Origin of the sequence: Marivivens donghaensis (assembly GCF_030410045.1) — a bacterium.
Taxonomy (GTDB): domain Bacteria; phylum Pseudomonadota; class Alphaproteobacteria; order Rhodobacterales; family Rhodobacteraceae; genus Marivivens; species Marivivens donghaensis.
In genome coordinates this window covers 113097-170767 of record NZ_JAUFRA010000004.1, presented here as the reverse complement: position 1 = coordinate 170767, position 57671 = coordinate 113097, and the positions used below count along the sequence as shown (strand labels likewise).

50 protein-coding genes (2 of these 50 cut by a window edge) are annotated in these 57671 nt (G+C 58.3%); 18 read left to right on the top strand and 32 right to left on the bottom strand.

Annotated features, from left to right (window positions below):
* Positions 1-2826, top strand: the 3' portion of a protein-coding gene (locus QWY83_RS04295; RefSeq protein WP_249946437.1) for a Hint domain-containing protein. The gene continues 1815 nt to the left of window position 1, outside the view; only the last 2826 of its 4641 coding nucleotides appear in the window; the start codon falls outside the window, past its left edge; it ends in the stop codon at positions 2824-2826.
* Here QWY83_RS04295 and QWY83_RS04290 read toward each other — a convergent pair whose 3' ends face one another.
* Entirely contained in the window at positions 2827-3603 is a 777-nt protein-coding gene (locus QWY83_RS04290) for a gamma-glutamyl-gamma-aminobutyrate hydrolase family protein (RefSeq protein WP_249946438.1), read from the bottom strand.
* A gap of 190 nt (positions 3604-3793) precedes the next feature.
* Between QWY83_RS04290 and QWY83_RS04285 the strand changes: the two genes are divergently transcribed.
* Entirely contained in the window at positions 3794-4264 is a 471-nt protein-coding gene (locus QWY83_RS04285; protein ID WP_249946439.1) for an SRPBCC family protein, read from the top strand.
* Here the strand turns inward: QWY83_RS04285 and QWY83_RS04280 are convergent.
* Entirely contained in the window at positions 4261-4419 is a 159-nt protein-coding gene (locus tag QWY83_RS04280; protein WP_082959408.1) for a DUF2256 domain-containing protein, read from the bottom strand. The genes QWY83_RS04285 and QWY83_RS04280 overlap by 4 nt on opposite strands.
* A gap of 133 nt (positions 4420-4552) precedes the next feature.
* Here QWY83_RS04280 and pepN point away from each other — a divergent pair, with 133 nt between their 5' ends.
* On the top strand, positions 4553-7105 hold the full coding sequence (pepN, locus tag QWY83_RS04275; RefSeq protein WP_249946440.1) for an aminopeptidase N: 2553 nt from the start codon (positions 4553-4555) through the stop codon (positions 7103-7105).
* Here the strand turns inward: pepN and QWY83_RS04270 are convergent.
* Complete coding sequence (locus QWY83_RS04270) at positions 7102-7857, bottom strand: transglycosylase SLT domain-containing protein (RefSeq protein ID WP_249946441.1); 756 nt, start codon at positions 7855-7857, stop codon at positions 7102-7104. The genes pepN and QWY83_RS04270 overlap by 4 nt on opposite strands.
* A complete protein-coding gene (locus tag QWY83_RS04265; protein WP_249946442.1) occupies positions 7854-8444 on the bottom strand; it encodes a lytic transglycosylase domain-containing protein in 591 nt (196 codons plus the stop codon). Before QWY83_RS04265 ends, QWY83_RS04270 begins: the two co-directional genes overlap by 4 nt.
* A gap of 169 nt (positions 8445-8613) precedes the next feature.
* Between QWY83_RS04265 and gatB the strand changes: the two genes are divergently transcribed.
* On the top strand, positions 8614-10125 hold the full coding sequence (gene gatB / locus QWY83_RS04260; RefSeq protein ID WP_067549361.1) for an Asp-tRNA(Asn)/Glu-tRNA(Gln) amidotransferase subunit GatB: 1512 nt from the start codon (positions 8614-8616) through the stop codon (positions 10123-10125).
* A gap of 60 nt (positions 10126-10185) precedes the next feature.
* Positions 10186-10605, top strand: a complete 420-nt coding sequence (locus tag QWY83_RS04255; RefSeq protein WP_249946443.1) for a PACE efflux transporter — start codon at positions 10186-10188, stop codon at positions 10603-10605.
* On the opposite strand, the gene idi is transcribed toward QWY83_RS04255, so the two are convergent.
* Positions 10606-11115, bottom strand: a complete 510-nt coding sequence (gene idi, locus QWY83_RS04250; protein WP_249946444.1) for an isopentenyl-diphosphate Delta-isomerase — start codon at positions 11113-11115, stop codon at positions 10606-10608.
* A 167-nt stretch (positions 11116-11282) separates the two neighbouring features.
* Between idi and QWY83_RS04245 the strand changes: the two genes are divergently transcribed.
* Together QWY83_RS04245 and QWY83_RS04240 are read left to right on the top strand one after the other, a co-directional pair.
* The gene (locus QWY83_RS04245) at positions 11283-11705 is read left to right on the top strand and encodes a c-type cytochrome (protein WP_249946445.1); all 423 of its coding nucleotides are present in this window, start codon (positions 11283-11285) and stop codon (positions 11703-11705) included.
* Between the two features lie 132 nt (positions 11706-11837).
* Positions 11838-12179, top strand: coding sequence for a DUF4177 domain-containing protein (locus QWY83_RS04240; protein ID WP_249946446.1), 342 nt, complete (start codon positions 11838-11840; stop codon positions 12177-12179).
* Here the strand turns inward: QWY83_RS04240 and QWY83_RS04235 are convergent, their stop codons facing one another.
* Positions 12180-12434: a BolA family protein gene (locus QWY83_RS04235; protein WP_249946447.1), complete on the bottom strand. Its 255-nt coding sequence runs from the start codon at positions 12432-12434 to the stop codon at positions 12180-12182.
* 77 nt (positions 12435-12511) lie between these two features.
* Between QWY83_RS04235 and QWY83_RS04230 the strand changes: the two genes are divergently transcribed.
* Positions 12512-13144 carry a J domain-containing protein gene (locus tag QWY83_RS04230; protein ID WP_249946448.1) on the top strand — a complete coding sequence of 211 codons (633 nt, stop codon included), beginning with the start codon at positions 12512-12514 and terminating at the stop codon, positions 13142-13144.
* Here QWY83_RS04230 and QWY83_RS04225 read toward each other — a convergent pair whose 3' ends face one another.
* The gene (locus tag QWY83_RS04225; RefSeq protein ID WP_290245500.1) at positions 13145-13654 is read right to left on the bottom strand and encodes a hypothetical protein; all 510 of its coding nucleotides are present in this window, start codon (positions 13652-13654) and stop codon (positions 13145-13147) included. It abuts the gene before it with no gap.
* Between the two features lie 175 nt (positions 13655-13829).
* Between QWY83_RS04225 and cobS the strand changes: the two genes are divergently transcribed.
* The 5 genes from cobS to QWY83_RS04200 all read left to right on the top strand — a co-directional run bounded on the left by cobS (position 13830) and on the right by QWY83_RS04200 (position 19476).
* Positions 13830-14801, top strand: coding sequence for a cobaltochelatase subunit CobS (gene cobS, locus QWY83_RS04220; RefSeq protein WP_067549385.1), 972 nt, complete (start codon positions 13830-13832; stop codon positions 14799-14801).
* 140 nt (positions 14802-14941) lie between these two features.
* Positions 14942-15325 carry a hypothetical protein gene (locus QWY83_RS04215; RefSeq protein WP_249946450.1) on the top strand — a complete coding sequence of 128 codons (384 nt, stop codon included), beginning with the start codon at positions 14942-14944 and terminating at the stop codon, positions 15323-15325.
* 78 nt (positions 15326-15403) lie between these two features.
* Entirely contained in the window at positions 15404-17275 is a 1872-nt protein-coding gene (gene cobT / locus QWY83_RS04210; protein ID WP_249946451.1) for a cobaltochelatase subunit CobT, read from the top strand.
* A gap of 30 nt (positions 17276-17305) precedes the next feature.
* The gene (locus QWY83_RS04205) at positions 17306-19069 is read left to right on the top strand and encodes an aminopeptidase P family protein (protein ID WP_249946452.1); all 1764 of its coding nucleotides are present in this window, start codon (positions 17306-17308) and stop codon (positions 19067-19069) included.
* A gap of 65 nt (positions 19070-19134) precedes the next feature.
* Positions 19135-19476: a DUF427 domain-containing protein gene (locus tag QWY83_RS04200; RefSeq protein WP_249946453.1), complete on the top strand. Its 342-nt coding sequence runs from the start codon at positions 19135-19137 to the stop codon at positions 19474-19476.
* 1 nt (position 19477) lies between these two features.
* On the opposite strand, the gene QWY83_RS04195 is transcribed toward QWY83_RS04200, so the two are convergent.
* From QWY83_RS04195 to ftsW, 13 genes are all read right to left on the bottom strand, one after another.
* Positions 19478-21163, bottom strand: coding sequence for a chloride channel protein (locus QWY83_RS04195; protein ID WP_105236370.1), 1686 nt, complete (start codon positions 21161-21163; stop codon positions 19478-19480).
* A gap of 301 nt (positions 21164-21464) precedes the next feature.
* Positions 21465-23114 (bottom strand): DNA repair protein RecN, encoded by a 1650-nt coding sequence (recN, locus tag QWY83_RS04190; protein WP_249946454.1) that lies wholly within the window; start codon positions 23112-23114, stop codon positions 21465-21467.
* A gap of 36 nt (positions 23115-23150) precedes the next feature.
* A complete protein-coding gene (locus QWY83_RS04185) occupies positions 23151-24005 on the bottom strand; it encodes an outer membrane protein assembly factor BamD (protein ID WP_249946455.1) in 855 nt (284 codons plus the stop codon).
* 122 nt (positions 24006-24127) lie between these two features.
* Positions 24128-25045 carry a UDP-3-O-acyl-N-acetylglucosamine deacetylase gene (gene lpxC, locus QWY83_RS04180; protein WP_249946456.1) on the bottom strand — a complete coding sequence of 306 codons (918 nt, stop codon included), beginning with the start codon at positions 25043-25045 and terminating at the stop codon, positions 24128-24130.
* Positions 25046-25212: 167 nt separating this feature from the next.
* The gene (ftsZ, locus tag QWY83_RS04175; protein ID WP_105235451.1) at positions 25213-26766 is read right to left on the bottom strand and encodes a cell division protein FtsZ; all 1554 of its coding nucleotides are present in this window, start codon (positions 26764-26766) and stop codon (positions 25213-25215) included.
* Between the two features lie 179 nt (positions 26767-26945).
* On the bottom strand, positions 26946-28280 hold the full coding sequence (gene ftsA / locus QWY83_RS04170) for a cell division protein FtsA (RefSeq protein WP_105235452.1): 1335 nt from the start codon (positions 28278-28280) through the stop codon (positions 26946-26948).
* The gene (locus QWY83_RS04165; RefSeq protein ID WP_249946457.1) at positions 28280-29173 is read right to left on the bottom strand and encodes a cell division protein FtsQ/DivIB; all 894 of its coding nucleotides are present in this window, start codon (positions 29171-29173) and stop codon (positions 28280-28282) included. The genes ftsA and QWY83_RS04165 overlap by 1 nt, the downstream gene beginning before the upstream one ends.
* Complete coding sequence (locus QWY83_RS04160) at positions 29161-30075, bottom strand: D-alanine--D-alanine ligase (protein ID WP_211096446.1); 915 nt, start codon at positions 30073-30075, stop codon at positions 29161-29163. Before QWY83_RS04160 ends, QWY83_RS04165 begins: the two co-directional genes overlap by 13 nt.
* A gap of 84 nt (positions 30076-30159) precedes the next feature.
* Positions 30160-31104, bottom strand: a complete 945-nt coding sequence (murB, locus tag QWY83_RS04155) for a UDP-N-acetylmuramate dehydrogenase (RefSeq protein ID WP_249946458.1) — start codon at positions 31102-31104, stop codon at positions 30160-30162.
* Positions 31105-31113: 9 nt separating this feature from the next.
* Positions 31114-31380, bottom strand: a complete 267-nt coding sequence (locus QWY83_RS04150; protein WP_249946459.1) for a DUF2484 family protein — start codon at positions 31378-31380, stop codon at positions 31114-31116.
* Positions 31377-32777 carry a UDP-N-acetylmuramate--L-alanine ligase gene (gene murC / locus QWY83_RS04145; protein WP_105235456.1) on the bottom strand — a complete coding sequence of 467 codons (1401 nt, stop codon included), beginning with the start codon at positions 32775-32777 and terminating at the stop codon, positions 31377-31379. Before murC ends, QWY83_RS04150 begins: the two co-directional genes overlap by 4 nt.
* Positions 32778-32794: 17 nt before the next feature.
* Positions 32795-33883: a UDP-N-acetylglucosamine--N-acetylmuramyl-(pentapeptide) pyrophosphoryl-undecaprenol N-acetylglucosamine transferase gene (locus tag QWY83_RS04140; RefSeq protein WP_249946460.1), complete on the bottom strand. Its 1089-nt coding sequence runs from the start codon at positions 33881-33883 to the stop codon at positions 32795-32797.
* Positions 33883-35049, bottom strand: coding sequence for a putative lipid II flippase FtsW (gene ftsW / locus QWY83_RS04135; RefSeq protein ID WP_249946461.1), 1167 nt, complete (start codon positions 35047-35049; stop codon positions 33883-33885). Before ftsW ends, QWY83_RS04140 begins: the two co-directional genes overlap by 1 nt.
* Positions 35050-35204: 155 nt before the next feature.
* On the opposite strand from ftsW, the gene QWY83_RS04130 reads away from it, so the two are divergent.
* Positions 35205-36386, top strand: a complete 1182-nt coding sequence (locus tag QWY83_RS04130) for a BaiN/RdsA family NAD(P)/FAD-dependent oxidoreductase (RefSeq protein ID WP_249946462.1) — start codon at positions 35205-35207, stop codon at positions 36384-36386.
* 69 nt (positions 36387-36455) lie between these two features.
* Here the strand turns inward: QWY83_RS04130 and murD are convergent, their stop codons facing one another.
* The 9 genes from murD to QWY83_RS04085 form a co-directional block, all read right to left on the bottom strand.
* Complete coding sequence (gene murD, locus QWY83_RS04125; protein WP_249946463.1) at positions 36456-37856, bottom strand: UDP-N-acetylmuramoyl-L-alanine--D-glutamate ligase; 1401 nt, start codon at positions 37854-37856, stop codon at positions 36456-36458.
* 24 nt (positions 37857-37880) lie between these two features.
* Positions 37881-38963, bottom strand: a complete 1083-nt coding sequence (gene mraY / locus QWY83_RS04120; protein WP_105235461.1) for a phospho-N-acetylmuramoyl-pentapeptide-transferase — start codon at positions 38961-38963, stop codon at positions 37881-37883.
* A gap of 5 nt (positions 38964-38968) precedes the next feature.
* Entirely contained in the window at positions 38969-40417 is a 1449-nt protein-coding gene (locus QWY83_RS04115; RefSeq protein ID WP_249946464.1) for a UDP-N-acetylmuramoyl-tripeptide--D-alanyl-D-alanine ligase, read from the bottom strand.
* On the bottom strand, positions 40417-41922 hold the full coding sequence (locus QWY83_RS04110; RefSeq protein ID WP_249946465.1) for a UDP-N-acetylmuramoyl-L-alanyl-D-glutamate--2,6-diaminopimelate ligase: 1506 nt from the start codon (positions 41920-41922) through the stop codon (positions 40417-40419). The genes QWY83_RS04115 and QWY83_RS04110 overlap by 1 nt, the downstream gene beginning before the upstream one ends.
* 14 nt (positions 41923-41936) lie before the next feature.
* Positions 41937-43718 carry a peptidoglycan D,D-transpeptidase FtsI family protein gene (locus QWY83_RS04105; protein WP_249946466.1) on the bottom strand — a complete coding sequence of 594 codons (1782 nt, stop codon included), beginning with the start codon at positions 43716-43718 and terminating at the stop codon, positions 41937-41939.
* The gene (gene ftsL / locus QWY83_RS04100) at positions 43715-44071 is read right to left on the bottom strand and encodes a cell division protein FtsL (protein WP_249946467.1); all 357 of its coding nucleotides are present in this window, start codon (positions 44069-44071) and stop codon (positions 43715-43717) included. The genes QWY83_RS04105 and ftsL overlap by 4 nt, the downstream gene beginning before the upstream one ends.
* Positions 44071-45039: a 16S rRNA (cytosine(1402)-N(4))-methyltransferase RsmH gene (gene rsmH / locus QWY83_RS04095; protein ID WP_249946468.1), complete on the bottom strand. Its 969-nt coding sequence runs from the start codon at positions 45037-45039 to the stop codon at positions 44071-44073. Before rsmH ends, ftsL begins: the two co-directional genes overlap by 1 nt.
* Positions 45039-45539, bottom strand: a complete 501-nt coding sequence (locus QWY83_RS04090; RefSeq protein ID WP_249946469.1) for a division/cell wall cluster transcriptional repressor MraZ — start codon at positions 45537-45539, stop codon at positions 45039-45041. The genes rsmH and QWY83_RS04090 overlap by 1 nt, the downstream gene beginning before the upstream one ends.
* A 691-nt stretch (positions 45540-46230) precedes the next feature.
* Complete coding sequence (locus QWY83_RS04085) at positions 46231-47304, bottom strand: Mrp/NBP35 family ATP-binding protein (protein ID WP_249946470.1); 1074 nt, start codon at positions 47302-47304, stop codon at positions 46231-46233.
* 278 nt (positions 47305-47582) lie between these two features.
* On the opposite strand from QWY83_RS04085, the gene QWY83_RS04080 reads away from it, so the two are divergent.
* On the top strand, positions 47583-47789 hold the full coding sequence (locus tag QWY83_RS04080; protein WP_105235466.1) for a DUF1127 domain-containing protein: 207 nt from the start codon (positions 47583-47585) through the stop codon (positions 47787-47789).
* Between the two features lie 450 nt (positions 47790-48239).
* Positions 48240-48842 (top strand): LysE family translocator, encoded by a 603-nt coding sequence (locus tag QWY83_RS04075; RefSeq protein WP_249946471.1) that lies wholly within the window; start codon positions 48240-48242, stop codon positions 48840-48842.
* On the opposite strand, the gene QWY83_RS04070 is transcribed toward QWY83_RS04075, so the two are convergent.
* From QWY83_RS04070 to QWY83_RS04060, 3 genes are all read right to left on the bottom strand, one after another.
* On the bottom strand, positions 48839-49384 hold the full coding sequence (locus tag QWY83_RS04070) for a TetR/AcrR family transcriptional regulator (protein WP_249946472.1): 546 nt from the start codon (positions 49382-49384) through the stop codon (positions 48839-48841). The two genes, QWY83_RS04075 and QWY83_RS04070, sit on opposite strands and share 4 nt — an antisense overlap.
* A 65-nt stretch (positions 49385-49449) precedes the next feature.
* Positions 49450-51891: an ATP-dependent helicase gene (locus QWY83_RS04065; RefSeq protein WP_249946473.1), complete on the bottom strand. Its 2442-nt coding sequence runs from the start codon at positions 51889-51891 to the stop codon at positions 49450-49452.
* 60 nt (positions 51892-51951) lie between these two features.
* The gene (locus QWY83_RS04060) at positions 51952-52506 is read right to left on the bottom strand and encodes a MarR family winged helix-turn-helix transcriptional regulator (protein WP_249946474.1); all 555 of its coding nucleotides are present in this window, start codon (positions 52504-52506) and stop codon (positions 51952-51954) included.
* A 138-nt stretch (positions 52507-52644) separates the two neighbouring features.
* Here QWY83_RS04060 and QWY83_RS04055 point away from each other — a divergent pair, with 138 nt between their 5' ends.
* Both QWY83_RS04055 and QWY83_RS04050 read left to right on the top strand, forming a co-directional pair.
* Complete coding sequence (locus QWY83_RS04055; RefSeq protein WP_249946475.1) at positions 52645-54138, top strand: MDR family MFS transporter; 1494 nt, start codon at positions 52645-52647, stop codon at positions 54136-54138.
* 113 nt (positions 54139-54251) lie between these two features.
* Positions 54252-57671: the 5' portion of a pyruvate carboxylase gene (locus tag QWY83_RS04050; RefSeq protein WP_249946476.1), read on the top strand. 27 nt of this gene lie beyond the right edge of the window; the window shows 3420 of its 3447 coding nt (coding positions 1-3420); its start codon is at positions 54252-54254; its stop codon lies off the right edge, out of view.

The following is a 57671-nucleotide window of genomic DNA, read 5'->3' as shown; positions in this document are numbered from 1 at the left end:
ATCGAGAACTTTGTCCTGACGGGCCAAGACGACCAGTTCACCAGCGGCGAAGGTATCCTTTCGGCTGAGACAGTGGATGCAGGCGCGGGCGCGGATAGCATCTCGACTGGCGCGGGCGATGACGTTGTCTTTGCAGGGACAGGCGCGGATACCGTCGACGGCGGCACAGGCAACGACACCATTCACCTTGGTGCGGACACAGATGCTGACCTCATCATCCTCAATGATGGCGATGGGAATGACTACGTTTACGATTTCGCGCAGCCGACCCCGAATGGCGATGGCACATTCACAGGCATCGACCAACTCGACGTCAGCGGCCTCACCGATGGCCAAGGCAATCCGGTCAACGTTCATGACATCACCGTCACTAACAACGGCGGCTCTGCGCAACTGAACTTCCCTGACGGGACATCGATCACGCTAAACGGCGTTGATCCGACCGTCATGACCAATCCGCTCGCACTCGCTGCGATTGGTGTTCCGCTCTCTGACGGCACCATCTCTGGCACCGCGGGCGATGACGCTATCGACACGAACTATAGCGGCGACCCCGATGGCGACCGCGTTGACGATGCCGACAACGTTTTGGCTAACAAAGGCGCGAACGACGACATCATCGAAGCTGGCGCGGGCAATGACTCGATCCTCGCAGGTATCGGCGACGACACCATCTATGGCGAAGCTGGCCTCGACCGGATCGACGCGGGCGCAGGCAATGACGTTATCTACGGCGGCGATGCAAGCGATACACTGGTTCTGACCGACGGCTTTGGCAACGATACCTTTGACGCTGGCAGCACTGGCGAAACAGGCTATGGCGACGTTGTGGATGCAACGGCCCTCACGGGCGATGCGACCGTCAACCTATCGACCCCAGAATCTGGCACCCTGACTGACGGCACCAACACCCTATCGTTCACCGAGGTCGAAGGCCTCTCGCTGGGCCAAGGCGACGACACCGTTATCGGCTCTGCTGGCAACGATCTGTTCTCGACAGGTGCGGGCGCGGATGTGATTGATGCAGGTGCAGGTGATGACACCTACACTATTGGCCAGCCTGCCTCGACCACACCTGATGCCGAAGTTGACACGGTCATCTTCTCGGATGGCGACGGCAGCGACACGGTCTACGGTTTCCAAGGCCCGACCGACAACGGCGACGGCACCTTCTCTGGCAACGACCAGATCGACGTGTCCGACCTGCATGACGCCAATGGCGACCCTGTCAACATCTGGGACGTCGTTGTCCAAGACAACGGTGGCAGCGCGCAACTGCTGTTCCCGAACGGCGAAACCATCACGCTTTATGGTGTGTCCCCGACCCTCCTGTCGAACCCGCTCGCACTGGGTGCGATTGGTGTGCCGCTGTCTGACGGCACGGTTTCGGGCACCGCTGGCGATGACATCATTGATACCTCCTACAACGGCGATCCTGACGGTGATCACGTTGATGCGAATGACAATATCCTGCCGACCTTTTCTGGCGACGGTGACGTTATCGAAGCTGGCACAGGCAACGACACGATCTATGCTGGCGCAGGTAACGACCTAGCCTCGGGTGGTGATGGCAATGACACGCTCTATGGCGGCGCTGGCAATGACGCGCTCCGCGGTGAAGCGGGTGACGACACCTTCGTCTTTGAAGTTGGCGGCGGCTCTGACTCTGCCGTGGGTGGCGAGACGGGCGAAATCAACGGCGACGTGATCGATGCCTCTAGCCTGACCACAGACGCCACCGTTGTCTTTGACGCGGCTGAGAATGGCTCTGTCACCTCTGGCACCGATCAAATCAATTTCTTTGAGATCGAACAGGTTATCACGGGCAGCGGTAACGACACCGTCACTGGTGCGGCTGGGTCTCAGTCCGTTGATACGGGCGCAGGCGACGACACCATTTCGATGGGTGACGGCGACGATACTGTTGTGGCTGGCGAAGGTAACCACACCATTATCGGCGGCGCAGGTGCTGACGTTCTATATGGCGGCGCTGGCAACGATACGATCACCTTTGCCGAAGGCGATAACGTCTTGGGTGGTGACGGGGATGACCTCTTTATCCTCGACGACTACCTCGAAACGGGTAACGGCACGATCACCATCGACGGTGGCATCACGGGCGAAGGCGCTGGCGACACGCTGCAACTGGGCATGTTGGCCGACCGTTCGACGCTCGTCGCGACCGATGATGGCACGGGCAGCTTCTCTGGCTCGGTCACACTCGATGACGGCACGCTGCTGAACTTCACCGATATCGAGAACATCATTTGCTTCACGCCGGGCACGCGCATTGCGACCCCACGTGGTGCTCGTCCGATCGAAACCCTGCGTCCTGGTGACCTTGTCGTAACCCGCGACCACGGTCTGCAGCCGATCCGCTGGATTCAATCGCGCACGGTTCCTGCAATTGATCGCTTTGCGCCTATTCGCATTCGCCCGAACGTTCTGACGGGTCTCGAATCCGATCTGCTGGTGTCCCCACAGCACCGCATGCTGTTCCAAGGCTACAGCGCTGAATTGCTCTTTGGCGAAACCGAGGTTCTCGTATCCGCGCGTCACCTCATCGACAACAAGGCTGTCACCCGCGAAGAAGGTGGCATGGTCACCTACATCCACATGATGTTCGACCAGCACGAGATCGTCTTTGCCGAAGGTGCCGCGACCGAGAGCTTCCATCCCGGTGATGTTGGTCTATCCGCGATTAAAGACGAAGCCCGCGAAGAGCTCTTTGCGATTTTCCCTGAACTTCGTGCGATGCCAAACAGCTATGGCAATACGGCCCGCCGCTGCCTGAAAAAGCACGAGGCGCATCTCATCCGTCTGTGATTAAGCGCTAACCCGTAGGGCGGTCTGACCGCCCGCGGCCCACGCCCGCGCGGCATCGCCAAAAGCGGTGAACAAAGGGCGCGATACAGGATCATTCGCGGCATTCCATTCGGGGTGCCACTGAACGGATAAGGTAAACCCGGGCGCATCTTTGATATAGATCGCTTCGGGCGTGCCATCGGGCGCGTGACCTTCGATCACAACGCGGGCGCCCGCGTCCTTGATCCCCTGCCCGTGCAGCGTGTTCGTCATGACTTCGGTCGTGCCGAAAAGCTGATGGAACACACCGCCCTCTTTGAGCGTGACCACATGGCGCAGCGCGAATTTCTCTTCGAGCGAGCCGTCAGGTGGCATGCGGTGATTGGTGCGCCCCGGAAGATCACGGATCTCTGGATAGAGCGTGCCGCCCATCGCGACGTTCACCTCTTGGAACCCGCGACAAATCCCTAGAACAGGTTGCCCCCGTTCCACGCAAGCCCGCACCAGCGGCAAGGTGATCGCATCGCGACGGCGGTCGAAATCACCATGGGCTGCGGTTTCCTCTTCACCATATTCGCTAGGGTGCACATTGGGCCGCCCACCCGTGAGCAGGAACCCGTCACAGACCTCTAAGAGTTCATTCACGGTCACATAGTCAGGATCAGCGGGAATAATGAGGGGGATACAGCCCGCCACATTCGACACCGCACAAGAGTTCATCGTGCCACCAGCGTGCGTTGGATAGCTGTCGTTCAAAAGTGCGGAGTTGCCAATAATTCCAATGACGGGACGCGTCATGATTGCCTGCCCTTACTGCGTTGCCCGCCACGTTAGCCGCTGATGAAAGTCATGAAAAGGCTCAGCGTAGGAGACTGTTGTCTGCAAATTTGCAGGGCTGAAACAACGCGCAGTTTGCTCATTTTATAGTTGCTTGGAAATCTCGGTGGGCGGATAGTCGGCGCGACATCTCGCCAAAGGACTTTCTGACATGACCGACCTCACCGAAACTGATTTGTCCTTTAGCCGAGTTTTGCCCGCCACGCGATCAGCGGTCTGGGCTTGCTGGACGACGCCGGAACATCTGGTGCATTGGTTCGTGCCCGCGCCCCACCGTGTTGCCAAATGCGACATTGATCTACGGGTTGGCGGTCACTGCAATATGACCTTTGATGTCGAAGGCAACATGATGGACAACAACGGGGTCTATCTTGAACTTGTAGAAGGTGAAAAACTCGTCTTTACAGACACCTACACCGCAGGCTGGAAGCCAAATCCAGAGCCGTTCATGACCGCGATCATCACGTTTGAGGACACAGAGGACGGGCAGACGCTTTATACCGCGACAGCGCGCCATCGCAGTGTTGAAGCGGCCCAGCAGCACAAAGATATGGGGTTCTTTGATGGCTGGGGCATCGTCGCTGACCAGCTGGGGGCCTATGCCGCGAAACTAGCTGTTTAAGAGGCCGAGGCCTTGCGCTTGTCCGACCGGCAACGGTCGGAACAATAGCGCACCTCATCCCAAACTTTTTCCCATTTTTTCCGCCAGACAAAGGGCCGCCCACATGTGGCGCAAACCTTTGACGGGAAATCAGATTTTTTACGTATTTTTGACATTGTATCGTTTTGCTCAAGGCCTAATCTGCACCGCGAAAAGCCGACCGTTGAAGCCTCGCGGGTTCCGCAATAGGTAAGTAGAACGTTGCCCGCAAAACGCCAGTGTTTTGCAGCCCACACGCAGGAGACGCAGATGACGAACGCCGCCCCTCAGACCATTTACCTCAAGGATTACACGCCGTTCGGGTATCTGGTCGACACCGTGCATCTGACGTTTCGTCTGGCTGATACCGCAACGCGGGTTTTGTCGCGGATCGAATTTTCACCGAACCCTGATAGCCCCAATCGTCGTTTCTTCCTGCATGGCGAGAACTTGAAATTGATCTCTGCTACCATCGACGGCGCCCCTGTCGTTGTGCGCGATGTTGACGGCGGGATCGAAGTAGACGCGCCTGATGCGGCCTTTGTTTGGGAAGCTGAGGTTGAGATCAGCCCGATCACCAATACCGCTCTCGAAGGGCTCTATATGTCGAACGGCATGTATTGCACTCAATGCGAGGCCGAAGGGTTCCGCAAAATCACCTACTACCCCGACCGTCCAGACGTCATGGCCCCGTTCACCGTTCGGATCGAAAGCGATCTGCCCGTGCTGCTGTCGAACGGCAACCCTATGGGCGCGGGCGATGGATGGGCGGAATGGTCGGACCCTTGGCCAAAGCCGGCTTACCTCTTTGCCTTGGTCGCGGGCGATTTGTTAAACCACCGCGGGGATTTCACCACGAAATCAGGCCGCCATGTCGACCTGAACATCTGGGTGCGCCCCTCTGATATCGGCAAATGCGCCTTTGGCATGGGCGCGCTGCAACGGTCGATGAAATGGGACGAAGAGGTTTATGGCCGTGAATACGACCTCGACGTGTTCAACATCGTCGCCGTGGATGATTTCAACATGGGCGCGATGGAGAACAAAGGGTTGAACATCTTCAACTCGTCCTGTGTCCTCGCCTCGCCCGAGACCTCAACCGACGCGAACTTTGAACGGATTGAGGCGATCATCGCCCACGAATATTTCCACAACTGGACGGGCAACCGTATCACCTGCCGCGATTGGTTCCAGCTCTGCCTCAAGGAAGGACTGACCGTTTTCCGCGACCAGCAGTTCACGGGCGATATGCGGTCCCATGCAGTCAAACGGATCGACGATGTGATCACTCTGCGCGCCCGCCAGTTCCGCGAGGACGCAGGTCCCCTCGCCCATCCCGTCCGTCCAGAGAGCTTTGTTGAGATCAACAACTTCTACACCGTCACCGTCTATGAAAAAGGCGCCGAGGTGATCGGGATGCTGAAACGGTTGGTCGGCGATGCGGCGTATAAATCCGCGCTCGACCTCTATTTTGATCGCCACGACGGTCAGGCCGCCACGATTGAGGACTGGATTAAAGTGTTCGAGGACACGACAGGACGCGACCTGAGCCAGTTCAAACTGTGGTATTCGCAGGCAGGCACACCGCACGTCTATGTCAGCGATGATTTCACCGATGGCACCTATAGCCTTCGCCTTCGCCAAGATATCGCCGCCACCCCAGGCCAGTCGGAAAAACAGCCGATGGTTCTGCCGATCGCTGTGGGTCTCCTGAGCCAAAACGGCGATGAAATCGTCCCGACGACCGTTCTGGAAATGACCCAAAGCGAACAGGTGTTCACTTTTGAAGGGCTCGCCGCACGGCCTGTTCCGTCGATCCTGCGCGGATTCTCTGCGCCCGTTATTCTGCATCACAATCAAAGTATTGAGGACCGTCAGTTTCTCCTCACCCACGACACGGACCCGTTCAACAAATGGGAAGCCGCGCGCAGCCTTGCACGGGACCTGTTGGTCCTGATGGTGATCGAGAATGCTGAGGTAGATGGCGCATTCCTGACCGCGCTGAACGCTGCGATCTCGGATGAGGCGCTGGACCCTGCGTTCCGCGCCCTCCTCCTCGCACTGCCGAGCGTGGATGACATCGCGCAGGCGCTCTCTGCGGGGGGCTACACGCCTGATCCGTGGGAGATTTACGCCGAACGCGAACGTTTGAAACGGGCGATTGCGGACCATGCGGGGCCGACCTTGGCGAACCTTTACCTGCTCCATCAGGTCACGGGCGATTTCAGCCCCAAAGCCGAGGATGCGGGCAAACGTGCGCTCACCAATGCGGCCTTGTCCTACATCACGCTGACAGACGCAGGCGCAACCGCCCAGCGCCAGTTCGCGGCGGCCAACAACATGACCCAAGAGCTCGCAGCACTTTCGGCACTCGTGTCTATTGGGGTGGGCGACGATGAACTGAACGACTTCCAGCGTCGCTGGCATGGGGATCGTCTGGTCATGGACAAATGGTTCAGCCTGCAGGCTGGGCTTGCCGAACCAGAGGACGCCTCCGCGACCGCGAAACGACTGGCGGCACATGATGCGTTTGACTGGCGCAACCCGAACCGGTTCCGCGCTCTGTTCTCATCGCTCGCAGGGAACACGGCTGGGTTCCATAACCCAGACGGAAGCGCCTATCGTCTGCTCGCGGATTGGCTGATCAAACTGGACGCGGCGAACCCGCAAACGGCGGCGCGGGTCTCAACGGCGTTCGATACGTGGAAACGTTATGACGAGGACCGTCAGGCCTTGATCCGCGCGGAACTAGAACGGATGCTCGCCACGGATGGACTGAGCCGCGATATGACGGAAATGGTCACGCGGATGTTGGGGGCTTAGCCCTCCATCATTGCGATCCGCGCCTCTAGGTCAGCGGGTCGCGCCACGGGTCGGTGAGAGCTAAGCGGGACGCAATAGCTCTGCCTGCGGGTCCAAGCCGACATTTCCGCGATTTTCACGGGGTCTGTCATCGGCCCCCAATCGGCAGCCACCCCGCGCCAGCGACCATCACGGATGGCAATCGCGTTATCGCGACGAACGGTCGTCGCCATGATCCGTGCAGCACATCCCAGATTGGCAACGGGGTCTTTGAGCGCCTCACCATCTCGCGCAAGGCACCCGTAATGCCGCGCTGTAGGTGGCGAAATCTGCAGAAGGCCAAACCACTGTCCGCCCCCGCCAACGGCTTCGGGGCGGTATGTGCTTTCGTGTTTGGCCAGCGCCGACATCATGCCGACCCAAAAGGCACGACGCAGGTGCGGCGGGTTTTCCGCATAGGCAGGACACCAATCGTCAATGTCACGCGGTGTCGTGTTGGCAAGCCCCGACGCCGACCCCGCAAGCGCCCCCATCAACGCCAAAGACCATCGCTGCGTGCCTGCCCGATGATCCCACCGCGCCCGAGGGATATAGAATGACCGTCGGGTTGGTCGTGGGGCGTCGGTGATCGGGCCGCTGATGTAAATCGGCGCGGGAGGTGGCACGTAGAGTGTCGCAGGCCGTACGACAGGCGGCGGCGCATCGGCGAGCGATTGCGCAGCAACGGGCAGTGCCCCAAGAAACGTCAGAACTATGGCAGCGGTTCGGATCATCCGGCGCAGTATGGCTGCGAACGGGTCCAGTTGACCATATCCGATCGCTTGCGTTCGCTATGGAACGGTCCCCAATCTGCCGCCAACCCTTCGGACCCTGTGCCGACATATCCATCGCGCGGAACCGTATGGGCTGCAATCCGAACGGCGCAAGACAGGTTCGCAGCACCGTCTTTCAACTCTTCAGCGGATTGCGCGTTGCATCCATAACCCTTGGCCGTGCGCGGATCGATCTGGACCAAACCGATCCAAGCCCCTCCTCCGCCAGCGGCACGCGGGTTCCATGTGCTTTCATGTTTGGCGAGGACCGAAAACATGCCCGTCCAAAACGCGGCGCGATCTTCGGTATCGGCCTCAATGTAACCGGGGCACCATTCGTCGATATCTTTAGGCACCAAAGACAACAAAACCTCGCCATGCGCGTTGATCGCTTCGAGCGTTGCTTCCGTCCACTCAGGGCCTTCGGGTTGGATATCCCAGCCCATCAACGGCAAAGCCTGTGGTTCGGGCTCTGGCGTGGACGGGAGAAAAGGAACCTGCAAACAGCCCGACAGGGCAACGGCGGCAATCATTAAAAAGGGACGCATGTTCAGGCAGCAATTGTTTCAATCGCCGCATAGTTGCGCGATCAATCGCCCTTAGGTCGAGTCATTTTGTAAAATGGGGTGCTTTTTAGGCCGAAGTCCGCCGCCCCGCCCCTTGCCGCGCCCGCCCCAAAACCCTAAGAGAGAGCCGTTGCGGAAAAGGGACAAAACGATGCTCGACCTCACTTATGAAGCTCCGAAACCCAAAGTGATCGCAGGGGCGACCGGCGATTGGGAACTCGTGATCGGCCTTGAGGTGCACGCGCAGGTCGCGACCAAGGCAAAACTGTTCTCTGGGGCTTCGACGGAATTCGGCGCAGAGCCGAACTCTAACGTGGCATTCGTGGACGCTGGCATGCCCGGTATGCTGCCCGTCATCAACGAAGGTTGCGTGGCACAAGCCGTTCGCACTGGTCTGGGCCTGAAGGCAGAGATCAACCTTTGGTCCGCGTTTGACCGCAAAAACTATTTCTACCCTGACCTTCCGCAGGGCTACCAGATTTCCCAGCTTTACCATCCCATCGTGGGCGAAGGTGAAGTGTTGGTCGAAATGGGCAACGGCACCGCACGTAAGGTCCGCATCGAACGTATCCACCTCGAACAGGATGCGGGTAAATCGATCCACGACATGGACCCGAATATGTCCTTCGTCGACCTCAATCGCACAGGCGTTGCACTGATGGAAATCGTGTCCCGCCCTGACATTCGCGGCCCCGAAGAAGCTGCGGCCTATGTCGGCAAACTGCGTCAGATCATGCGCTACCTCGGCACATGTGACGGCAACATGCAGAACGGCAACCTGCGCGCTGACGTGAACGTTTCCGTCTGCCGTCCCGGTGCCTACGAGAAATTCATGGAAACGGGCGACTTCGGTCACCTCGGCACGCGCTGCGAATTGAAGAACATGAACTCCATGCGCTTCATCCAGATGGCAATCGACTTTGAGGCCCGCCGTCAAATCGCGATCCTCGAGGACGGAGGCGAAATCGTTCAGGAAACCCGTCTCTATGACGCGGACAAGAACGAAACTCGTTCGATGCGGTCCAAAGAAGAAGCGCACGATTACCGCTACTTCCCTGATCCCGACCTCCTCCCGCTGGAGATTGAACAGGCTTGGGTTGACGACATCGCAGCAACCCTGCCCGAACTTCCTGACGAAAAGAAAGCTCGTTTTATCAACGACTTTGGTCTGTCGGACTATGACGCCTCGGTGCTGACCGCCGAAGTGCCGAACGCGATCTATTTTGAAGAGGTTGCAGAAGGCCGCGACGGCAAACTCGCTGCGAACTGGGTGATCAACGAACTCTTTGGTCGTCTAAAGAAAGACGAAAAAGACATCACCGAAAGTCCGATTTCGGCGGCGCGTCTGGGTCAGATCGTTGGCCTAATCAAATCTGAAAAGATCAGCGGCAAGATCGCGAAAGACGTGTTCGAAATCGCCTATACCCAAGACCGCGATCCAGAAGAGATCGTTGCGACTGAAGGTATGGAACAGGTAACCGACACCGGCGCTATTGAGGCTGCCGTTGACGAAATCATCGCAGCGAACCCCGCTCAGGTCGAAAAGGCGCAAGCCAACCCGAAACTGGCAGGCTGGTTCGTGGGCCAAGTCATGAAGGCGACAGGCGGCAAGGCAAACCCTGCTGCAGTGAACGCTTTGGTCATGAAAAAACTGGGTCTTTGATCCAACCCGATCTATGATGAACGGCGACCCCATGGGCCGCCGTTTTCATTTGGACGCCCCATGCGCACGACAGCCGACCGTATCCGCCACGCCCTTAGTTTCGAAGTGATCGCGCTCTGTGTTGCGACACCTGTCGGCGCGTGGCTCTTTCATCAGCCGATGCACTGCATGGGCGTTGTGACCGTTGTCAGTGCCACAATCGCGATGGTGTTCAACTACCTTTATAACTGGGGCTTTGACCACGCGATGCTGCGGTTTCGCGGAACGGTGCATAAGACAGTGGTGATCCGTATCCTTCACGCCATCCTGCTCGAACTAGGTCTGCTCGCCCTGCTCACACCCTTTATCGCGGTCTATCTGGGTGTCAGCTTTTGGACCGCGCTGATGATGGATATCTCGCTCGGCCTGTTTTACCTTAGCTACGCGTTTGTCTTTAACTGGCTCTACGACACGATCTTTCCGATCCCAGAGAGCCAGTAATCACCCAAATATCGCGTCACGGTGATCGGCGAGGTAGATCCGCAACCACGGGGTAAAGGCCTCGGGCGTTGCGGCAAGGGCCGCGTCGAGCGCCTCGAGCGTCATCCATTTGGTTTCCCAGACCTCATCAGGGTTGATCGTCACCTCAGGGGTGCCGTGGCCGACGTAGACCTCAACCACCTCATGTTCGATCAAACCGTTGCCGACATCCGCGCGGTATTCCACCTGCTCCCGCCACGTGAGATCGACACCCGTGATGCCGAGCTCCTCGTCGATGCGGCGGAGCGCACAATCGGCGGGGGCTTCGTTCCAGTGGGGGTGGGTGCAGCAGGTGTTCGCCCATAGACCCGGCGTATGATATTTCGCCGCCGCGCGACGTTGCAGCAGAATGCCCTCTGGCCCCGTGATAAAGACGCTGATCGCAGGATGACGCAGCCCGCGCTGATGCACCTCGAGTTTATCGAGGGGCTGCAATTCGCCATCAATCCAAGCTGCAATACGCGTGTCCATGACGCGCCATGTGCCAAAAACCTGCACAAAATGCCAGCCCTGTCTCTCCCACCAAAGTAGGCGCGACCGATTGGCGCAAGGGGCTTTGCCCCAGGTTGAAAAGAGACTAACTTCGCTCCAGATCAAAGAAGCACAATGTTTGCTTCGAAACCTATGGGAGTTACTCCATGAAGACCCTTAAGCTCGCTACTGCCTTTGCTGTTCTCGCCGCTCCTGTTCTCGCCGAAGGCGACGCAGCCGCTGGTGAACAGGCTTTCAACCGTCAGTGCGTATCCTGCCACGTTGTTCAGAACGCAGCAGGCGAAGTTCTCGCTGGCCGCAATGCGAAAACTGGTCCGAACCTGTTCGGCGTGATCGGTCGCGCACCGGGTTCCGTAGACGGCTTTAGCTATGGTGACGATATCGTTGCTGCCCAAGAATTCGTGGCTGCTTGGGACGAAGAGCAGTTGGCTGCTTACATGCAGGACCCGACCGCTTGGCTGCGCAGCACCACCGGTTCGAACTCTGCTCGTTCGAAAATGTCCTTCAAAGTGCGCCAAGAGGCTGACGCTGAAAACATCGCGGCGTTCCTTGCGACCTTCGCTGAATAATCTTTCCCATCTGGGACGGATCAAAGGGCGCCTTCGGGGCGCCCTTTTTTGTGATGTGGACCCGTCTTTCCCGCCTTGGACCTGTTACGCAAAGCCGCTATAGTCCTGCGGTCGAATTAGGGGGCCTATGAAATGATCTACGAATACAAGGTGGTGCCAGCACCCAAACGCGCCGAAAAGGTCAAAGGGCTAAAGACAACCGAAGACCGCTATGCCCACGCGCTCCAAGAGTTGATGAACCAACAGGGTCGTGACGGCTGGGAATACCAGCGCGCAGAAACGCTGCCCGTTGAGGAACGCAGCGGGTTTCGGTCCAAAGGCATGGTCGAACAACACATGCTGGTGTTTCGCCGCGAAAAGAAAGCGGTCGATGCGGCAGTGACGCCGAGCCAGACCGCCGTTCCAGCGCAACCCGTATTGACCACCGCGCCAAAAACGCCTGCCCCGACCGAACCTACTGTCGCTGCGCAGTAATCAGTCGATCTCGAGGGCGAGCGCGTGAATACGACCCATAATATCGGCGCCAATGGCGTCATGGACCGCACGATGGCGGGCCAAACGAGTCATCGCGCCGAATGCGGGGGCTTTGATCCGCACGCGCCAGTGGCTTTCGCCGCCCTCTTGATATCCGCTATGGCCACGGTGGCCTTCGCTTTCATCAATAACTTCAACCACTTCTGGGGAAAAAGCCGTTACCAGACGGGATTCGATCTCTTTTGCAAGGGACATATTTTTCTCCTTCCCCCTTCAATCTCACGTCCTACGGCTTAAACTCACCCGTCCGAGTCGGAAAGATAAGGCTGCACATGTCCAAGACTGATCCGTTTGGGTTCGACATTTCGGTGTCTGCCTCCAAAAAGAAAAACCCCCGTGGCCGTCGTGGCATGTCGGGCGCGATCGAAACATCAACACGGGTCTGCGACCACGAAGGTTGCGAAGAATCCGGCAAATACCGCGCGCCCAAATCGCCCGATATCCTCGATGAATTCCTGTGGTTCTGTAAGGATCACGTTCGGGAATATAACCTGAAATGGAACTTCTTCGAGACGGCGACTGAGGCCGAACTGAACGCCCAGATGACCAAAGATAAGGTCTGGGAGCGCGAAACCAAGCCGTTCAAGAAAACGGTGGAAGAACGCGCTTGGGCACGTCTCGGCATTGAAGACGCGCATCAGGTTCTGGGCGAAAACGCGACCCGCAATCCAGGTAAGACCAGCGGTGCGACCCGTCGCCTACCGCCGACCGAACGCCGCGCGACCGAGATCCTCGATGTGAAGGACACCATGACCAAGGCGGAAATCCGCAAGGTCTATAAATCGCTGATTAAGGTTCTTCACCCTGACATGAACGGCGGCGATCGTTCCCAAGAGGAGCAGCTGACCGAAGTCGTTTGGGCTTGGGATCAGATTAAAGCGAGCCGTAACTTTAAAGACAAATAATCACGCAAGGCGGGCGAACAGGCGATCCTGTTCCGTCCGCCAGTTGCGAATCAAGAGGTGGGAGGCCAGCAAATTGGCAAACCACAGCAGCGCCAGCATCGGCGAACTCACCAACATAATTGCCAAAGTGAACGGCCCGAACATCGTGCCGTAAAACGGCAGCGCAAGCGTTCCCGCAATCACGGCGCCGACCACGCTGACCCAAATCACGCCGAGCATCCCACGGGCAAACCCGTTCGGCCCAGATTGCCCCATACGGTCCCCCGCGAGCCTCAGCGCAAGGCCACAGCCCAACGCACCACAAAGCACGATCCAACGATGATAGAGCGTCAATCCGCCTTCTAGGATGGAGCCGTGGGACATATGCGTCACCGTCATCAGCCCCAAGCCCGCGCCAAAGGCACAGGTCATCACATAGGCCGTGACAAGCTGCTGCTCGCCTTCGGTCAATGACCAAAAGCCTCGCACAGTGTGCGGCAGGTCCTGCAGGTGGTGATAAACAGCGCGCATCATGCGCATCTTATGGCAGAAAACGCCGATTGGGACGACTGTTATGGTCGAAACGGACTGTTTCGAAACGCGGCCCACCGGCACCTTCGGAGGAAATACGTCACGACCCCCTTTTCCTCGCCGTCTGGACGGTTATGTTGCGGTCGGTAAACGATAGACGCAAGGAAGGTTCGACATGCTCGACCAGAACGCAAAGCCCACCGAAGAAATCGACGTTCGCGAAGTTTTCGGTATCGACAGCAATATGAAGATCAAAGGCTTTGCCGAACGCACGTCTCGTGTGCCAGAGATCGACTCGACCTACAAATTCGACCCGGACACCACTTTGGCCGTTCTGGCAGGCTTTGGGTATAACCGCCGCGTGATGGTCCAAGGCTACCACGGCACGGGTAAATCGACCCACATCGAGCAAATCGCGGCCCGCCTGAACTGGCCGACCGTTCGTGTGAACCTCGACAGCCACATTTCCCGTATCGACCTGATCGGTAAAGACGCGATCAAACTGAAAGACGGCAAACAGGTCACTGAATTCCACGAAGGCATTCTGCCGTGGGCACTTCGCAACCCGACTGCGATTGTATTCGACGAATACGATGCGGGCCGTGCGGACGTGATGTTCGTGATCCAGCGCGTTCTCGAACATGATGGTAAACTGACCCTCTTGGATCAGAACGAAATCATCACCCCGAACCCGTATTTCCGCCTCTTCGCAACTGCGAACACTGTGGGCCTTGGTGATACCACTGGCCTCTACCACGGCACCCAGCAGATCAACCAAGCCCAGATGGACCGTTGGTCGCTCGTCGCGACGCTGAACTACCTCAGCCACGACGCCGAAGCGGCGATCATTCTGTCGAAGGCACCGCACTACAATAACGAAAAGGGCCGCAAGATCATCAGCCAGATGGTGACCGTTGCTGACCTGACCCGCACTGCGTTCATGAACGGCGACCTGTCGACCGTTATGTCGCCGCGGACCGTGATTGCTTGGGCTGCGAATGCAGAGATCTTCCGTGATGTTGGTTATGCGTTCCGCCTGACCTTCCTCAACAAATGTGACGAGTTGGAACGCCAGACCGTGGCAGAGTTCTATCAGCGCTGCTTTGACGAGGAACTGCCGGAATCGGCTGCGTCCATCGCACTCTGATCTATCTGAAAAGATTGAACAAATTGTCAGGGGCTTGCACGAAAGTGCGGGCCCCTGCGCCTTTTCGCGCCCTAGGTGCATTGGGATAGTTTCCAAACTGCACAGTTGATTGACATAAATTTGTCATAAAAGATCAAATCATGAGCGGTTTGAAAACTCTCCTTGCGGTGTTTTTCATGCTGGTCGGGGCCCTGCCCGCGCCAGCGCTCAACAATGCGGCCAACGAAGACCTTCGGATTTTTGCGATCTGCGCTGGCCGTTTTTCAGCGCAAATGGAACATTCGTGGCTCTTTGGAAAAAACGATGCGGGCGACTTTGAACAGGACCGCGAAATGATGCTCATGCTCATTGATGCGATAATGCCTGACACGGATCGTATTCGCGTGATGGACTGGCGGATTAACGCGAAACAAGCCCATGCGATGCTTTTGACACGCGCCGCATATACCATCGACGGGGCCGACGCGGTCTGGGCTGAAACCCGCGCCGAGGCAGCCATCGCAGAATGCCGCGATTTGCTGTGATTCAACTGATCCCGACCACTGGTCATTGCCCAATCGTCGGTCTAGGTTAGTCGCAACGATGACCCGAAGGCTGCCCGCATGAAACCCTCCGATAACCCCGCCGATCCATTCAAAAAGGCATTGGCCGAAGCGACCAAGGTTATGGCCGATGACGCCGATCTGTCGGTGACTTATTCGGTGGACCCTCCGGGTCTGACCAAGGATTCTGTGCGCCTCCCTCAAGTCAGCCGTCGCATGACCCGCGACGAGGTTTTGCTCGCACGCGGAACGGCGGATGCGCTGGCGCTGCGTCACAAATTCCACGACGCCGCCGTTGCAGCACGCTACGCCCCCCAAGGGCAGTTGGCGAAAGAGATTTACGACGCGATGGAGTCCGCTCGGGTCGAGGCCGTCGGTGCCCGCTACATGCCCGGCACGGCGTCGAACATCGACGCAAAGATCGCGACCGAGGCCACCCGCAAGGGCTATGACCAGATCAGTTCCTCCACCTATGCGCCATTGTCCGTGGCCGCTGGCTACCTGATCCGCCACCTCGCCACGGGTCGTCCCCTGCCCAAGGGTGCGAACAACGTGATGGAACTGTGGCGTGGGTTCATCGAGGATCAGGCAGGTGGGACGCTTGAATCGCTAGAAGATACGCTCAGCGATCAACGCGCATTTGCAAAATTTGCACGTAAGATCATTGAGGATCTCGGCTACGGCGATCAGCTCGGCGACGATCCCGATGTTGAGGACGATCAGAACGACGAAACCGCCGAACAGGAGGAGGTTGAGGACAACCCTGAATCCGATGGCCAAGACGATGGTCAAGAGGACGAGGCCGAAGCCAGCCCTGAACAGTCCCAAGACCAGCAGCAGGACCAGCAACAGGCGCAAGTCAGCGCCGACGACATGGCTGATGCCGAATTCGACGAAGAGACCGAGATGCCAGAGGGCGAGGCCCCGCTCGATCCTCCGCCGCCCGCGCCGATCTCGGACGCTGATCCGAACTACACCGTCTACAAAACCGAATTCGACGAAGAAATCGGTGCTGAGGAATTGGCTGAACCCGCTGAGCTTGAACGCCTCCGCGCTTACCTCGACCAGCAGCTAGAGCCGCTCAAGGGCGCTGTGTCGCGCCTTGCGAACAAACTGCAACGTCGTCTTCAGGCGCAGCAGAACCGGTCATGGGAGTTCGACAAAGAGGAAGGCATCCTCGACGCAGGCCGCCTTGCCCGTGTGGTCGCAAACCCAACCACGCCTCTGTCGTTCAAATGGGAAAAAGACACCGATTTTCGCGATACCGTTGTGACGCTTTTGCTGGATAACTCTGGCTCGATGCGCGGTCGCCCGATCTCTATCGCGGCGATCTGTGCGGACGTTCTGGCCCGTACGCTGGAACGCTGCGCGGTCAAGGTCGAGGTTCTGGGCTTTACCACCAAAGCGTGGAAAGGCGGGCAGAGCCGCGAAAAATGGCTGGCCGAGGGTCGCCCCTTGCAGCCGGGTCGCCTGAACGATCTGCGCCACATCGTCTATAAATCCGCGGACGCCCCGATGCGTCGGACCCGTGCGAACCTTGGTCTGATGATGAAAGAGGGTCTATTGAAAGAGAACATCGACGGGGAGGCGCTGGAATGGGCGCACCGCCGTATGATGGCCCGTCGTGAGCAGCGCAAAATCCTCATGGTGATTTCCGATGGCGCGCCCGTTGATGACAGCACATTGTCGGTGAACCCTGCCAACTACCTCGAAAAACACCTGCGTGACGTGATCGCCATGATCGAAAAGCGCAAGGCGGTCGAACTGATGGCAATCGGGATCGGCCACGATGTGACGCGGTATTACGACCGCGCTGTGACCATCACCGATGCGGATCAGTTGGCGGGTGCGATGACCGAACAATTGGCGAGCCTGTTTGACTCTGACCCTCGGGCACGCGCACGGTTCGCAGGCATCCGCAAGGCGGGCTAACCACCTGTATTAAAATGAAAAGGGGCGGCAATGTTCCAGACCTTTGAGACTGCGTTTTCAGGGAAAGCGGGGCCCGAGAGGCTATCGAAACTGCGTGTCCAAATGGCGGCCGCAGGGGTGGACGGGTTCCTCGTCCCCCGCGCCGATGCGCATCAAGGCGAATACGTTGCAGCCTGTGACGAACGTCTAGCGTGGCTGACAGGCTTTACAGGATCGGCAGGGTTCTGCGCCGTGTTGGCGGATCAAGCCGGCCTCTTTGTCGATGGCCGTTACCGCCTGCAGGTGCGCGAACAGGCTGCGGATGTGTTCACGCCCGTTGATTGGCCCGAGGTTAGATTTGGTGACTGGCTGGAAGACCACGCAGAGGGTCGGACCATCGGCTTTGATCCGTGGTTACATACGATCAGCGAGATTAAAGGGCTGCGTGAACAGGCAAATATGGTCGCCTGCGCCAATCTGGTCGATCAAATTTGGACCGACCGCCCTGCCCCGCCTGCAGCACCGTTCTTTGTACAGCCCGATTCCCTCGCAGGGGAAAGCCACGGCGACAAACGGGCCCGCCTTGCCAAAGGCCTTCGGGACAATGGACAAGCTACGGCAGTCCTGACCCTGCCCGACTCTATCGCGTGGCTTTTGAACATTCGTGGCGCCGATATCCCGCGCAATCCCGTGCCGCAGTGCTTTGCCATTCTCTATGCGGACGGTCGCGTGGACCTCTTTGCCCGCGATGGCAAAACTGATGCAATCATGGATCACCTAGGGGCCGAGGTGACGGTTCACGGCGAAGAGGCCTTTGTCCCAGCCCTGCAGTCGCTCGACGGCGCGGTTCTGATTGATCCCAACACCTGCCCGCAGATCATCGGCGAAACCCTCGCCAACCCTGTTGAGGGGCGCGATCCCTGCGTTCTGCCCAAGGCCTGCAAAAACCCGACCGAGATCGCGGGGGCCCGAACAGCGCACCTGCGTGATGCGGTCGCTATGTGCCGCTTCCTGCATTGGCTGGAGGAGGCTGGGCATGTCACCGAAATCGATGTGGTCACTCAGCTGGAACAGTTCAGGGCAGAGACTGGCGCGCTGCGGGATATCTCTTTTGATACCATTGCGGGCAGCGGTCCGAACGGCGCCGTCATCCACTACCGCGTGACCCATGACACCAACCGCCAGCTTCAGGACGGTGATCTGCTCGTGCTCGATTCGGGTGGGCAGTATCAGGACGGCACGACCGACATCACCCGCACCATCGCGATTGGAACTGTCGGCGCAGAGGAACGCGCCTGCTATACCCGCGTCCTCCAAGGCATGATCGCGATCAGCCGCGCGCGGTTCCCGAACGGTGTCACGGGTGCGCATCTCGATTCCCTCGCGCGGTTCCCGCTGTGGACAGCGGGCTTAGATTTCGACCACGGCACGGGTCACGGCGTCGGATCATACCTCTGCGTTCACGAAGGGCCGCAACGTCTTAGCCGTGTTTCGGACATTCCTTTGCGCCCCGGGATGGTATTGTCGAATGAACCCGGCTACTACCGTGCCAAGGCCTTTGGCATTCGGATTGAAAACCTGATCGTTGTTCAACCCGCACCGCCAATTGCCGGAGGAGACGCGCACCGCAATCATCTCTCGTTTGAGACGCTGACATGGGTGCCCCTTGATCGTCGGCTTATAGACCCCACCTTGCTGTCCCGCGACGAAGTGTCGTGGATCGACAGTTACCATGCGACCGTGCTGGACAAGGTGGGGGCAAATCTGGATGCTGCGGCCAAACACTGGCTCGAGCAGGCGTGTGCGCCGCTCTGACGCCAAATCGTAACATGCGGCCTGTATCAACAGGCAACTGAAAGACACACAAGGGAGGGGCCACAATGGCCGACCACATCACTATTCGTCCCGCTGGAGGCACTTGGGTCGTTCGCGCTGGCGGTGCTGTTCTGGGCGAAAGCTCTGACGCGCTGGAGCTGATCGAAGGCGATATGGCGCCCGTGATCTATTTCCCGCGTTCGGACATCGCGATGGCGTTTTTGGATGAATCCGACACGACCTCGCATTGCCCACGCAAAGGCGACGCACGCTATTTCACCATCGTCGCCAAAAGCGGCCCAATCAAAGACGCAGTTTGGTCCTATGAAAACCCGTCCGACGCGGTGTCGCAGATCAAAGATTACCTTGCCTTCTACACCAGCAAAGTCGCTGTTGAGCAGGTTTAACCTAGGCGTGCTCTTCGGCTGAGACAGCGGCAAGGGCACGGTTAAACGCACGCAAGGCATCGACATGGAACAAGGCGCCCCGCACCTCTGCTGGGGCGTCTTTCTTTTGTCGAACCACTGGAACAAAGGATTCCCCGCTGTTTTCAAACAGGGGCATCGCACGGTCGAGCGTGGCATCATGCGCCACATAGATCCCGCGTTGAATGAGCGCCTCGCAGTCCTCAAGCGACGCGCCGCGCGGGTGATCCATCGACCGCATCACTGTCGCCACATCAAAGGTGGACAACAGATATGCCTGTGGGCCAGCTGCGATCCGCACGCCCCGACGCTCCAACTGGGTGAGAAAGAACGACCCTGCGATAAACCGCGACGAAACGGCCGTCGACATAGACACAGCGACCATGACGGCCAGCCCCGTTTGCCAGTCGCCCGTTAGTTCAAACACGATCAACGTGGTTGAGATCGGCGCGCCCAAGACCGCCGCCGCAACAGCGCCCATCCCTGCAAGCGCATAAAGCGCCGCCGTTCCCGAATAGTCAGGCAAAAGCCCCGTTGCCACCATCCCAAATGCCAACCCTGCAAGCGATCCGACAACCAACGCGGGTGAAAAGACGCCGCCGCCCATTCGTCCGCCCATTGTAATGGCGACCGCAATGACTTTGACCGCGGCAAAGACGACGGCTTGCCAAAACAGCAACCGCCCCGACAGCGCGTCTGACGTGATCCCGTAACCAACACCGATAATATGTGGGAACCAAAGCGCAATGACCCCGAGCAGCCCACCCGCGATCGCAGGGCGAAGAGCACGTGGGATACGCAGCTTTGTTTGAACCGCTGTTCCGATGGTATCCGCCCAAAAGATCGACCGCATCAGAACAATGGCAAGAACGCCGCTGAGAAGGCCCAAGAGGATAAACGCGGGCAATTCTACGTAGAACCGAAGGGCCGTTGTGGTCGGCAGGAAATACTCCGTCACATCGCCGTGGATCATCCGACTAACCACCGTGCCCGCGACAGAAGCAATCACAATCGGCGCAAAAGCACGCATCGCGAAATGGCGTAGGACCACTTCGAGCGCAAAGAGCGCCCCCGCAATCGGCGCATTAAAGCTCGCAGAGACGCCCGCAGCCACGGCGCAGCCCAATAGGTCACGACCTGTCACGCCGTCCGCCTTGATCAACCCGCTCACATATGTCGCCAAAACACCCACGAGGTGGACAACAGGCCCCTCACGCCCAGACGAACCACCCGTCGCCAAGGTCACAAAACTCGCCGCTGCAGAGGCCAGACCTTCGCGTTTTTCAACTCGTCCGTCCCGCAGTGCAGCCCCTTCGATCACGTCAGCCACAGCCCGCACGCGCCCATCGGGGGTAAACCGATCAAGGATCAGGCCAACAATCAGGCCACCACACACGGGGATCAAAACGATCCAATACCAGTCGAGCATTGCCGCAGACCGATGCAGTCGCGCCACCTGATTGGTTTGGTAAACAAAGGACTGAAGGCTCTCGATCCCCAGCCGGAACCCCATCGCAATAAGGCCACCGCCAATCCCGATCATCAAAGCGATGAACCAGAACTGAATCTCGCTCGGCCCTTTGGTGCGAATGGTGCGCAAGGTGTCGGCCAAGGCTTTGGCAACTGCGCCGCTGGCGGATTTCACGTGCTGAGTCGTCTTCGTCGACATCGCTAGCCCACTGGTTCGTTTGATTTCTGTGTAGGACAGTTCGTCAAATGGACCAAGCATCGTCGCGTCATTTCAGGGATTTAGCCCCGTAATTCCCAAAGTTTCCGCTACGTCATCGTTAAATTAGCACGTTCGTTCCAGAAAGGGGTTAACAAAGCGTCACAATTCAACTATACGTTAGGCATAGTTTTTATACCTAAGAATATGCCTTCGGGCGCTAAGTTTTTGAACCGGATGTCTGTGAGTGGCTGACGGGTTTTCTATAGAACGGTCGCGGGTCACCTTCGGGTGGCCCGTTTTTTTACGCGGTGAGCAACGCGCGTGCCGCGGCGCGGGCTTCCTCGGTGATGCGGTCGCCAGAGATCATCCGCGCGATTTCATCCACGCGTTCGTCTGCATCCAGCGGCACCACCGTCGACAGCGTCTGCGTCTCTGTTTGACGTTTCTCAACCCGCCAATGGTGCCCGCCCAGTGCTGCCACTTGCGGCGAATGGGTCACGACCAGCACCTGCCCCGCCGAGGCGAGCCCTGCCAATCGACGACCAACCGCATCGGCGGTCGCACCGCCAACACCACGGTCAATTTCGTCAAAGATCATCGTGATGCCCGTCGTCCCTGCCGACAAACAAACCTTCAGCGCCAACAGGAAGCGGCTCAATTCACCGCCCGACGCGATTTTGTTGAGCGGGCCAGAGGGCGCACCAGGGTTCGTCGCCACGGTAAAAGCCACGTCATCGCGCCCTTCGGGGCCTTCTTCGCCAGCCACGACATCGGTTTTGAAAACCGCGCGTTCCATTTTCAACGGGGCGAGTTCCGCCGCCATCGCCGCGTCAAGGCGAGAAGCCGCCTCAACCCGCGCTGCGGTCAATGCGCTGGCTGCCGCATCATAGGTTTGCTCTGCCGCCTTCACTGCGACCTGCAGCGCCGCGAGGTCGCGTTCCCCACCGTCCAGCAAGTCCAGCTTTGCCCGCAGACCATCTGCGTGTGCAGACAGATCATCTGGCAGGACCGCATATTTCCGCGCCAAACCACGGATCGCGAACAAACGCTCTTCGGTCAGTTCAAGATCGGCAGGGTTAAAGTCGAGCGAGTCGAGGCATTCTTCGATCCCGCGCTGCGCTTCACCCAATTCATCCATCGCCCGCGATAGGGCCGACAACGGGGCGTCCAGACGGCCCTCAGCCTTATCCGCCGCATCGCCAAGCCACCGTGCCGCGTTCGACATCAGCCCCTCAGCGCCTTCATAGGACAGCGCGTTAAAGGCCTGAGAAATATCGTTGCGGATCTTTTCTGCTGCCTGCATCAGACGGCGTTTGCCGTCCAAGGTCGCCTCTTCACCGGGTTGCGGGTCGAGTTTATCCAACTCCCCAACCGCATGGCGCAAAAACTCTTCTTCGGCGCGGGTCTCTGCGATCTTGGCCTCTGCCGCGACCAGCGCCTTGCGCGATTGCGCCAAACCACGCCATGCCGCGCGGGTCGCGTCGATCAGATCGGATACCTGCGCAAAATCGTCCAAGAGCAACCGATGCCCACGCGGGTTCAACAATCCACGGTCATCGTGCTGGCCGTGCAATTCGATCAGCGTGTCGGAGAGTTGGCGCAGGACCTCGCCGCTCACCCGACGATCATTGACCCATGCGGTCTTGCGCCCGTCAGCGGTGTTGATGCGACGCAGGATCAGTTCCCCATCCGCCTCGATCCCAGCTTCTTGCAGAACCGCCTCAGCCGCATGGCCCGACGGAACGTCGAACACCGCAACAACCTCGCCCTGCTCTGCCCCCTGACGCACGAGGTCGGCGCGGCCGCGCCAACCCAGCACAAAACCGAGGGAATCCAGTAGGATCGATTTACCCGCGCCTGTTTCACCCGTGAGCACGTTAAGACCCGGTTGGAACTCTAGCTCCAACCGATCAATAATCAGCATATCTCGGATATCTAAACCGCGCAGCATTGTGTCAGCGTCCAGCAGGGTTTCCCCCGCCTCCCCTTAGAGCCATTCGCCACGGATCATCTGGCTATAGACCGCCGCCAGCCAGCTATCCCCAATCAAGGACGGCTCAAGCCCGCCTTCGGTCAACAACTTGTAGCTATCCGCATACCATTCGGTCGATTGGAAATTATGACCAAGGATGGCCCCTGCGGTCTGCGCTTCTTCAACAAGGCCGAGCGACAGGTAACATTCCACCAAACGGTGCAGCGCTTCTGGTGTGTGGCTGGTGGTCTGGAACGACTCGACCACGACGCGGAAACGGTTCGCAGCGGCCTGATAGTGGCCCCGCTTCAGATAGAAGCGCCCGATTTCCATTTCCTTGGCCGCGAGGTGATCAAAGGCCAAATCAAACTTCAAAATCGCCGACCGCGCATATTCGCTGTCAGGATAGTTTTCGATCACCGCCCGAAGTGCTTGGAGCGCTTGGAACGTCAGGCCCTGATCGCGACCCACTTCGTCGATCTGATCGTAGTAGGACAAGGCCAGCAGATACTGCGCATAGGCCGCGTCACCGTCCGCCGGGTAGAAGTTCAAGAACCGCTGTGCCGCAGCACGGCTGTTTTCGTAATCTTTGTCACGATGATAGGCAAAGGCCTGCATGATCAGCGCACGTTTGGCCCATTCGGAATAGGGATAAAGGCGTTCGATCTCACCGAAATAGAACGCGGCATCAGACTCGCGACCGCGTTCGAGTTCGTATTCACCGCGCTGATAAATTTCTTCGGCAGAAAATTGCTCAAGCGCCCCTTCGACTTTGGGGTCAAAGGAATTACAGGCCGTCAACGTGGCGACGGACAGGAACGCGACAGACAGGATGGTTCGTGCTTTTGTGGCCCGACTACGGCTTAACATGAACGCCCCCAATTTTCATTGCTCGATCAGTCGATCGACGGGCTGCGTCGATCGTGTTTCGTCTTGGTCTAGCATAGAAAAATGCAGGGCAAAATGCCTTTTGCCACTTGTCGCAGTCTCACTCAGGCGACCCGGCTCAGATCAGCGATATTTACACCCACACCTGGCAGACGAGCGGCGATAGAGGCATCGCAGGTGACCCAGCGCCAAGCATCGGGACGTTCAAACATTGCACGCAACAGTTTGTTGGTCAGGGCGTGGCCCGCACGGTGGCCCGAATACCGACCAAGGATCGGTGCACCTGCCGTATACAAATCACCCAACGCATCCAGCATCTTGTGACGCACAGCTTCGTCTTTGTGACGCAGACCACCAGGGCTAAGGATATCGTTTCCTTCAACCACTACAGCGTTTTCCAGCGTGCCACCCAGCGCAAGACCTGCCGCGTGCATCGCATCGACGTCACGCATACGGCAGAAGGTGCGGCTGTCGCACAACTCACGCACAAAGGCACCATTGGCCATGTTCAGCGTCTTTTGCTGTTGGCCAATTGCCGCATCGGGGAATTCAATTTCGAAATCCATCTGGAGCGATGTCGCAGGCGACAGACGCGCAATCGCGTCGCCGTTTTGCACTTCGATCATGTCCAGAACTTCAATAGCGCGGAGCGGAGCACCCAAACGGTGCAGGCCAGCCGTCACAATCGCACGCACAAACTGTGCCGCGCTCCCGTCGAGGATCGGAACCTCGGGACCGTCGATTTCACACAGAACGTTGTGAACGCCCGTGCCCGACAGGGCCGCCATAAGATGTTCGATGGTCGAAACGCTGGTGCCTGCGTCATTGGTCAGACGGGTGTTCAGCGGCTCTTGGATCACGTGATCCCAAAGGGCGGGCATGTCACGATCAGACGCGAGGTCCACACGGCGAAACACGATACCATGGCCCGCAGGAGCAGGACGCAAGACAAGCCGTGCTGGTTTGCCCGAATGCAATCCAACGCCATCAAATGTCAGGTCAATGTTCAGTGTGGTCTGCACGTAAATGCGCCTTTTTGTTACTGACACTCATTTAAGACGGGTACCGAGAACCCTCAACTCACTCTTTGCAACGGACTGAAACATATGAAACAGTTTTGTTAAACCATTGTTAAACAAGCAAAAAGGCCGCCCAATCGACGGCCTTTTCACTGAATTATGTCAGTTTGTTAGTTCGCTTGACGGCGCAGGAACGCAGGAATCTCGATCCGTTCTTGCTCTGGATCGGCTGCTTTCGCCTCTTCGCGGACCGCGTGCACCTGCGGCTGAGCGCGGGACGGAGCGGGCTGTGCAGGCTCTGCGTCCGAGTGGCCGGTCATGCGGTTGATCAGGTTGTTGATCCCGAACCCACGACGCGGAGCCTCTGCTTCGGCAGCAGGTGCCGGAGCGGCAGGCGCTGCAGGGGCGGAAGGCTTACGAACGGCTGCTTCGAGACGTGCAAGTGCCTCTGGCGACGGTGTGCCCGGCGCAGGTGCGCGCGGCGCAACGAATGCCTCAGCCGGAGCGAACTGGGTTTCCGGACGCGGCTGGTAAGCCGGCGGCGGAAGGTCGTCTTCGACTTGCGGTTCAAAACCGTCGAAACCGTCGTCTTGTGCGGTATCTGCTTCGAACGCATCGTCAAACAGAGTGCGGTCGTCAGCAGCGGTCTCTGCAACAGGTGCAGGAGCTGGTTCAGCCGCAGGCATTTCAGCCGATACGGTCTGGGTCAGCGGAGCCGACATGCTGCGGCGCGGAAGCGGTGCTTCAACTTGGCCGACCGATGCGTCGATGCCTGTCGCAACCACGGACACGCGCATTGCGCCGTCCATGTTCGGGTCGAGGGTCGAACCGACGATGATGTTTGCGTCGGGATCGACTTTCTCGCGGATTTTGTTCGCAGCTTCGTCGAGTTCGAAGAGGGTCAGGTCGTAGCCACCAGTGATGTTGATCAGAACACCACGTGCGCCTTCGAGGCTGATTTCGTCGAGAAGCGGGTTCGCAATCGCCTGCTCTGCCGCATCGATGGCGCGGTTTTCGCCAGTTGCTTCACCAGTGCCCATCATCGCTTTGCCCATTTCGTCCATCACAGAACGAACGTCAGCAAAGTCGAGGTTGATCAGGCCCGGACGAACCATCAGGTCGGTCACGCCTTTAACGCCCTGATACAGCACGTCGTCAGCCATTGCGAAGGCTTCGGTAAAGGTGGTTTTTTCGGTCGCCAGACGGAACAGGTTCTGGTTCGGAATGATGATCAGCGTATCAACAACCTTCTGCAGAGCTTCGACGCCCGCTTCCGCTTGTTTCATGCGCTTGCCGCCTTCGAACTGGAACGGCTTGGTCACAACGCCAACGGTCAGAACGCCCAGCTCGCGAGCTGCCTGCGCGATGATCGGTGCCGCGCCCGTGCCCGTTCCACCGCCCATACCAGCGGTGATAAAGCACATGTGCGCGCCAGCCAGATGGTCAACGATCTGCTCGATGCTTTCTTCAGCCGCAGCAGAGCCAACCGACGGACGAGCGCCAGCGCCCAGACCTTCGGTGACTTTCAGACCCATCTGGATCTTCGACGCCGATTTCGACTGTTGCAGAGCTTGCGCGTCGGTGTTCGCAACAACGAACTCCACACCCTCAAGTTCTTTTTCGATCATATTATTGACCGCATTGCCGCCTGCACCGCCAACGCCAAATACGGTAATCCGGGGCTTGAGCTCTTCTTGCCCGGGCATGGAAAGGTTCAATGCCATACTCTGTCCGCCTGTATGTTTTGGGGCCCGTCCCAAACCGGGCACTCTTCAACTGATTAATCCACAGTCTAGCGTGTCAGAATCGCAACGTCACGGGAAAAACGCAGAAAACCCGCAAAATATTGCGGGTTTAGTGGGCAAAATCGCTTGATTTGGATGAATCGGCGAAATCTTGCGTATTACCAGTTGTCCTTGAACCATTTCACCGCGCGTTTGAGCGAACGAGACGGGTAGCTCTCGGTCGGAACCTCGAAATCCCACCATTCATCTTGCGGGTGAGCCGCGAACAACGTCAGGCCAACTGCCGCCGCAAATGCTGGGCCTGTTGCGGCCTGCGGAAGCCCCTGAACACGGAGCGGACGACCAAGGCGCACTTGTTGACCGAGGATACGGCTGGCCAGCCCGTCCAGACCTGGAATTTGGCTCGCGCCACCTGTCAGGACGATCTGCTGGCTCGGCAGATATTCGAACCCAGCCGCATCAAGGCGCGCACGGGCTTCTTCGAGGATTTCCTCAACACGCGGGCGCATGATGCCGATCAACTCAGCGCGGCTAACGGTGCGACGATCACGCTCCCAATCGCCAGTATCGCCACCGATTTCGATCTGCTCGCGGTCGTCCATGCCTGTGGCCACAACGCCGCCATAGAACGTCTTAATCCGTTCAGCGATCGCGTGAGGAACCTGCAGGCCCATAGAGATATCTTGGGTCACGTGATCCCCGCCCATGCGGACGCTGTCAGCATAGATCATGTGTTTCTTCATAAAGATCGACACGCCCGTCGATCCGCCGCCCATATCAATACAGGCGGCACCGAGTTCTTGTTCGTCCTCAACCAGCGACGAAATCCCCGACACATAGGCCGACGACGCAATACCAGCGAGTTCGAGGTCACAGCGGCGGATGCACTGGAACAGGTTCTGCATCGCTGCGGCATCGACCGACAGCAGGTGCATATCGGTGGACAGCACGTTACCCGCATGACCACGCGGATCGGACATGCCAGTGCGGTGATCGAGGTTAAAGTTGATCGGCTGCGCGTGAAGCACCTCGCGCCCTTCGCCCAGATCAGGCATATCGCAGGCCGCCAGGACGCGACCGATATCTTCGCCCGAAACGACCTCGCCGTTCACATTCACGTCGCCCGCAAGGCCATAGGACCGTGGACGCGCACCCGACAGACAAGCGATCACGTGGTCCACACGGACGCCAGCCATCTTTTGCGCGGCCTGAACAGCCGTGCGAATGGCGCGTTCGGTTTCCTGCATCGCGTCCACTTCACCAAAGCGAACGCCGCGCGAACGGGTGGTCGCGGCGCCGATCACTCGGAACGACGACTGACCAGCGAGAGAACCCACACCGTCTTCACCACGGCTACGTTCTGGACCATCGAACCGCAGAACGAGACACGCCACCTTGGAGGTGCCGACGTCAAGAATAGCGATCAATCCCCGTTGGAGAGCGGCCTTACGCATGTTGCGCATTGCACGTTGGGTTTCATAAAGCTGCTTCATTAGTTACCGGCCCCTGATACGTCTGCATTTATTCGGCGCATTTCAGCAGCGCCGCTTTCTCCCAACCGCAAGGTCGGTCGGTCTTTGTTCCGCATGTCGACAACAGCGACATCGCGTTCGAGTAGATCTTGGGTTTGGCTCATCACAACGACCCGCTCAAAGGATGTCACGGCATCAGTTTCGGGCAGCAAAATGCGCTGATCCCGATCCAAAACCACATCCCAGCGGCGTTCGCCCATCCGCACCAAACCACGCACCCGCGGGGCCACAGGGCCAGCGGCTGCAAATATCGACATCGCCTCGGTCAGGGCATCTTTTGCCCCATCGCCAGCGATCAACGGCAACTCAGCGCGATCCCCACGCGATTGCACATCAGCAATCACGCGCCCGCTCGCGTCCACGAGGTGCAGCGCCTCACCCTGACGCCAAATGGCTACAGGCACACGCGGCGTGACGAGCACTTGAAGAATTCCGCCTGGTTTGATCCGCAGGGTCGCGCGTTCTACTACAGCGACCTCTTCAACGCGACGACGCCCCTCTTCGAGGTCGAGGTCAAACGAGGACACAGGGAAATTGTAGTTCAGCACGCTGCGGATCGCAGTCGCAGTCTCGGTGTCCACGCCATCAACCGCCATGGCCGAGAGCATGAACTCGGGCCGCTGCTGAAAACTGCGCACCATGTCGTTGTAACCGTCCGAGATCGCCTGACGACGATCCCCGTCCATCACGTAAATCCCGACCAGAGCTGAAACCATCAGCACAGGCAGGCCCGTGCGGATCAGACGCCGATAGATCGGCGTCAGCATCCAACGTTCATAGCGATACTGCCACTTGGACGGTGACGGATCGTGGCGCATGCCGTGGGGTTCGCGTTGGCCGATTAGCGGTCGCATGTTGCGTCCTCCACCAGCCATTTGCAGAGCGACGGGAAATCAACGCCAGCATGCGCAGCCTGTTCAGGCGCAAGCGACGTAGGCGTCATCCCCGGTTGGGTATTCGTCTCAAGAAGGATCAGACCGTCCAGACCACGTGCCTCATCCCAACGGAAATCCGTGCGCGACAACCCACGACAGCCAAGCGCCTGATGCGCCCGAACAGCGTAATCGAGGCAGGCCTCGTAAATCTCTGCAGGGATATCGGCGGGGATCACATGGCGCGATCCGCCCGTCGTATATTTCGCGGTGTAATCATACCAGCCGTCAGTAATAATGTCGGTCACGCCGAGCGCCCGATCCCCCATCACTGCCGTTGTCAATTCACGACCGGGAACAAAGGCTTCGACCATCAGAACGTCAGGCATATCGTCGGACAGGTCAGGCGGCGTGTTCGCACCCTCTTGGACGATATAAACCCCGACAGAGGAGCCTTCGTTATAGGGTTTCACGACATAAGGCGCAGGCATCACATGGCGCGACGCCACCTCAGCCTTGGTCGCGAGGATACTTTCCACAACAGGCAAACCAGCCGCACGATAAGCCGCCTTGGTCTTCTCTTTGTCCATCGCGAGGGCCGACGCCAACACGCCAGAATGGGTGTAAGGGATACGCAGCCATTCGAGCAGACCTTGGACGCAACCGTCCTCGCCCCAACGGCCATGCAGAGCATTGAACACAACATCAGGACGTTCCGCATCAAGGCGTGCCGCCAAATCGGCGCCCGCATCAATCGCGATTGTCTGGAACCCAGCAGCCTGTAGCGCGGCGACACACTCCTTGCCGGACGAGAGGGACACCTCACGTTCCGCCGACGGTCCACCCATCAACACAGCCACTTTTGGGTTTGTCCTGCCCGACATTCCCTCTGCCTCACCTGCGTGTCTTTGCGACACGTCTGTTTTCAAAATGTCCGCCCCGTTTTCGGGTGTCGAACTGCCTGTAATTTAGTCTTGGAAATCAGAGGCCGGCTCTCCGACCCTCATGATTTCCCATTCTAGCGTTATTCCACTGGAATCGTAAACCTTTTTCCGCACGTCCTCGCCCAATCCTTCGAGATCGGCAGCCGTCGCCCCGCCCGCGTTGGTCAAGAAATTGGAATGTTTGACGTTCATGATCGCGCCACCACGGGTCGCACCACGCATTCCCGCGTCGTCAATCACCTTCCACGCCTTCAGATCGTGGCTGTCATCCGCCTGCCCTGTTGAAGAATAACCGACAGGATTTCGAAAGGTCGACCCAGCGGTTCTGTCCTTTGTGGGTTGGGTTTCGTCGCGTTTTTGCAGCTGCGCGTCCATCTTTGCGGCCAGCGCATCTGGATCACCCGCAACGCCGTCAAACACCGCACCAACGATCACCGCACCCTCGGCCAGATCGGACTGACGGTAGCGCAGGTTCAGCGCCTCAGCAGGGAGCGTTTCGCGACGACCGTTCCGATGGATCACGTCCACGCTGCGCAAATAATCGCTCACGTACTCGCCGTAACAGCCCGCATTCATCCGAACAGCGCCACCGATGGACCCCGGAATGGTGCGCAAGAAGGTCAGGTTAACCCCGTTTTCCGCCGCCCGACGCGCCACATGCGCATCAAGAGCCGCGGCACCCGCGCGGACCTCTGTCCCGTCAACCTCAATCCCGTTGAATCCACGACCCAAACGGATCACAACGCCCCGAATACCGCCGTCGCGCACGATCAGGTTCGATCCGACACCCATCGCAAAGACAGGCACCACTGGGTCAAGAGCCGCTAAAAACTCGGCCAGATCATCAGCATCGGCAGGCTGGAACAACACATCCGCGGGACCGCCCACGCGCATCCACGTCAGCTCTGCCAACGAACGGTTTTCGGTCAATGTGCCGCGCACAGGGGGGAGATCAAAATCAAGCGTCATACGCGCGGTTTACCTATTCAACACACGACTGCCAAGCCGCAGGACCCAGCGCCAAGCATAATACAATGGCCAACGCAGCACCGATCCAGAGGCCGCCAGCGCGACCAAACCAATCAGCACCCCGTTTTCGAAAAAGACCCAAACCAAAATGGGGGCACCAGTCGCGATCAGGAAATAGGCCCGCGACCAGTGGTTATCTTTGCTCGGCAAAAGCGCCGCGAGATTGGCCGCAAATAGCCAAACGCAAATCGCTATGACCGACGCGCTGAGCGTCACGCCTTCATCCGCTCGGGCAGGTTATTCGCCCAAGTGCTGATCGTCCCTGCCCCGAGGCAGACAACCATATCACCGGGACGCGCCTGTTCGCGAACCAGACGCTCCAGATCTTCTTCAGAGATCAGGGCGCGCGCGTGACGGTGACCGTGGCGGATCAAACCAGCGACGAGGTCATCACGACTCGCGCCTTCAATCGGTTGCTCGCCCGCCGCATAAACCTCAGCGATGGCGACGACATCGGCCTCGTTAAAGCAGGAACAGAAATCTTCGAACAGCGAGGACAAGCGGCTGTAACGGTGTGGCTGGTGCACGGCAATCACGCGGCCATCACAAGCCTGACGCGCGGCCTTGAGCACGGCGGCGATTTCGACGGGGTGGTGACCGTAGTCGTCAATGATGGTCACGCCACCGAGGACTTCACCCACCTTGGTAAAGCGACGATTTACGCCGCCAAACTTGGCCAGTGCCTCGCGGATTTCGTCCTTTTTCATGCCGAGGTGACGTGCAACCGCGACCGCAGACAGCGCGTTCGATACGTTGTGATCCCCCGGCATCGGCAAGGTGCAACCTTCGATGACGTCGTCCTCGACCTGAAGCGCCACGTCAAAATGCGCGACACCCGCTTTGTAATGCAGGTTGATCGCACGGACATCGGCCTGCGTGTTGAACCCATAGGTGATCACGCGGCGGTCAGTGATTTTACCGACGAGCGACTGAACCTCGGGGTGATCGGTGCAGCACACAGCCACGCCATAAAACGGGATGTTCGAGACGAAATCGTAAAACCCTTTGCGCAGGTTTTCGATGCTACCCCAGTGCTCCATATGCTCTGGGTCGATGTTGGTCACAATCGCGATGGTCGCAGGCAGGCGGTTAAAGGTGCCGTCAGATTCATCCGCCTCGACCACCATCCATTCGCCTTCGCCCACACGAGCGTTCGACCCGTATGCGTGAATGATCCCGCCATTCACGACAGTCGGGTCAAAGTTACCGTGATCCAACAGCGCAGACACCATCGTGGTGGTCGTCGTTTTTCCGTGCGTACCCGCAACAGCGACGTTCGATTTCAGACGCATCAACTCTGCCAGCATCTCCGCGCGGCGCACAATCGGCAGGCCACGACGGCGGGCTTCGTCCAATTCAGGGTTACCCGGTTTGATCGCCGAGGAGATCACAACGACCTGCGCGTCTTTGAGGTTTTCGGCGGCCTGACCTTCGAAAATGGTCGCGCCCATGCCTGCCAAACGATCTGTGATCTTTGACGTTTTTGCGTCCGACCCCTGCACCGTGTAGCCAAAGTTCACCAAAACTTCGGCGATGCCAGACATACCGATGCCGCCAATCCCGACAAAATGGATGGCACCGACATCAATGGGCAGTTTGGTTGCAGAGTTCATATCGTTCGTCTTTCTTATTATTTAACCGCCAGTTCTTCGACCAGCGTCACCAAGCGCTCTGTCGCATCCGGCAAGCCGCATGACAAGGCCGCCGCCGCCATTTGCGCGGCACCTTGCGCATTCGACAGAATGAGTTCGATCTGAGCCGAGAGGCTCTCTTCCGAGACCTGAGATTCAGGCATCAGGATCGCCGCACCAGCATCAGACAGACCCCGTGCGTTTGCTGTCTGGTGATCCGCTGTCGCCGCCGCAAAGGGGATCAGGATCGCAGGGCGTCCGATGACGGAAATATCCGCGACAGAGGACGCACCAGAACGGCTGATAACCAGCTGCGCTTCGGCCATCCGTTCGGGAATATCGGTAAAGAATGGCTGCACGTCGGCCTTGATCCCAGATTGGGCATAGGCTGACTGAACGCGCTCCATATCTTCGGGACGGGCCTGATGGGACACACGTACGAAACGGCGGATGGCATCGGGGAGCGCTGCAATCGCTGCAGGCACCGCATCAGACAGAATGCGAGCGCCCTGACTGCCACCGATCACAAGAATGGACATCGGGTAATCGCCTGGCGCGATGTATCCCGCCCCTGCCCGCGCAAGGACCGCACCGCGCACGGGGTTCCCCGTGTGTTCTCCATCCACCCCTTCGGGCAAAGTGGTCGGCCATGTGCCACACGCGATCTTAGTCACACGTTTTGCAAAGACTGTGTTCACACGCCCCAACACACCGTTTTGTTCGTGGATCATCCGAGGACGGCGCAAGATCATCGCAGCCGCCATCGCAGGGATCGACGGATAGCCGCCAAAGCCAACAACCATCGCAGGTCTATCCCGCAACATACGCAACAGAGCCGACAGAACACCGCCCGCGATTTTGAACGGCACCAGCGCCTTAGCCGCAGCACCGCCACGCGCGAAGGTCGCACTGCCCAGTTCGATCACCTCGACCGCATCAGGGAAACCGCCAGCATAACGCGCACCACGCGCATCGGTCGTCAGTTGAACACGCCAGCCTTTGGCCAGCATCGCTTCGGCGAGGGCTTGGGCTGGGAACATATGCCCCCCAGTCCCCCCCGCAGCGATTACGAGTAAAGGTTTAGCCATTATCGCCCCCGACGGCTAAAGATATCACCAATTTGGCCCTGCGGTCGCGACCGCGTGAAGGCCAAAAGCATCCCCATCACAATGCCCGATGCAATCACCGACGACCCGCCATAGGACACGAACGGAAGCGTCATCCCCTTGGCTGGGAGCAGACGCACCGCAACACCCATGTTGATCATCGCCTGAACCGAGAACATGCAGGCAAGGCCCGTGCCCGCCAAACGAATGAACGGATCACGTTCTTTGGACAGACGGTGCAGCGAACGGATCACCACAGCCGCGTAAAGTGCTACCACCAGCAGAACCAGCACAAGACCGTATTCTTCGGCGGCAACCGCGATGATAAAATCGGTATGCGCGTCAGGCAGGCTCATCTTGACCTGACCTTCGCCGACACCGACGCCGAACAGGCCGCCTTCACGGATCGCGTTGGTCGCGTAACCCAGCTGCGTTCGCGGATCGACCTCGGGGTTCAGGAACCCGTCGATACGACGCGCAAAGTGTTCAGAATTCATATAGGCAAAGGACCCCGCAAGGGTCGTCATCCCAGCCACGCCCACCAGCAACAGCATCGGCGCACCAGCCACGAAATAGATCACGCACCAGCCAAAGAGCACCAACGACGCCTGACCAAAGTCAGGCTGCAGCGCGAGGATCAAAACGATCGCTGCGGTGAGAATAAAGGAATAGAGTTTACCCGGAGGGCCACCGATATCTTGGCTCGCAGACATCAGCCAAGCCGCAACCACAATAAACCCAGGCTTGAGGAACTCGGACGGCTGCACCGACAGGCCACCCAGCGACAACCAGCGTACAGCGCCCTTGCCAAAATCGGTCCCGATAAACGGCAGCGCCAGCACAGCAACGAACGCCGCGATAAAGCCCAAAGTCGCCAGACGGCGCACCACTTTCGGCGTCATCATCGAGGTAACGAACATCACGATCATCGCAAGGCCGCCGAATTGGGCCTGCTTGATCACGTAATAGAACGGCTCTTTATCGTTGCGTTCAGCAAGCGGAGGAGAGGCCGCAAGCCCTAGCAACAGCCCAATGGCAAACAAGGCCAGAACGCAGGACAGCGTCCATTTATCAATCGCACGCCACCACCGTGGGAGGATGGGATCGCCGGTTTGCACCGGAATCGATCCATAGACCATCTCTGTCATGGAACTCTTACCGCTATCTGCCTCTACATCGTCCGTTTGCCGGATCTGACGTTGATACTAATCAGAGCCCTCTAAAAAGGCCAGCAAAATAAGCTGAATCGGCGGATTCCTTCTGACCACTTGCACGATCAGTCAAAAGCCGTCAGGGAAGGCACATGAAGGTTCGTACACTCATCCTTGGCGCCGGTGCTGCCGGCCTGTTCTGCGCTGCCCATGCGGGTCGTGATGTATTGGTTGTCGACCACGCGAAACGTGCGGGCGAAAAGATCCGCATTTCTGGCGGTGGACGCTGCAATTTCACGAATATGGAGGTGTCGGCTAAGAACTTCCTCAGCCAGAACCCCCACTTCAGCAAATCCGCCCTCGCCCGTTACACGCCTTGGGACTTCATCGGGTTGGTCAGCGCCTATGGCATCGGCTGGCATGAAAAGACGCTCGGCCAATTGTTCTGCGATAATTCCGCCAAGGACATCGTGAATATGCTGGTCACTGAGGCAGAAAAGGCGGGCGCGAAACTTTGGCTTGAAACCGAAATCGTCGAGGTGCGCCGCACCGACCGCTTTATCGTATCGCTGCGTCGCCATGGCAAAGACATCACGGTAGAGGCCGACCATCTCGTTGTAGCTACGGGCGGTAAATCGATCCCCAAAATGGGCGCGACGGGCCTCGCTTATCAAATTGCAGAGCAGTTTGGCCTCGCGGTCACAGACACACGCGCTGGCCTCGTGCCCTTTACCTTTTCCGACAGCCGCTTTGCCGAGGTGTCAGGCATCGCCCTCCCCGTTCTGGCCCGCGCCGCCACTGGCCCCGCCTTTGCCGAAGCACTCCTATGCACGCACCGTGGCCTCTCTGGGCCTGCCATGTTGCAAGTCTCAAGCTACTGGACCAGCGGTGAAGCGGTCGACATCGATCTGATCCCCGCGACTGACCTCACCGAAACACTCCGCAAGGCGCGCAGCACCGATCCCCGCAAATCGGTGACAACCATCCTCGCCCGCGTTCTTCCCTCGCGCCTTGTCGATCACCTGACCGCTGAATTCGACCTCTCGGGCAATTGCGCGGAATGGTCGGACGGACGGATTGAAAACCTGCGTCTCGCTCTATCCCATTGGCAAGTCAAACCCACAGGGACCGAAGGCTACCGCACCGCCGAAGTCACCCTTGGCGGCGTCGATACGGACGGCCTATCCTCCACAACGATGGAAGCAAAAACCGTCGACGGCCTCTACTTCATCGGGGAATCTGTGGATGTCACAGGCTGGCTCGGCGGATATAACTTCCAATGGGCGTGGGCCTCCGCCCATGCCGCAGGCACGGCCATCGCAAACCGCGCCTGAACTGCCTTTGTGCCCGAAATATCCCGGGGTGAATTGGCCGTCAGGCCAAGAGGGGCAGCGCCCCTCCCCTTACCCGATGATCGCCCGCACTTGCGCCGCGAAATCACCGCCGCGCTTTTCGAAGTTGTCATATTGATCGAAACTCGCACAGGCAGGCGCTAGCAGGACCGTATCGCCCGCCTCTGCCTCGGCACTTGCACGAGCAACCGCCACTTCCATCGTGGTGCAGACCTCAGCCTCAATCCCACCGAGCTGCATCGCGAATTGCGCCGCTTCACGGCCAATCACATAGGCCTTCACCACGGCACCTAGATGCGGCAACAAACCGTCCAAGCCGCCTTCCTTCTGCAGACCGCCACAAATCCAGCGAATACGCGGAAACGCCTGCAGCGCCTTCGCCGCGCTATCGACGTTCGTGGCCTTGCTGTCATTCACATAGCGCACGCCGTCTTTTTCGCCGATCAACTGGCTGCGGTGCGGCAGACCGGGGTAGGTCTTCATCGCTTCTTCGATCGTTTTCGGGCCGATCCCCAAGGTTCGACAGGCCGCATAGGCGGCACAAGCGTTCTGGTGGTTATGCGCCCCCGGAAGGCCAAGGATACCGCGCATATCAATCGACGCCACCTGACGCCCCTTACGCCATTCGGCGAGGAACCCTTTGCGCGCAAAAACGGTCCAGCCTTCGCCGTCCAATTTCCGAGCCGAGGAAATACGGATCACACGATCATCTGCCTGCCCTTCGGACAGTTGGTTGGCGAGGTAACGCCCCTCAACCTCGTCCACGCCAATTACACAGCGATCAGGACCACCTTCGGCGAACAGGCGGCGCTTGGCCGCGAAATAGCCGCCCAGTCCCGCATGCCGATCTAAATGATCGGGCGACAGGTTGGTGAACACACCCACATCGGGCGTCATCGCACGGGCAAGATCGGTTTGGTAGGATGACAGTTCCAGCACCACGACCTCACCATCGCGGGCAGGATCAATGTCCAAAACGCCACGACCGATGTTACCCGCCAATTGGGTCGGGCGGCCTGCCTCTTTCAGGATGTGGTGGATCAAGGCAGAGGTCGTCGATTTCCCGTTGGACCCAGTGACCGCGATCACCTTGGGCTGTTGGTCGAAGTCGTCCCATGCGTAGGTCGCAAAGGATCGGAAAAAGAGGCCGATGTCATTATCGACTGCTACGCCCGCATCCCAAGCCGCTGCGATCACAGGGTTCGGCGCAGGATAGAGATGCGGAATACCGGGCGACACGACCAGACAAGACACTCCATCAAAGGCCCCCTGCCGCGTCATGTCGCGCAATTCGATCCCTTCGGTTTCTGCCGCATCACGGGCCGCAGGGTTATCATCCCATGCCACCGCACGTGCCCCGCCCGCATTGAGCGCAGCCGCCGTTGCCCGCCCCGACCGACCAAGGCCAAGGACAGCAACGGTCTGATCTTCGAAACCGAGAACAGGGATCATGAGAACCTCAGTATGATATAGGAATTAGCGGACCTTGAGCGTCGCCAGACCGATCATCGCAAGGATGAGCGAGATAATCCAGAAGCGGATCACGATCTGCGGCTCTGACCAGCCCTTCTTTTCGTAGTGGTGGTGGATCGGCGCCATCAGGAACACACGTTTGCCCGTGCGCTTGAAGTACGCGACCTGAATGATGACCGACAGGGTCTCCATCACAAAGAGGCCGCCGACGATCGACAAAACGATCTCGTGCTTTGTCGCAACTGCAATCGCCCCCAAGGCACCACCCAGCGCGAGCGAACCCGTGTCGCCCATAAACACAGCGGCGGGCGGTGCGTTATACCACAGGAACCCAAGACCGCCGCCGATGAGGGCCGCACAGAAAATGGTGATCTCACCTGCTTCGGGGACGTAATGCACCTCAAGGTATTCGGTAAAGTCGACGCGACCGACCGCATAAGCGATGATCCCAAAGGTCGCCGCCGCAATCATCACGGGCATCACAGCCAGACCGTCCAAGCCATCGGTAAAGTTCACAGCGTTCGCAGCACCCACGATGACGAGCATCGCAAAGGGCACAAAGAGGAAGCCCAAATCGACCAGTAGGTTTTTGAAGATCGGGAAGGCCAGTTCGTTGGACAACGCCTCGGGGTGGAAATAGGACGCCCAGAACCCAGCCAGTGCCGCGACGACGAACCCAAGGACAAGACGAACCTTACCCGACACGCCATCGGTGCTTTGCTTGCTGACCTTTGCGTAGTCGTCCGCAAAACCGATCATCGCGTAGGACAGAGTGACAAACAGCACCATCAGCACAAACGGGTTGTCCATCCGCGCCCAGAGGATTGTCGAAAACGCCAAGGCCCCAACGATCAACAGACCGCCCATCGTCGGCGTACCTGCTTTGACAAAGTGGCCCTCAGGTCCGTCAGAACGAATTGGCTGCCCCTTACCTTGCTTGCGACGCAGAACGTTGATCAGCGGTTTCCCGAACATGAAACCAAAGATCAGCGCCGTGAGGAATGCCCCACCCGCGCGGAAAGAGATGTAGCGGAAAAGGTTAAAGAAATCGCCGCCATCAGACAGGTTTGTTAACAAATACAGCATAAAAATCAGGCCTCTTGTTCGGACTTGGCTCTGCGTTGCCCCAATTTACGGAGCGCGTCAACGACTAGGCTGACTTTGCTGCCTTTGGACCCTTTAACCAAAACAACGTCACCGCTGTCTACTAAACGGTTAATATCAGGGATGAGATCTTGGGCGGTTTCTTCCCAGTGGCCGCGTTTCCCTTCGGGGAGCGCTTCCCACATGTGGCGCATACGATTGCCAACGCAGTGGACCACCTGAATGTCAGCAATCGACCGATCATTCACCATGCCAGCGTGCAACGCGATCTCATCGGGACCCAGCTCAAGCATATCGCCAAGGATCGCAACACGGCGACCTTTGGCATAGCGGCCAAAGCCATTGCGGGGCTTACGTGCAGCCAGAACTTCGAGGCTCGCAGAGAGCGATGTGGGGTTCGCGTTGAACGCATCGTCGATCAGATCAAAGTAGTGACCATCGCGGGCGGGATCGGTGACGATCTGTTCTGAGAGGCCGCGCCCAGCAGGCGGCGACCATTGCCCGAGGTCGAGCATCGCCTTTGTCCGATCTGCGCCGAGCGCCTGCACCACAGCCACCACACCCAAGGCGTTCATGGCAAAGTGACGGCCTTCGGTCGCGACCTTGAGCAAGACAGGCGTGCGCCATGCACGGGCCTGCGCCACCGTTGCACCTTCGCAAATCCGAAGGTCGAGCATCCGGTGGTGACATCCTTTGGACTGACCAAAGGTGATGACCTTCGCGCCTTTGGCATGGGCGGCATCGATTAGGATTTGCGAATTCGACAGATCGCCGTTCAGAACAGCGATGCCTTTGGGCTCTAGCCCCTCGCAAATCGCGGCCTTCTCGCGGGCGATCCCGTCGATATTCTCAAACGCCTCAAGGTGCGCTGCTGCCACGGTTGTGATCATGACCACATGTGGACGCGCCATTTTGGCGAGCGGCGCGATTTCACCTGGGTGGTTCATCCCGATTTCGATTACCGCGTATTTCGTGTCCGCAGGCATCCGTGCCAAAGTCAGCGGAACGCCCCAATGGTTGTTGTAAGACGCCTCAGCCGCGTGAGTTTTCCCTTGGGTGCCCAAGACATCGCGCAGCATTTCCTTGGTCGATGTTTTGCCGACCGACCCCGTCACAGCAACAACGCGGGCCTTTGTCCGTGCCCGTGCGGCGCGGCCCAAATCCTCTAACGCGGTCAGAACATCATCGACGATCAGCAGCGGCGCATCTTCTGCGACACCTTCGGGACAGTGCGTGACGAGTGCCGCCCCTGCCCCAGACGCCAGCGCCTGAGCGACAAAATCGTGCCCATCCCGTGCGGCTTTGAGCGCGACAAAGAGGTCGCCCTCTTGCAGGGTTCGGGTATCAATCGACACGCCAGTGACCGACCAGTCACAAGTCGCCGTGCCGCCCGTTGCGGCCACAGCATCACGCGAAGTCCAAAGCGGCGTTGTCATCAGATTTTCCCATCAAGCGCGAGGACCGCTTGGGACGCGACCTCTACATCATCGAAATGCAGCACGTCGGTGCCAACAATTTGGCCCGTCTCATGCCCCTTACCCGCGACAAGCAGAGCATCGCCTGGCTGCAGCATGTCAGCAGCGCGTAAGATCGCTTCGGCACGATCACCGACCTCGTAAACATCTTTGGTCCGAACGCGGTGCGCACCTTCAATCACGGCAGCGCGGATCAAAGCGGGATCCTCGGACCGCGGGTTATCGTCGGTCACAATCACCACATCCGCATTCTCAGCAGCCGCAGCGCCCATCAACGGGCGTTTTGTGGTGTCACGGTCGCCACCTGCCCCAACAATCGCAATAATGCGCCCCATCACATGCGGGCGGATGGCTTGCAGCGCGGTTTCGATAGCATCAGGCGTGTGCGCATAATCCACATAGACCGCCGCGCCGTTGTCGCGTGTGGCGGCCAATTGCATGCGACCCCGCACCGTCGTCAGTTGCGGCAGCGTGTCAAAGACGTCTTGCGGGTCGGCGCCCGCGCCAATCACCAGCCCAGCCGCAAGGAGCACGTTTTCTGCCTGAAATCCGCCGATGAGGTTCAGACGGGTCAGGTGAATTTCACCCTGCCAGTCAAACCGCAAATCCTGCCCCGTCGCATCAAACCGCTGTGACAAGAGCCGCAAACGTGCGAGATCAGAGCGCCCAACGCCAAGCACTTCATGGCCACGTTGTTCGGCAATGCGTAGAACGTCGATCCCTTTGGGATCATCGAGGTTGATCACCGCCGTGCCTTCGGGTGGCAACACACGGTCAAAGAGGCCCATCTTTGCGTCGAAATAAGCCTCAAACGTCTTATGATAGTCGAGGTGATCTTGGGTAAAATTCGTAAACCCAGCCGCCGCCAACATCACGCCATCCAAACGCCGCTGATCGAGCCCGTGCGAAGACGCCTCCATCGCGACATGGGTCACGCCTTCGGTCGCGGCCGAGGCCAAAACCCGCTGCAATGTGATCGGATCGGGTGTCGTGTGGCGAAGAGGATAGGTCCACGCCCCTTCAACACCCGTGGTGCCGAGGTTTACTGCCTCGAAGCCAAGTTCCGTCCAGATCTGACGGCAGAAGGTCGAGACAGAGGTTTTCCCATTGGTCCCCGTCACCGCAACGGCGACCTCTGGCTGCGCACCAAAGTACAGCGCCGCTGTTTGCGCCAAGGTCTGACGTGGGTCTTCGGAAATAATCAAACAGGCGCTGCTATCGGCCAAAACGTCAGCGGCCATTTCAGCCCCTGCACGGTCCGTCAAAATCGCAACCGCACCGTTTTCAAGCGCTGTGCCGATATAGGCCGCGCCATGGACGTTGCTGCCGGGCATTGCACCAAAAAGGGCACCTGGCATGACTTCGCGACTGTCGATGGTGATCGCGTTGACCCGCGCATCGCAGGCCCCCTGTGCCGTCAGTCCTAGGTCTGACAATGTGACCGTCTTTTGCGCAGCGCCTGCCATATGAAATGCCCCTCTTATTCTGAAGCGAGCGATACACCCGTCATGAGGGGAGTTTCAATATTCGGTCGCAACCCAAGCAAGGGTGCAACGCGGCGGATCATCTCTGCCGCGACAGGCACGGCAGTCCAACCCGCTGTGCGGCGCGGCTCTGATCCTGTGGTGTCATTCGGTTCATCCAAAGTCACAACGAGGACGTATTTCGGGTCCGATGCAGGAAAGACCGACGCGAAGGTCGCGATGACTTTATCGTCGTAGTAGCCGCCCGTCGGGCGCACCTTGTCGGCGGTACCTGTTTTACCAGCAACCTCATAGCCTGCGACTTCACCAAAGGACGCGGTGCCGCGGGTCACTACCTGACGCAACATGTCTACCGACTGACGTGCAGTTGTTTCGCTGATCACCCGTTCGCCCACCGTGTTAGAGGCATCATGGATCAACGTTGGCGTCACTAAACGGCCACCATTCGCAAGCGTAGCGTAGGCCGATGCGAGGTGGAGCGGCGATGCCGCCACGCCGTGACCGTAGGAAATGGTCATCGTGTTAATCGGCGTCCAATCGCGGGGATATTGCGGACGGCCTGCGCGGGCCTCGCTCAATTCAACGGGAGATACGTCGAGGATGCCCAAAGACCGCAGGAATTCCTGCTGGCGTTCGCCGCCGATCATTTCCGCGATATGCGCGGTGCCAATGTTCGACGATTTCGCAATCACGTCCGTGACGCTGTTTTCGCGGCCATAGCTGTGGAAGTCGTTGATCGCAAAGCCGCCGATGCGGATCGCAGGTTGGGTTTGGATCATGGTGTCAGGGTTGACCAAGCCAAGCTCTAGCGCCTGTGCAACGGCCAAAATCTTGAACGTAGAGCCCAATTCGTAAACGCCCTGCACCGCGCGGTTAAACAGCGGGCTATCGGACTGGTCGCCTTGGGTCAGAACGGTGGGACGATTGTTCGGGTCAAAGTCAGGCAGCGACGCCATCGAGATAATCTCGCCCGTGTGCACGTCCATCAAAACAGCGGCAGCGCCTTTGGCGTTCATCAGCATCATACCGCCCGCAAGAACGCGTTCGGTCGCGGCCTGAATGGTCAGGTCAATCGACAGCTGGAGCGGAGCACCGCCATTCGCAGGATCACGCAGGTAGTCGTCGAATTGGCGCTCAACCCCTGCAATACCCACGATTTCAGCAGAATCAACACTTTCGCGGCCAAAGTTCGATCCACCAAGGATATGGCTTGCAACTGGACCGTTAGGATAAAGGCGCATTTCGCGCGGCCCGAACAGCAATCCCGGTTCACCGATGTCAAAGACTTCTTGCATCTGTTCAGGGCTGATCTGACGGCGGATCCAGACAAAACTACGGTTGCCTGTGAAATCCTTGAGCAGGCGCTCCTCGTCCAATTCTGGGAAAATCCGCGCCAGTTCAGAGGCAGCCACCTCTGGATCGATCATGTCGCGCGGGTGCGCGTATACTGCGTAAGTGTCAAAGTTGGTCGCCAGAACGCGACCCTCGCGGTCGACGATATCGGACCGCATCGACAGGATCGGATCACCGCTCCGCGATACTTGAGGTTCTTCGGGTAAGGTCGTTGCAATCACACCCATTTTCAGGATGATCGCTGTGAACGCGAAAAAGAAACAACCGCCCAAAATATACAGGCGGCTTTCGGCACGCACACGGTCCGTGTCGCGCATCGCTTCATGACGAATGCGCTTATTCTCGGCCTCAATCGCGTCAGGGTTTTCCCCTGCTTGACGGGCGTTCAGGATACGGGCCAGTGGACGAAGCGGGGTGCGGATCATAGAGTGCCCTCCGCATCACCATCGCTCGACACTTCTACGATCCGGCCCGACACGGGCAACAAAGGCAGCGAGGGATAGATCACCTGATCCACACGACCAAAGCCATCGGGCATCAGCGGCAACAGCCCCAGACGGTCAAAATTCAGATCAACGAGGTCGCGCAGACGGTCAGGACGGTTCAGATAGGCCCACTCTGCCCGCAGCATCCGCAGGCTAGAGTTTGCCGCTGCAATTTCGCGGCTTAACTGACGGACATGTTTGATGGAATCTTGAGTGCGGTAGTTTTCCTGATAGGCCCAAAACGCCAATGCAATGACCCCAAGCGCGGACAAAACATACAACAGGCTACGCATTACCGCTCCCCTTTGCGCATAGGCATACCAAGCGCCTTGCGATCCATGTCTCCCGATGGCGCATCAGTGCGGCGCGCAACACGAAGCTTTGCCGACCGTGACCTCGGGTTTTCCGTCAATTCTTGCTGATCCGGTCCGATGGCCTTTTTCTCGACCATTTCGAACGCGGGCTTATCTTGCGCCAGTTCAGGCGCGTAACGGTTCGCGTTTGCGGTCCTGCCCGACCGCGATTGGAAGAACCGTTTTGTCATCCGATCTTCGACCGAATGGAACGTCACAACAGCCAAGAGACCACCCGGTTTCAATGCCCGTTCGGCAGCCATGAGGCCCTCAGCCAACTGGCCGTATTCATCATTCACCGCAATGCGCAGTGCTTGGAACGTGCGGGTCGCGGGATGGCTCTGCCCCGGTTTGGGTCGCGGCAGGCAGCTTTCCACGATTTTCGCAAGCTGCAGCGTGGTCGTCAGAGGACGCGCCTTAACGATGGCCTTTGCGATGCGACGGCTCGCGCGTTCTTCACCGTAAAGGTAGATGATATCGGCGAGCTCTTCTTCGTCCAGCTCATTGCAAAGGTCCGCTGCAGAGGTGCCCGACTGGCTCATCCGCATGTCGAGTGGGCCTTCTTTCATGAAAGAAAAGCCGCGCTCCGCAAGATCCAACTGCATCGACGACACGCCAAGATCGAGAACAACCCCATCAAGGTTCTGCGCATACTGATCCATATCCGAGAAGGTGCCTTGCACGAATTCAATCCGGTCGCCGAAGTCCCCGATCCATGGCTCTGCCATCTCAAACGCCAGCGGATCCCTGTCCACTCCGATAACCTTATCAGCACCCGCTTCTAGCAGTGCACGGGTATAGCCACCCGCGCCAAAGGTCCCATCAAGCCAGACACCTGAAACAGGCGAGACCGCCCGAATGAGCGGCCTGATGAGAACGGGAATATGCGGGTCGGTCGGAGAGGACATCAGCTGCCCCCCAACAATGACAACGGATCAAAGTCATCGTCCATGCCTTCCAGCCAGTCATCAATGTCTGCATTGACTGTGGACTGGAAGATATCGTTGCTCCACATCTCGAACGTGCCAACGAGACCGCGGAAATAAACGTCCCCCTCTTCGATCGACAGTTTATCGCGGATCGACTTTGGCAGGATCACGCGACCATCTTTATCGACATCGAGCGTGATCGACTGCGTCACATAGAGGTGCGCCAGACGTTTTTGATCAGCAGAGCGTTCGCGCGGCATCGCATAGATATCATCAATGACGCGCTGATATTCATTGATCGTATAGGCTTGCACGCAATTCTTCAGGTGCTGACCGTAGACGATTTTCAAACGGGGGTTACCGCGGGCTTCGGCTTCGGGATCACCAGAGAGCAGGACACGACGAAAATCGGCGGGGATCGACATGCGTCCCTTTTTATCCACCCGCTGGGTGTATTCGCCTTCAAACGCCTGAACCACTTGTGCGGTCCCTCTTACCTGCCCCCGATTTCACCAACCCCGAAAAGGGAACGGCGGATCGAACTGCTGCCACTGTTCGATCCGCCGCCACCGTCCCTTTCGGGAAGTCCAGCAACGCGCGCCACCTGGGGGGATGTCTGCTCGCTCGCGCGCCGGATCTATTATTCGGAAGAAGCGTGTGCCTGTATGAAACCTGCTATTTTCGCCTCTGGGCTCTTTTTAAGTTCGGCCCTTGGTATTTGTTATCACTCTGCTTCCGATGAGTTGAATATGCCGATTGGGACGGAGTCTGGCAACAACTTTCTGGAACCTCATGGAACTTAATGGGGATAGCTGGGCAATACCAATGATAACCAAGGGGTCACGTGAGCGTGAGGTGACGCAGGTTATGCCACGATCCGCAAGAAATGACACAACATATAGATTTCATAAACCATGACCCACAAGTTCCATGGGATTCACAAAAAATTCCATCCACTCCCAGTCGGGGTTATCTGGTGTGAAAATGTTCCGCATACGTTCCTAAAATTCACTCAAAATCACGCCGCAGTGATTCGGATTGAGTGCAACCGCAAGCCAGATTCAAATTGAGAACCCAGATCAGTTCCATAGGATTCCATATCTGCAACACAAAGGGCCGTCCGGTGAACAACCGAACGGCCTTGAGAACCAAAAGGTTCGAAAAGTATAATTAGACCAGTCCGCCCTCGATCAACTTCGAGGCGAGACTTGCATAGGCATCGGCCATCGCACCCCCACCAGCGGCCACAGGTGTCCCGGCGTCGCCAGCCAGTCGGGTATCAAGGTCAATCGGAAGCGACCCTAAGAACGGAACCGACAGCTCTTGGGACGCAGCAGCCACCCCACCATGACCAAAGATATGCGCCTCATGACCGCAATTCGGGCAATGGAAGGTCGACATGTTTTCTATCAGACCCAAGATCGGCGTCTTGAGCGTGTTGAACATGTCAATCGCCTTACGCGCATCGATCAGCGCCACGTCCTGCGGAGTCGATACGACTATAGCTCCCGTCATGTGGGTCTTTTGGCAGAGCGACAGTTGAATATCACCTGTCCCCGGTGGCAGGTCGATCAGCAGCACGTCCAGCTCGCCCCAGTTCACCTGACCGAGCATCTGTTGCAACGCACCCATCAGCATCGGCCCCCGCCAGATCACCGCTTTATCAGGATCAACGAGGAGACCAATAGACATGACCGTGACGCCATGCGCGTGGAGCGGCTCTATATGTTCACCATCAGGCGACGATGGTCGCCCCGTGATACCCATCATCCGTGGCTGACTGGGACCATATATATCGGCATCTAATAGACCGACCTTTTTACCTGCCTTCGCCAAAGCTACGGCGAGGTTGCTCGACACGGTGGATTTCCCAACGCCGCCCTTCCCCGAACCGATGGCGATGATCCGCTTGACGCCAGGCACACCCTGCGGACCAGCTTGGGGCGTCGGGTGACGACCAACCTTGAGGCTCGGCGCGGGCTGTGCGGGCTTCGACGGTCCGTGCGCCGTAATCACCGCTTGCACGTCCGTGACACCTTCAACTGCGCGCAAGGCCTCGACCGCCGCTAGACGGACAGGTTCCAGCGCGCGTGCTTCATCAGGTGTGGGCGCCTCAAGCACAAAGCGAATCTGCCCGCCATCAACCGTCAAGGCCCGAACAAGATCTTTGGACACAAGTGTCCCACCTGCGGGCAGCGCAATGCCGTTCAATATCTCAAGAACCGTATCTTTCCCTAAGGTCACCAGACCCTCCTGTTCAAACTCTGCCCAATTCAGCGGCAAAACATGTCACGGAATGGGCAAATCACAAGCCAAATCCCCTGCAATGTAACGCCTATGTGAAATAGGTCAGCACTTCGTATGCATTTGCTGCATGGCGGCATTGACGAAAGTCCCAATTGTGCATCCGCAGCATTAGCGCCAAGTTAGGTCCAACGGCAGCAAGATGCCACGGCGAACTACCATACGCCGAAAGATGAAACAGACCCGCCCGATGCGGGACACGATGAAAAGAGAATGACATGGCTTACGCAAACGACGTCCGCACTGGTTACACCCCCGCTTTCGGCGGCTTCTTCGCAAACCTCGCTGATCGCTTCGCCAAGTACAAAGTATACCGCGCGACAATCAACGAATTGTCGCAGCTCTCTGGCCGCGAACTTGCTGATCTGGGCATCTCCCGCTCGATGATCAAAAGCATCGCAATCGAAGCGGCCTACGGCGCCTAAGACATAGAATACGACGGTCCCTCTCCTCCTCCCTGGGACCTTCGACAACGATCTGCTCTCTCCTCCTCCCTGAGCGGATCGTGACTAAAGCGGCGGCCCCCTTCTCCTCCTCCCTAGGGGGCTGCCGCAAAAGAATAGAGTTTACGGACCCTCCTCCTCCTCCCTGAAGGTCCGTGAAATAGCGGCGGGATCTCTCCTCCTCCCTGATCCCGCCGCACCAAATTCAGATACGGGACCTTCTCTCCTCCTCCCTGAAGGTTCCGCATAGAAGCAGATGGTCTCTCCTCCTCCCTGACCGGACGCTTCGCCAAGCGAATGCTCTCTCCTCCTCCCTGAGCGTTCGCCGAATAGCACGGCGGCACCCCTCCTCCTCCCGGGTGCCGCCGTTTGCTTTTTCATCCCTCACGATTTCGATTGCAGCGACCTGAGACATTTGTCACAGCACGAGGCATGACCTACGAATTGATCGTCGCCCTTATCGGCTTTGCCTTTGTCAGTTCCATCACTCCGGGGCCGAACAACATGATGTTGATGGCCTCAGGAGCCAACTTTGGCATTCGACGCTCGATCCCACATATTCTGGGCGTTGGGCTCGGCCATTCGTTCATGATCGTTGTTCTGGGCGCAGGTCTGGTGCAGGTGTTCGACACCTTCCCGATCATGCTGGTCGTGATGAAATGGGGCTCAGTCGCCTATCTGCTGTATCTGTCGTGGAAGATCGCGAATGCCGCACCCAAATCGCCAGACGCACCAGAGGCCGAAGGCAAGCCACTGACATTCCTTCAGGCCGCAGCGTTTCAATGGGTCAATCCCAAGGGCTGGTTCATGGCGCTGACCGCGATCAGCGCTTACACGGCGGACCATTCCTTTGCGCAGGTTCTGCTGGTGGCGCTGACGTTCATGTGTACCAACCTTCCGTCGATCTTTTTCTGGAACGCATTGGGCCAACAGGCACGCCGTTTCCTGAACAATCATGGCCGACTTCGGGCGTTTAACATCACCATGGCTGTGTTGTTGGTGCTAACCCTGATCCCGATTATCCGCGGTCACTAAAACGCCGTTGCCGCACGACCAGCCGCAAAAACGGGCTTTAGCATGGCCAAGGGCATTCCCTGTCCTGCCAGTGCCGTAACCAAGGTCATCACCCCAACTGCCTGCCAAGCCGCACCCGCTGGGTCCTTATGGTGCCCCTTTAGCGACATCATGATCCCGCGCTGAATGGTGGATAGGTGTTCCGTATACATTTGCCGCGCCTTTTCATCGTGGCGCAGCTCACCCGCCGCGGACCGCAAGAGAAAACACCCTTGCCAGTCGGGGACAACCGCAGCCTCTAGCGCATCCCAAAACCGTGTCACTGCCGCAGGACCAGGCGTTTTGAAAATCTCGCATTGATCAATGAGCACGGATTTGCGGTAGCGATCCAAGGCGTCATGCACCAACCGCGTTTTGTCAGGCCACTGCTGATAGAGCGCCTTACGGCTCAGCCCTGTGACCTTAACCAACTCTGGATAAGGGGTCGCCTCAATACCGACGGCCCAAAACTGTTCCATCGCCTTTTGTAATGCGTAATCTGCCCGTTCGGCTGCCAAAGCCATACTCGTACCCCATAATTCACTCGGGTTTCCGAGCAAGCTACGCGATGCACGTTAAAGGCGAAACCCTAAAATGGAACGTCGTTTGCCTGCGCCGCAGAGACGATGAACTTTGCCACGACCTTCTTTGAACCCGCCTTATCGAATTCGATATCGAGCTTATCGCCTTCAATCTCCATCACTTCGCCATAGCCGAATTTCTGGTGGAAGACGCGGTCGCCGATGGTGAAAGACGACACAGCGGTCGCATCGATGGTCAAACCACGCACCTCTGACGGCTGAGCCATGCCACGGCTCTGGCTCCGTGCTTGCATCCGTTTCCAACCGGGGGAGTTGTAAACATCGGCCTTGCCAACGCGCTCTTCGATGGTGGATGCGGACTTCATCGCATAGGCAGGCGACGCGCTCGACGACATGCCAGCGGCGCCATAGCCCCCACCATATAGCCCCGGAGGTGTCAGAATCTCTACGTGATCGACAGGCAATTCGTCGATGAAACGGCTGGGAAGCTGGCTCTGCCACTGGCCATAGACCCGACGGTTCGCGGCAAAGGAGATCGTGCAGACCTCTTCGGCGCGAGTGATACCGACATAAGCAAGGCGGCGTTCCTCTTCCAACCCCTTCAGCCCGCTTTCATCCATGCTGCGTTGGGACGGGAACAAACCGTCCTCCCACCCTGGTAGGAACACGGCTGGGAATTCCAAACCCTTTGCCGCGTGCAGGGTCATGATGCTGACCTTTTCCTCAGCATCCTCGGAATCATTATCCATAATCAGCGCAATATGTTCGAGGAACCCTTGCAGATTATCGAAATTCTCGAGCGCTTTGACCAATTCCTTAAGGTTCTCTAGCCGCCCCGGAGCCTCGGGCGTTTTGTCGTTCATCCACATCGTGGTGTAGCCAGATTCATCGAGGATCATTTCGGCCACTTCAATATGCGTGTCCGCCTCATCCCGCAGCTGCTGATACCAACGGTCGAGCCCCTGAACCAATTCGCCCAGCGCCGCGCCACCTTTGCCTTTGATCGCGCCGGTGTCGACACAAAGCCGCGCCCCTTCGACGAGGTTGACGCCATTATCGCGCGCCATGCGCTGAATCGTCTGGATCGCCTTATCACCCAGCCCCCGTTTCGGCGTGTTCACAATCCGCTCGAACGCGAGGTCGTCGTCTTGTGAAACAGCGAGACGGAAATAGGCCATCGCATCGCGGATTTCCAAACGTTCGTAGAAACGCGGGCCGCCGATGACGCGATATGGCAGGCCGATGGTCAGGAAACGATCCTCAAACGCGCGCATCTGATGCGACGCCCGCACAAGTATCGCCATATCGTCAAGCGACCGAGGGTCCATTCCACGGGTGCCGCGCTGCATCGCCTCGATCTCTTCACCGATCCAGCGGGCTTCTTCTTCGCCGTCCCAATGACCGATCAGGCGAACGCGTTCACCTTCTTCGCGGTCCGTCCAGAGCGTTTTACCCAAACGCCCCTTATTCCCCGCAATCACCCCCGAAGCAGCGGCAAGGATATGCGGGGTGGAGCGGTAGTTTTGTTCGAGCCGAACGACCTTGGCCCCGGGGAAATCCTTTTCGAACTTGAGGATGTTGCCGACCTCAGCCCCGCGCCAGCCATAGATCGACTGGTCATCGTCGCCTACGCAGCAGATGTTTTTGTGACCGCCCGCAAGGAGGCGCAGCCAGAGATACTGCGCGACGTTCGTATCCTGATATTCGTCCACCATCACATAGCGGAACCAGCGCTGGTATTGATCCAGCACGTCCTGATGGGTCTGGAATATCGTGACCATGTGCAGCAAGAGGTCGCCAAAATCGACTGCATTCAGTTCCAACAATCGCCGCTGATACTGGTCGTAGAGGTCAATCGCTTTGCCATCAAAGGCAGCGGCCTCGCGGGTCGGAACCTTATCAGGCGTCCAAGCGCGGTTTTTCCAGCTATCAATGATCCCCGCCAGCATCCGTGGCGGCCAGCGTTTGGCATCGATGTTATTCGCCTCGATCAACTGCTTGAGCAGGCGGATCTGATCATCGGTATCGAGGATCGTGAAATTCGATTTCAGGTGCAGCGACGGGCGCCCTTCGATCAGGGCATTCCGGTCATCCATCCCGATCAGTTCGGCGTGACGGCGCAAGAGTTTCACACAGACAGAGTGGAAGGTGCCCATCCACGGCATGCCCTCAACCGCCTCGCCCAGCAAACGACCAACACGCTCTTTCATCTCGCGGGCGGCTTTGTTGGTGAACGTCACAGAAAGGATTTCATTCGGACGCGCCTTACCCGTGGCAAGCAGGTGAACGATCCGCGTGGTCAGCGCCTTTGTCTTGCCCGTTCCTGCGCCCGCTAGCATCAAAACCGGACCGCCTAATGCCTCAACCGCCTCTCTCTGTGCTGGATTGAGGTCATCCAGATAGGGCGTGGGCCGCGACGCCATCATAGCGCGCTGGGACAAGGACATTTCGGCCGCCTCAAAGGCGTCATCATCGGAATAGCTGCTCATGGCAGAATAAATAGCGCAACTCTGGACGCGAGGAAAGCGCCTGTTCGCATTATGTTCTAGTTAGTCTTGCCCATGCAAAACGCGGCGCATATCGCCGACATATCGCCCAAGGAGGCGGGAAAAGGCCGCGATATCATCGGCGTTCCAATCCCGATAAACCTCGATCACCTTGGCCCATTTCAGTTCTTTATAGGCCCGAAACAGCGCGATGGCCGCATCCGTCAGGACCAAGATCGACTTTCGCCCGTCGTCTTGGGCCGCTTCACGACGCACCAGACCTTTGGCGATCAGGTCACTGGCCACGCGGCTCGCACGCGAGGGATCGATATTCATTTCCTCAGCGAGGAGACCAATCGTTGCAGGCTCTGCAATGTCGCGCCCTACCCCTTCTTGGATACGGAAAATCGCGGTCATGGCGTAGAACTGACCGACTTCGACGCTAGAGCCCAACTCCGCCAGAATTTTCGCGGGCACTTCGCCTTTGGACGACGCCCGATGCCAAAGGAACATCGTCCCATCGAGATCCAGCAAGGCATCAATCATGTCAGGCCCGAAACCAGCGCCAGCCAGCAGTTCGGGCACATTGTCGTGAAATTTCTTTGGCATCTTCGTCATGGCATTCGTGTCTACTCACATATTCGCACAAGTCAATTACCTGCCAATGACAATTATGTGCTATTGACACATAAATTTCATTCCCGATAGATAAAGAGGAAATCGCGGGCAACGCACCCGTAGAAAACTGGAGCTCCAATGACCGCTGCACCTACTCCGACCCATACGGGGTCGACACGACTTATTATTGCATCCATCGGGGTGCTTTTGCTGCTTGCCGCACTTGACCAAACTATCGTTTCCACCGCCCTGCCGACCATCGTTGCCGACCTTGGCGGGCTAGAGCACCTCAGCTGGGTCGTAACGGCCTATATGCTGGCCTCGACCGTTGTTGCGCCGCTCTATGGCAAAATTGGTGACCTTTATGGACGCCGAAATACGGTGTTCGTCTCGGTTGGTCTGTTCCTCTTCGGCTCCGCGCTCTGCGGACTTGCCAATTCGATGACCTTCCTGATCCTCGCCCGTGCGCTTCAGGGCCTTGGCGGTGGCGGCCTTTTTGTCCTAGCCCTCTCTGTCATCGGCGATGTGATCCCGCCCCGCGACCGCGCAAAGGTGCAGGGCATCTTTGCCGCCGTGTTCTCTATGTCCTCTGTGATCGGGCCACTGATTGGTGGCTGGTTCGTCGAAGCCTTCACCTGGCACTGGATTTTCTACATCAACATCCCGTTCGGCGCTGCTGCGGTCGCTGGCTTTGCGATGGCGTTCAAACCGACCGGACGTCGGGTCAAGCACTCTATCGACTGGTGGGGGGCTGCAACCCTCTCGGTCGCGCTGGCATCGCTGACGCTGGCAACATCGCTGGGTGGCAACACAATCGCATGGAACAGCCCGACCTTTATCGGACTCATTGCCCTCTCGCTCATCAGCACCATCGCGTTTGTCTACATTGAATCCCGCGCAGCAGAGCCGATCCTGCCGTTGAAACTGTTCAAGCTGAACGTGTTTTCGACGACCTCTGCGATCAGCTTTATCATCGGCGCGGCGATGTTCGGCTCTGTCACCTTCCTGCCGATCTACCTGCAAATCGCAAAAGGCGTCTCCCCGACCGTATCGGGCCTTATGCTGATCCCAATGACCTTTGGCATCCTGCTCGGCTCGACCACCTCGGGCCGCTGGATGGGCAAAACAGGGAAATACCGCATCCTGCCGATCATTGGCGCGGTCTTTATCGTGCTCGGAATGATCGCCCTGTCGACCATCGACCAATACACCTCGACGCTTCGGTTCAGCCTGTCGCTCGCCACGTTTGGCCTCGGCATGGGGACAACATTCCCTGTTCTGACCACCGCCGTGCAAAACGCTGTGCCGCGTGAAACCTTGGGCACCGCAACGGCGGCAGGCCTGATGTTCCGTCAGGTCGGTGGGTCGCTCGCGGTCGCTGCATTCGGCGCCCTCTTTGCGGCACGTATGGCGGCAGGCCTCGGCACGACAGTCGAATTCAACGGTGAGATCGGCCCGCAAATGTTGCACGGGCTGCCCGAGGAAGCACGCGGTTTGGTCGCGGATAGCGTTGTGAACGCGATCCACCCGATCTTTTGGATTGCGGCCTCATTGGGTGTGATTGCCTTCGCGCTCTCCCTGCTGATGAAGGAAATCCCCCTCCACAACCGTCAGGCCCCAGTGTCAGAATAATCGATTATTTTACGCAAAAGATATGTTATCGCTAACATATCGTCAAAAAAGCTGTTTACGCAGCCGCAGAATCTTTCTACACCTTTGCTGCATCTGCAAAGGAGTGCCCGACTATGGCCGAGTTCAAAAAGATTCTGATCGCCAACCGTGGTGAAATCGCGATCCGCATTATGCGGGCCGCGAACGAGATGGGGAAAAAGACCGTTGCGGTCTACGCCGAAGAAGACAAACTCGGCCTTCACCGTTTTAAGGCTGACGAAGCCTACCGCATTGGCGAGGGACTGGGCCCAGTTGCCGCCTACCTCTCTATTGATGAGATGATCCGCGTCGCCAAAATGTCCGGCGCGGACGCCATCCACCCCGGCTACGGCCTTCTGTCGGAAAACCCCGATTTCGTTGATGCATGTGATCGCAACGGCATCACCTTTATTGGCCCCAAAGCGAAAACCATGCGCGAGTTGGGCGATAAGGCCAGCGCACGCAAGGTCGCGATGGAGGCAGGCGTTCCCGTCATTCCAGCGACCGAAGTTCTGGGCGAAAACATGGATATCATCCGTGTTCAGGCCGCCGAAGTTGGCTACCCGTTGATGCTCAAGGCATCGTGGGGTGGCGGCGGTCGCGGCATGCGCCCGATCATGAACGAAGCAGAGCTCGAGGAAAAAGTCCGCGAAGGTCGCCGCGAAGCCGAGGCCGCCTTTGGCAATGGCGAAGGCTATCTGGAAAAGATGATTCTGCGTGCCCGCCACGTCGAGGTGCAGATCCTCGGCGATAAAAAGGGCAACATTTATCACCTCTGGGAACGCGACTGTTCGGTTCAGCGCCGCAACCAAAAGGTCGTCGAACGCGCCCCTGCCCCGTATCTGTCGGCCACGCAGCGTGAACGCCTGTGTAACTTGGGCAAGAAAATCTGCGAACACGTGAACTACGAATGCGCAGGCACCGTCGAATTCCTGATGGATATGGATTCGGGCGAATTCTACTTCATCGAGGTGAACCCCCGCGTTCAGGTGGAACACACCGTCACCGAAGAAGTCACAGGTATCGACATCGTTCGTGCGCAAATCCTGATCGCCGAAGGGAAATCCATCGTCGACGCAACGGGCTGTGCTTCGCAATATGACGTGCAACTCGACGGCCACGCGCTCCAGTGCCGCGTCACGACCGAAGACCCGTCGAACAACTTTATCCCTGACTACGGTCGCATCCAGACCTACCGTTCGGCAACAGGTCCGGGCATCCGGCTGGACGGCGGCACCGCCTATTCGGGCGCGGTAATCACCCGATACTACGACTCGCTTCTGACGAAAATCACCGCACGCGCACCAACCCCCGAAATGGCGATTGCGCGGATGGACCGTGCCCTCCGCGAATTCCGTATCCGCGGCGTATCCACGAACATCGAGTTTGTGATCAACCTGCTAAAGCACCCGACGTTCCTGAACTACGAATACACGACAAAGTTCATCGACACGACGCCAGAGCTGTTCCAGTTCAACAAACGCCGCGACCGTGCGACCAAAATCCTGACCTATATCGCGGACATCACCGTGAACGGTCACCCTGAAACCGCTGGTCGCGCGAAACCACATGCAGAACTGAAAGCACCAAAGCCCCCTGTCCTGCCCGGCAAAGGTGAAGTTCAGAGCGGCACGCGCCAAATCCTCGACCAATTCGGTCCAGAGGCGATTGCCGACTGGATGCACCAGCAAAAGCAACTTCTGATCACCGACACGACCATGCGTGACGGCCACCAGTCCTTGCTGGCGACCCGTATGCGGTCGATCGACATGATCAAGGCAGCACCTGCCTATGCGCAAAACATGTCTGGCCTCTTCTCGGTCGAATGTTGGGGTGGTGCGACGTTCGACGTGGCCTACCGCTTCTTGCAGGAATGCCCATGGCAGCGTCTGCGCGATATCCGCGCTGCGATGCCGAACATCATGACCCAGATGCTGCTCCGTGCGTCAAACGGCGTTGGCTACACGAATTACCCTGACAACGTTGTGCAGGAATTCGTGCGTCAGGCTGCCATCTCTGGCGTCGATGTGTTCCGCGTGTTCGACAGCCTTAATTGGGTTGAAAACATGCGCGTTGCGATGGACGCGGTTATTGATGCTAAAAAGGTCTGCGAAGGCACGATTTGCTACACAGGTGACCTGCTCGATCCGAACCGTTCGAAGTATGACCTGAAATACTACGTCGGTATGGCCAAAGAGCTCGAAGCCGCTGGCGCGCATGTTCTTGGCCTCAAGGACATGGCGGGCTTGCTGAAACCATCCGCTGCAACCGCTCTGGTCACTGCACTGAAACAAGAGGTCGGTCTGCCGATCCACTTCCACACCCACGACACCTCGGGCGCATCGATCGCGACCGTTCTAGCGGCGTCGGCAGCGGGTGTCGACGTTGTGGACGCGGCAATGGACGCCTTCTCTGGCGGCACATCGCAGCCGACCTTGGGCTCTATCGTTGAGGCACTCAAAGGCTCTGACCGCGATACAGGCCTCGACATCGCGTCGATCCGTGAGTTGTCGAACTATTGGGAACAGGTGCGCGCGCAATACACCGCCTTCGAATCTGGCCTCCAATCGCCAGCCTCCGAAGTCTACCTGCACGAAATGCCGGGCGGTCAGTTCACCAACCTCAAGGCACAGGCACGCAGCCTCGGCCTAGAGGACCGTTGGCACGAGGTCGCGCAGGCCTATGCCGACGTGAACATGATGTTCGGCGACATCGTCAAAGTGACCCCATCCTCCAAAGTTGTCGGCGACATGGCCCTCATGATGGTGTCCCAAGGTCTGACCAAAGATCAGGTTCAGGACCCGACCACCGACGTGGTCTTCCCCGACTCGGTCGTCGACATGATGAAAGGCAGCCTCGGCCAACCTCCGGGTGGCTGGCCTGCCGCGATCCAGACCAAAGTGCTCAAGGGCGACACGCCGATCACCGACCGTCCGGGTAAACACCTTGCTCCGATTGACCTCGATGAAAAGCGGGCAGAGCTGACCGCTCTCTTGGATGGTAAAAAGATCGATGATGAGGATCTCAACGGCTACCTGATGTATCCCAAGGTCTTCCTTGATTACATGGGTCGCCACCGCACCTACGGCCCTGTTCGCACGCTGCCGACACGCACGTTCTTCTACGGTATGGACGCAGGCGAAGAGATCAGCGCAGAGATCGATCCGGGCAAAACGCTGGAAATCCGCCTGCAAGCCGTAGGCGACATGGATGAGAACGCCGAAGTGAAGGTGTTCTTTGAAATCAACGGCCAGCCGCGCACCATCCGCGTTCCAAACCGTGCTGTCACCGCGACGAAAGCAAGCCGCCCGAAAGCCGAGGCAGGCAACCCGAACCACATCGGCGCACCGATGCCGGGTGTGGTCGCGACTATCGCGGCCCAAGCTGGCAAAGAGGTCAAAGCGGGCGACCTCCTGCTCACCATCGAAGCGATGAAGATGGAGACAGGGATTCACGCCGACCGCGATGCCGTGGTCAAAGCGGTTCACGTCACGGCGGGCGGACAGATCGACGCC

What these genes read in the sequence shown, in the direction of transcription:
- QWY83_RS04290 (WP_249946438.1), bottom strand. Translation starts at nt 3,603, where the DNA reads ATGACGCGTCCCGTCATTGGAATTATTGGCAACTCCGCACTTTTGAAC.
- QWY83_RS04285 (WP_249946439.1), top strand. Translation starts at nt 3,794, where the DNA reads ATGACCGACCTCACCGAAACTGATTTGTCCTTTAGCCGAGTTTTGCCC.
- QWY83_RS04280 (WP_082959408.1), bottom strand. Translation starts at nt 4,419, where the DNA reads ATGTCAAAAATACGTAAAAAATCTGATTTCCCGTCAAAGGTTTGCGCC.
- pepN (WP_249946440.1), top strand. Translation starts at nt 4,553, where the DNA reads ATGACGAACGCCGCCCCTCAGACCATTTACCTCAAGGATTACACGCCG.
- QWY83_RS04270 (WP_249946441.1), bottom strand. Translation starts at nt 7,857, where the DNA reads ATGATCCGAACCGCTGCCATAGTTCTGACGTTTCTTGGGGCACTGCCC.
- QWY83_RS04265 (WP_249946442.1), bottom strand. Translation starts at nt 8,444, where the DNA reads ATGCGTCCCTTTTTAATGATTGCCGCCGTTGCCCTGTCGGGCTGTTTG.
- gatB (WP_067549361.1), top strand. Translation starts at nt 8,614, where the DNA reads ATGCTCGACCTCACTTATGAAGCTCCGAAACCCAAAGTGATCGCAGGG.
- QWY83_RS04255 (WP_249946443.1), top strand. Translation starts at nt 10,186, where the DNA reads ATGCGCACGACAGCCGACCGTATCCGCCACGCCCTTAGTTTCGAAGTG.
- idi (WP_249946444.1), bottom strand. Translation starts at nt 11,115, where the DNA reads ATGGACACGCGTATTGCAGCTTGGATTGATGGCGAATTGCAGCCCCTC.
- QWY83_RS04245 (WP_249946445.1), top strand. Translation starts at nt 11,283, where the DNA reads ATGAAGACCCTTAAGCTCGCTACTGCCTTTGCTGTTCTCGCCGCTCCT.
- QWY83_RS04240 (WP_249946446.1), top strand. Translation starts at nt 11,838, where the DNA reads ATGATCTACGAATACAAGGTGGTGCCAGCACCCAAACGCGCCGAAAAG.
- QWY83_RS04235 (WP_249946447.1), bottom strand. Translation starts at nt 12,434, where the DNA reads ATGTCCCTTGCAAAAGAGATCGAATCCCGTCTGGTAACGGCTTTTTCC.
- QWY83_RS04230 (WP_249946448.1), top strand. Translation starts at nt 12,512, where the DNA reads ATGTCCAAGACTGATCCGTTTGGGTTCGACATTTCGGTGTCTGCCTCC.
- QWY83_RS04225 (WP_290245500.1), bottom strand. Translation starts at nt 13,654, where the DNA reads ATGCGCGCTGTTTATCACCACCTGCAGGACCTGCCGCACACTGTGCGA.
- cobS (WP_067549385.1), top strand. Translation starts at nt 13,830, where the DNA reads ATGCTCGACCAGAACGCAAAGCCCACCGAAGAAATCGACGTTCGCGAA.
- QWY83_RS04215 (WP_249946450.1), top strand. Translation starts at nt 14,942, where the DNA reads ATGAGCGGTTTGAAAACTCTCCTTGCGGTGTTTTTCATGCTGGTCGGG.
- cobT (WP_249946451.1), top strand. Translation starts at nt 15,404, where the DNA reads ATGAAACCCTCCGATAACCCCGCCGATCCATTCAAAAAGGCATTGGCC.
- QWY83_RS04205 (WP_249946452.1), top strand. Translation starts at nt 17,306, where the DNA reads ATGTTCCAGACCTTTGAGACTGCGTTTTCAGGGAAAGCGGGGCCCGAG.
- QWY83_RS04200 (WP_249946453.1), top strand. Translation starts at nt 19,135, where the DNA reads ATGGCCGACCACATCACTATTCGTCCCGCTGGAGGCACTTGGGTCGTT.
- QWY83_RS04195 (WP_105236370.1), bottom strand. Translation starts at nt 21,163, where the DNA reads ATGTCGACGAAGACGACTCAGCACGTGAAATCCGCCAGCGGCGCAGTT.
- recN (WP_249946454.1), bottom strand. Translation starts at nt 23,114, where the DNA reads ATGCTGCGCGGTTTAGATATCCGAGATATGCTGATTATTGATCGGTTG.
- QWY83_RS04185 (WP_249946455.1), bottom strand. Translation starts at nt 24,005, where the DNA reads ATGTTAAGCCGTAGTCGGGCCACAAAAGCACGAACCATCCTGTCTGTC.
- ftsZ (WP_105235451.1), bottom strand. Translation starts at nt 26,766, where the DNA reads ATGGCATTGAACCTTTCCATGCCCGGGCAAGAAGAGCTCAAGCCCCGG.
- ftsA (WP_105235452.1), bottom strand. Translation starts at nt 28,280, where the DNA reads ATGAAGCAGCTTTATGAAACCCAACGTGCAATGCGCAACATGCGTAAG.
- QWY83_RS04165 (WP_249946457.1), bottom strand. Translation starts at nt 29,173, where the DNA reads ATGCGACCGCTAATCGGCCAACGCGAACCCCACGGCATGCGCCACGAT.
- QWY83_RS04160 (WP_211096446.1), bottom strand. Translation starts at nt 30,075, where the DNA reads ATGTCGGGCAGGACAAACCCAAAAGTGGCTGTGTTGATGGGTGGACCG.
- murB (WP_249946458.1), bottom strand. Translation starts at nt 31,104, where the DNA reads ATGACGCTTGATTTTGATCTCCCCCCTGTGCGCGGCACATTGACCGAA.
- murC (WP_105235456.1), bottom strand. Translation starts at nt 32,777, where the DNA reads ATGAACTCTGCAACCAAACTGCCCATTGATGTCGGTGCCATCCATTTT.
- QWY83_RS04140 (WP_249946460.1), bottom strand. Translation starts at nt 33,883, where the DNA reads ATGGCTAAACCTTTACTCGTAATCGCTGCGGGGGGGACTGGGGGGCAT.
- ftsW (WP_249946461.1), bottom strand. Translation starts at nt 35,049, where the DNA reads ATGACAGAGATGGTCTATGGATCGATTCCGGTGCAAACCGGCGATCCC.
- QWY83_RS04130 (WP_249946462.1), top strand. Translation starts at nt 35,205, where the DNA reads ATGAAGGTTCGTACACTCATCCTTGGCGCCGGTGCTGCCGGCCTGTTC.
- murD (WP_249946463.1), bottom strand. Translation starts at nt 37,856, where the DNA reads ATGATCCCTGTTCTCGGTTTCGAAGATCAGACCGTTGCTGTCCTTGGC.
- mraY (WP_105235461.1), bottom strand. Translation starts at nt 38,963, where the DNA reads ATGCTGTATTTGTTAACAAACCTGTCTGATGGCGGCGATTTCTTTAAC.
- QWY83_RS04115 (WP_249946464.1), bottom strand. Translation starts at nt 40,417, where the DNA reads ATGACAACGCCGCTTTGGACTTCGCGTGATGCTGTGGCCGCAACGGGC.
- QWY83_RS04110 (WP_249946465.1), bottom strand. Translation starts at nt 41,922, where the DNA reads ATGGCAGGCGCTGCGCAAAAGACGGTCACATTGTCAGACCTAGGACTG.
- QWY83_RS04105 (WP_249946466.1), bottom strand. Translation starts at nt 43,718, where the DNA reads ATGATCCGCACCCCGCTTCGTCCACTGGCCCGTATCCTGAACGCCCGT.
- ftsL (WP_249946467.1), bottom strand. Translation starts at nt 44,071, where the DNA reads ATGCGTAGCCTGTTGTATGTTTTGTCCGCGCTTGGGGTCATTGCATTG.
- rsmH (WP_249946468.1), bottom strand. Translation starts at nt 45,039, where the DNA reads ATGTCCTCTCCGACCGACCCGCATATTCCCGTTCTCATCAGGCCGCTC.
- QWY83_RS04080 (WP_105235466.1), top strand. Translation starts at nt 47,583, where the DNA reads ATGGCTTACGCAAACGACGTCCGCACTGGTTACACCCCCGCTTTCGGC.
- QWY83_RS04075 (WP_249946471.1), top strand. Translation starts at nt 48,240, where the DNA reads ATGACCTACGAATTGATCGTCGCCCTTATCGGCTTTGCCTTTGTCAGT.
- QWY83_RS04070 (WP_249946472.1), bottom strand. Translation starts at nt 49,384, where the DNA reads ATGGCTTTGGCAGCCGAACGGGCAGATTACGCATTACAAAAGGCGATG.
- QWY83_RS04065 (WP_249946473.1), bottom strand. Translation starts at nt 51,891, where the DNA reads ATGAGCAGCTATTCCGATGATGACGCCTTTGAGGCGGCCGAAATGTCC.
- QWY83_RS04060 (WP_249946474.1), bottom strand. Translation starts at nt 52,506, where the DNA reads ATGACGAAGATGCCAAAGAAATTTCACGACAATGTGCCCGAACTGCTG.
- QWY83_RS04055 (WP_249946475.1), top strand. Translation starts at nt 52,645, where the DNA reads ATGACCGCTGCACCTACTCCGACCCATACGGGGTCGACACGACTTATT.